We start from the raw sequence: 57,671 nt of genomic DNA, 5'->3' as shown, positions 1-57,671 counted from the left end.
GAAAATCGTCGAACCGGCGGCAATGTCGTGTCGCTTTTTGATGAGTAGAGCGGCTATTTCACCAAAACCAGTTTGAGGACATCGACGAATGCCGGTTCCCCGTCGAACGAGAGCCGCGCATAATACACGCCGCTGGATACTGCGTCGCCGGACTCGCTTCTGCCGTTCCAAGTGACGCGATGGATACCGGAAGCCTGCCGCATGCTGACAAGCCCGGTAATGAACCGGCCGTCCGCACCATAGATCGCCAACTCGACGCGCCCCGAGGCAGGCAGCGCATACTCGATGGTAGTCTCCGGATTAAAAGGATTCGGATAGTTTTTGACGAGTCCAAAAGCCGCGGGACGCTGCGGCTGAGGCTGGGAGACGGCGGACGCGCCGGTAAAGTGCGACACACCGGAGGCCGTGGCAATCCACAGAGAACCGTCAGCATCGATGGCGATGTCATAGACTCGATTGTCCGCCAGTCCGTCGGCGGTTGTGTAATTGGTAAATTTCCACACTTCGATGTCGTATTCACCGAACTGGTATTCGAACCGCGACAACCCGCCGAGCGTACCAACCCAAACGACCTGCCCCTTTTCTTTCGTAATCGCCCGCACCTGATTATGAATCAGGCCTTCATCGACGGTAAAATTATCCCAGCCCGCCTTGGTTTCCGTGGTGTCGTGGTAGGCAAAGCCGACGTCGGTGCCGTACCATTGCGTACCGTCAACGTCGACAAACACCGCATAGACGTCCGTTGAATACAGACCGCTCCACTCTTTGCTGTAGGGCGACGGTGAGGTGATCGCATCCACATCATTGGGGCTGGTGAGAAGGCGCGCCACGCCGTTCATTTCGCGGCGGCCGTTTTTGGTGCCGATGTATTTCCAGCCGCCGGGAGGATCGATACCGATGGAGGTGACGTCGTCCCAGGCGAGGATCGGCACGGTTGCCGTCGAAAAGCTGCGCCATGAAACGCCGTTAAAGCGCGAAACACCAAAGGGCGTGCCGAACCATCGCTCGCGCCGCAGAGGATCGACGGCCACGGCCGTCACTTTGTTGTCGATGAGGCCGGTATTGTCTTTTCGATAAGGGGTCGCTTTGGTTATGGCGTCGAGCGACTCGATACCGAACACGGAGACGCCGTTATCCGTGGCGATCCACAACTCGTCGAAACCGCCGGCCATTTGTTCGACGGCCAAGTCGTTGACCGCATTATCGGCCAATGTCTGCTTGGCGCCCGCTTCGTAACGGATGGTAATCCATCGGCTGCCGTCGAACGCCGAAAGACCTTTATCCGTGCCGAACCATTTGACGCCTTTGGAATCAATGGCCACGCAGCGAACCTCGTTGCCGGCCAATCCGCTGTTGGCAGTCGTAAACGTCGTCCATTCCCCTGCCTGCAAAATACCTGAAAGAATCAATATCGTGAGACTCTTTTTCATCTTTTTCACCCTGTCGTTATTTAAATGAACATATTACAACCAGGCCTCAAAATCAACCGATTAATCTTTTTATTTTGTAAAGAAAAGTCGCTTGATTTCATTCTATAGGAGCGGGCGATAGGGTGAGAGCGCGGGCATGCCGATAGCTTTCGATCATATACAAAGCCAGGGCCGTCCAGATGACGGCAAAACCTATGAATCGCTGCAAACTGAAAGGCTCGCGATAAATCCACACCCCGACGAGAAACTGCAATGTCGGAGCAATGTACTGCAGCAACCCCAAAGCAGTCAAAGAAATGCGGCGGGCGGAAGAGGAAAAAAGAATCAACGGCACTGCAGTCACAGGTCCGGCAAACATGAGCAGCAGCGTCGGGCTGAAACGGTGCAGAAAGAGAGCATGGCCGCTGCGCTGAAGAACGGCAATGCCGATGAGCGCCGGGACGGCAAGGATGAGCGTTTCCAGGCAAAGACCTTCGAGGGAGCCGAGAGGGGCGATTTTGCGCAACAACCCGTAGAGGCCGAACGTGACGGCCAGGGTGATCGCCAGCCAAGGGAAAGCCCCGTAACGCATCGTCAGCCAAAGCACACCGAGGCCGGCAAGTCCGACGGCTGAGGTCTGCGCGGGCCGCAGCCGCTCTCGAAGAAAAATGAACCCCAAAAGCACATTGAACAGCGGATTGATAAAGTAGCCCAAGCTGGCCTCGACAATAAAGCCGCTGTTGACGGCATAGATAAACGTCAGCCAATTTATTGCCAAAAGCAGAGAAGACCCTGCAAAGAGAAGCAGCGTACGACGTTGCTTCGCCACCGTCAGCCACTCACGGCGGCTAAGCATCAACAGGATGACGGCGACAAACAGCAACGACCAGAGGATGCGATGGCAGAGTATTTCCAATGGATGGGCCGCTTTTAGAAGCTTCCAATAAATCGGAAAAATGCCCCAGAGAAAATAGGCTGCAGCGCCGTGCACCAGACCTTTGTTCGTCATGTTTTCCATTTACATGAGAATTAACGGATTCTATCGCTTTTTCACAAGTCGAAAATGGCAACGGAAAGAATTTACTTTCAGTCTAAACATCGATTGCTTATTTTTTCGTCAAAACAGCAAATGGAGGCGGCGATGCGTTTATTGATTGTGGTTCTCTTGTCGAGTGCGATGTGCCTGGTCGGCTGTTCCTATTTTGCGCGACCGGCGGAGGAGGTTCGTCTTCCCAAGTTGTTCACGGACAACATGGTTCTGCAGCAGGAAAAAGAGATGCCGATTTGGGGTAAAGCGTCTCCCGGCGGCAAAGTGACGGTTGTTTTAAACGGTCGCAGGCAAGGTGTGACCGCCCAGCCCGACAGCTTTTGGATGGTCAAGTTGCCGCCGATGTCTGCAGGCGGCCCTTATGAACTAAAGGTCATCGGTAAGGACACCTTGACTTTCCGCAATGTAATGATCGGCGAGGTGTGGGTCTGTTCCGGACAGTCGAATATGGAAATGCCGTTGGCCGGCTGGGGCGAGGTGCTCAACTATGCGCGTGAGATTGCCGAAGCCGATTATCCGCATATTCGGCTCTTTCAGGTGAACCACGCCATGAGCCTAAAGCCGAAGGACGACATCGATGCTCAGCCGTGGGTGGAATGCAGGCCGACAACCGTCGGCAACTTTTCCGCTACGGCCTATTTTTTCGGCCGCACCCTTTACAAGGAATTGGGCGTGCCGATCGGCCTCATTCACAGCTCATGGGGCGGCACGGTTGCCGAAGCCTGGACAGCTGCCGACGCTTTGATGACCCTCGAAGACTTTAAGCAGGCCGTGGAGGCTTTGCAGGTCGAGGCGTTAAACGAGGCCGAAGTAAGAGCGAGTTACCAACAACGGCTGGCGGAATGGCAAAAGCTGGTTGAACAAAAAATCAGTATTGCCCTGGCCGGCTCTCCGACCTGGCAGGCTCCAGGTTATGACGACGGCAATTGGAAAACCATGCAGCTGCCGAGCTTGTGGGAAAACGCCGGTTTGCCGAATTTCGACGGCATCGTCTGGTTCCGCAAGATCGTCACGCTGCCTGATCTTTTGCCGAATGAAACCTTTACGCTCAAGCTCGGCGCGATAGACGATCAGGATATCACCTATGTCAACGGAGTCCAGGTGGGCGCAACGGACGGCTACAATAAACCGCGCGAGTACAAGATCGATGCCGGTCTGTTTAAACCCGGCAGAAACGTAATTGCCGTGCAGGTGCTGGATACCGGCGGAGGCGGCGGCCTCTGGGGTGCCAAGGAGGAGCTGGTGCTGAGCTCATCGGAGGGAAAACATATGAGCCTGGCCGGCGAGTGGAAGTACTTGACCGCAGTCAACCTCAAGGATGTGCCGCCGCGGCCGTTGCCGCCGGACAACCCCAACCGTCCTACGGTTCTCTACAATGCCATGATTTATCCCTTGATTCCCTATGCTCTGCGCGGCGCCATTTGGTATCAGGGCGAATCCAATGCTTCCCGCGCCTACCAATATCGGACTCTTTTCCCCACTCTGATCAATTGCTGGCGGCAAAAATGGGGACAAGGGGATTTCCCCTTTCTTTTCGTTCAGCTCGCCAACTTTAAACCGACAGCGCCGGAACCGGGTGACAGCGACTGGGCGGAGCTGCGCGAGGCCCAGCTGATGACGTTGTCGTTACCCAACACCGGCATGGCGGTTGCCATAGACATCGGCGATGCGTTCGACATCCACCCGAAGAACAAGCAGGAAGTCGGACGCCGACTGGCGCTTAACGCGCTCGCCAAAGCCTACGGCAGAGATATTGTTTACAGCGGGCCGATCTACAAGTCCATGTCCTTCGAGGGAAACAAGATTCGTCTAAAGTTTGATCACGTGGGGAGCGGCTTGGTCGCAAAAGGGCCCAAACTGACCGGATTTGCGATCGCCGGAACGGACAAAAAGTTCGTCTGGGCGGAGGCTGAAATCGAGGGTGAAACGGTCCTGGTTTGGAGTCCGCAAGTGCCTGATCCGGCGGCGGTACGCTACGGCTGGGCCGACAATCCGAACTGCAATTTGTACAACCGAGAAGGGTTGCCGGCTTCGCCGTTCCGGACGGACGATTGGCCGGGCATCACGCAGGGAGTCAAATAGTCATTGAGGTATTCGGCGGAGTCGCGCGGCGCAGCTTGACAGCCGGCACGGCTCCGCCGAGAATCATTGCCAGACAAAGAACTTGCCCCATGGTTAAAGGTCCCAGTACGCTTCCAAATGCGCATCCGGCTGCCGCACGAACTCGATGAAAAAACGAACCATTCCGTATCCAATTAAATAAAGGGGCAAAAACAAGCGCTGCAGAGACCGGCGCTGCCGCAGCGGCCGCAAGAGCGCGAATAAAACGATTCCCTCAAAAAATGCTTCATAAAGCTGGGAAGGCCGGCGCAGCAAACCTGTCGAATCAGCGGGAAAATACATGCCCCACGGGAGCGTCGAAGGTCGACCGTATAATTCACCGTTGAGAAAATTGCCGAGACGGCCGAAAGTATAGCCGAGGGGCACCGCCGGAACGATCAGATCGGCCGGCTCCCAAAAATTGATCGAGCGGCGGCGACAAAACCAGAGCGAGACCAAAGCAACGCCGATCAGCCCGCCATGAAAGGACATGCCGCTGAGACCTGTGAACCGCATGCCGTTTCTCCAATCGATCGGCAAAAAATGGCCACAGGGTTTTCAATCATCATCATCGGCTCATAGAACAGCACATAACCCAGCCTGCCGCCGATCAGTATTCCGGCGATTGCCCAGCCGAAAAACGCATCAATAGTACTCTGCGCAAAGGGGAGCGGCTCGCGCTTCAAGCGATAAAGCGTCAATCCGTAAACCACAACAAACGCGATCTCATACATCAACCCGTACCAGCGCAGCTGCAGGCCGCCCTATTGGAACAAAACGGGATTAATTTTGTCGGGCAAATGTTGCCAAAAGTCCATGCGGTCTCATCTTAAGAAGTTGTTTAATGAGAAAAACCGTTCAATCCTCGCTCTTTTCCCGCAGCCCCTTCGTCATCCACCCTTTCATCAACCATAAAACGAGCGGCGAAATCATGGCGATGAAGCCATAGAACAGCCACAGTTTACCGGTTTGCTGCGGCAAACCGCTCGACGGCGGCGGGATATAACGGGCAACGAAATACCCGGAATAGAGCGAGGTCAACACCTTGGTCAAAAACCAAGGGAACTGGCCGATGCCCATATAGGCGCCGGTCTTGCCCTGTGGCGCAATTTCAGCCACCCATTGCAGAAAGCGCGGCTGCCACATTGCCTCGCCGATCGACATGATCAGAATGTAGGCGAGAAAGAGGATCGGAACCGGCCCTGCGGCAAGCAGAAAAGTCGGTGCGGCCATCACAAAGGTGCCGAGAATCATCATCCGGTAGACGTTGGCGTGGGCTGTGAGACCGGCTATGATCGGCGTGATGACAAAAATAATCACAGGATTGATATTGGCAAAGATCTCCCAATACCGACCCACCCAGGTTCCTTGAAAGGCGCGGTCGAGGTAATAGGGAATCGTCAGCCAGTTATGGGCAAAGAGGGTTTGTACGGGAATAAGCACAAAGATGAAAGCCATAAAGCGGGCGTCGCGAAAAGGATGCTCCGGCCGTCGACGGAGAAAGTCGGTAATCGCCGCGGCAAGAGAAAGCAGGGTCAGTCCAAGGAATGAATAACGTAAAATTGGACTTGCCCCTTTATAAAAAAAGAATAATGTGAAGATAAAAAGAATTATCGTCGCGCCGGACAACAGCTTTAAAAGTCGATTGTCTATTCTACTCGCCTCAGGTTTTTCTTTCGTTTCAGTTTTATTCTGTTTTTCGCCCTGCTTTTCGGCGACGGCGCGGGCATCTATTCTGGGCGTCAGAATAAAAACCGTGGCTAAAACTGAAATCAGAGTAATGGTCGTAAATGCCCAAAAAACGGCGGTTAATCCGTTCGGCGGAAAAACGGAAAGAAAGGTCGTGCGGCTGAAATTGGCAACATAGCCGGAAAGAAAAGCGCCGAGGTTCATCAACGCATAGAGCACGGCATACCCCATGGCGGCGGTTTTTTCATCGGTATAGCGCCTTACACCTGCATAAGCGGCCGGTTGATAGAGACCGTAAGCCGCAACCATGAGCAAAAGTCCGGCGACCATGGTAAAGAACATCGGCGAACCCATACCGCGGCCTAAAGGTAATGTGCCGGATAGAGAAACGATCAGGCGGCCTATCGCCATTACCGACAGCGCCAGAATCAACGACTTTCGGACGCCGATGCGGTCGACGACACCGCCAAGCAGGAGCATGGCGAACGTAATGCCGCCAGTCACCCCGCCGTAAACCCATCCTGCTTGAGGATCGCTAAGCGCGACGTTTTCCGAACAAAACTTGCCCAAAATGGTCAAGATGCCGAAATAAGCCAGCCCTTCCAGGATATAGGGAATGTTGATGCCCCACAAAGCCCGAGGAGCGCGAACAAAAGCCCGCATCGTTTCGCGCAGTTCTTTCAAAGCACCGCTGATGACCTGCAAATAGCCTTTACTTTGCTCACCGGAACCGAGTCCCGCCTGCATAATCAGCTTCCTCCAATTTTTCTGCCGCTGGAAAATAAGATAATCATCCGCCGTTAACAAGGCTTTTCCATAGGAATCGTAATCGCCGGTCAGCAAAGCGAATTATGGCAGGAAGATAAAAAATCCAAAAACTGATCGACAACTCCATATCCCAATAGTTCTGCAATTTTTGATGGACAAGCACGGGGGGGGAGGAGATCATTTTTAGTGAAAGCGCTGTTAGACCTTTTTATCGTGAAATGAATGTATTCTTTCCAAGGGGATTAATCTTTTTTGCTCCTGTTAACAAGTTAGGATCAGGCAAAATATCTTGCAAAAACCAAAGATGCGAGGCTCGATCAGAATTGCAATTTCGCTTGCCCATTTACCTGCAATTGCGTAAAATGTAGCGGCGAGAAAAAGGATGAACAAATGAAGGCGCGACAAGCCGCATTGGTTTTTGACGAGATGGAAGAACAGCAGCCCCGGTTCGAGCAGCTGCGCTTGGAACGACCTCTGGTCTTTTTCGATCTGGAAACAACCGGCCTCGACCTGGCCAACGACCGCATCGTACAATTCGCCTTTGTCAAGGTCAACCTCGACCGTTCCTTGACGGAATGGTCGGAGCTCGTCAACCCCGGCATTCCCATCCCGCCGGAAGCCTCGCGCGTGCATCACATCACGGATGAAAAGGTGGCCGGTAAACCGCAGTTGAAAGAGTTCGCGCCTAAAATCCGCGAATTTCTGACCGGCTGCGATCTGGCCGGTTTTAACGTCATATCGTTCGATCTGCCTTTGTTGCAGATCGAATTGGAGCGCTGCGGCGTTTCATTGCCTATGCAGGAAATGCGGGTGATCGACGCCCAGGTGATCTTTCACAAACAGGAACCGCGCAACCTGGCCGCCGCTTACCGCTTTTACTGCGGCCGCGAGCTGGTCGACGCGCACGATGCCCTTGCCGATGTCCGCGCAACTGTCCACATTCTCGATGCCCAGCTGCAGCGTTACCGCGATTTGCCGAAAGCCGTCGACGCGCTGCACAAATACTGCCTTCCCAAAGATCAACGGTTTGTGACGCCGGACCGCAAGTTCTATTGGAAAAACGGTGAGGCAGTTGCCGCGTTCGGCAAACACCGAGGCAAATCTTTGCAATGGCTGATCGAAAACGAGCCCGATTATCTCAACTGGATCATGCAGGGCGATTTTCCCGAACAAACCAAGGCCTTGGTCGCCGATGCTCTAAAAGGCATTTTCCCTAAACCGCCGATCGACGAAGAGGAAACCCTCGATTGAAAAAACTCGCAGGGAATATCCGGCTAAAGAGAACAGTTAAAAGCTTCCCATATAATATCGCTCTATAAGCAAACAAGAGTCCGAAGAAGCCGAGCTTAATAGACAGATCAACAAACCAAAAGGAGATGAAACATGAAGAAATTACTAAATATTTTTCTCTCGACGATATTTATACTCGGTGCCTTATCTTTTGCGGCCGAGAAAAAAGTCGAAATTGCTATTGACGGCATGACCTGCAACAACTGCGTTGAAAAAGTCAAGACTGCTCTGCAAAAGGTCGAAGGCGTCAAGAACGCCGAGGTTTCGCTGGAAAAGCGCAACGCGATTGTCACCTATGACGACAGCAAAACCGACGAAAAGACGCTCAAGCAGGCGGTAAACGCGGCCGGGTTTAAGGCAAAGGAGGCGAAAGCACCCGAAGCCAAAGGATGTTGCCCGAAAACCTCAGGATGCTGTGCAGGAGCAAAAAAATAAGCTGAAAGGCGGATGATCTCATCCGCCTTTTTTATTTTTCGACACCTACCAAATCATCATAGGCGACGGCTGCGGCTGCAAAAGTCAAGGGAACCGTCACCAACAAGCCGACCAGGCAGAGCAGCGCTCCGGCAAGGTTGATCAAACCGCTTAAAATTACAAACAGCGTCATCTCAAAGCCGAGGCCGGAAACGGCTTTTCGGGAAGATTCCATCGCCTGCCAGAAATCGAGCTTTTTCTCCGCGATAAAGCCGGGAGTCAGCACGTACCAGCCGGCGACGATCAGTCCGGGAATGATGCAGAAAATCGTTCCAAGAGTCGTAAAAGCACCGATCAGGATGCCCGAAAGCATGGCGGCTACAAAATAGTCGAAACCGCGCGCTATGGTGCTGATGTTGACCGGCTTGCCCCGCATTTTGTCGAATAAAATCATAAAAAATCCCACCGTCAGCGGTCCCGAAACGATAAAGCCCCCAAGCACAGTGGATGAAGCGACCCCGATAGCCGCTAGATAGACCAATGCCAATACGGCAAAAGAGCCCAATTCGTTGGCAATAAGCTGCCAGCCGCGGCTGAACCAGCTGCCCACGCTGACTTGGCGCACCGTGCTTTGACCGGTTTCATCCGTCATGACTTTCCTCCCACAGTTTTATTCTCGAAGAATTTTAATGCTGCCGATTCCGTTGGACAGTAACAAATAATGCTGGCGTTTGCTTTCCTCATAATCTTCCGAGTAGTAATATTCACCCCGACGTATCAGCCAATCGGGGACCTGCAGTTCAGATATAAATTTCGACACCCGGATTTTGGTCCCCACCGATTCCGGCAGAACAATCGTAGTTTCGCCGATGTTCAGGTCGATGCGTGTGACGCAGCGATCCACCGATTCGCCCTTGAAATCAACAAACAGCTCGCCGATGCCGCTGTTGATTTCCCCTTCCTCGTAACGGGCGTTGCCGACATTATGTAGGGTCATTTCGCCGACTTTGACATTAACGTCAAAGAAGCGCATAATAGTAAGATTGGGTTCGGAAAAATCGACGAATGTTTCGCCGGCCCAATGACGCAGCTGAAAATCGGCAATCTTGAGGCCTCCGAGCACAAATTGGGTTTTACCCGCTTTGATGTGCGCTGAAAAAGAGATTTCCGGCCCGTACGGCAATTCGACAATGGCGTTTGGGGCTTCTTCCTCTTCCATATTCCACCTTTTAAAATCGATAAACACGGCAATGCGGCCGCGCTTCTCGTTATAGCGTATATCAACGCGGCATTTTTCCTTGGGATACTGCATGGAAACGCGACATTCGGTTTTGCTTCGGCTCGGCAGCACTTGAATTTTGCCGCCGTCGATCGTCAGATCGAAGGTCAAGTTGTCGCCGAAAATCGAAAACTGCTCCTCTTGGGTAACAATCTCCGCCGTAAGGGGAACGGCGGCAATCAACAGAATAGACAAAAGCTTGTACATTCCCGCACCTCTTTGCATAAAATTTTCGCTCCTAAAACGTTCGACACAAGCGAAAGGTTACAATGAAATCTGCCCGCTGTCGATCCAGACGACGGGCAAAGTCGATACGAAAATCGCCGTCGGGGTCAGCCAGTCCAATGCCGACGTCGCTTTTCAGTTGCGCCCAACAAAGCACATCAAACCCCTCCCACGGCAGCATTTTTTGCTCCGACACACCCGGCCATTCCTGCTGAACATGCGGTGCTTCAGGGTCGGCGAACCAGGCCTTGCCTGCATCGGCAAAGAGAATCAGATCAAGCCCAAGAAAAAAACGGCCGCCGGTGCGGAGGTGGTATTCCACCGTTCCCGACACCATTCGGTCGCCTGTAAACTCTTTGAAGCGATAACCGCGCAAAGTCGAGATGCCGCCGAGGTCGTACCAGTAAACCGGCGGCAAATAGCCGGAGGCAGAGCCTGTTCGAACGTGCAGGAGAATGTGTTCATCCCAGTTCAGCGGCAAATATTGTCTAAGATCGAGGATAAAGCGCTCGAATTCGAGCGGACTGCCGAGATCCTTGCCCGACCGTTCGCCGAAAGCCTGAAGGTAAAAACCGCGCGTCGGTGATTTGCGGCTGTTGCGCGTATCGAGCGTCAGTTCGGCGCCTACGGTTCTGACCGCCAACGGCTCATCGACGCCGTTGGCGGCAAGATACCCGAGAGGAAGCGCCGCAGGATTATCGCGAAACACCTTGCGTTTGCCGAACAAAGCCCAATCGGTATTTTTGTCAATGTTCGTCAAGTCGTCGCGGCGGTAGAACGCTTTGAGCCTCATCGCCGATGAAAAATTTTGACTAACCCAGGCGCTGAACCCTTCGCGTCGGTAGTAATCGCGAAAATCTTCCTTGATGAAAAACGCGGCGGCGGCGTTCTCCCAATCGCACAAGAGATGCCTGTCTTCGGTATCCGTCAAGTGATGGTATTCGGCGCCCATTGCAAAGCGGAATTCGTCGCCGCTCCAGCGTTCCAGGCCGATCTGGTGCTGCCAAAACTTGGCGGCAAAAGAATAGCCGACTTTGCCGATTATGGCAAAATGGTGATTCCGACGCGCCCACCATTCCGATTGCGGCATGCGGATTCCTAATGTCAAGCCGTCGACGCGATTATAATCGGCCCAAAAGAAATCCTCTTCCTCGTCAATATCTTTCGTTCTTTGCCAAGCTTTTTCCTCTTTCTCGGACTCTTTATCTGCAGAGTAAGGCATCGTTGTTATGACTACATCTCCCTCGACGGCGGCTTCCGGGTCGCGAATGACCTTGCCGTTGACGGCAATGACGTCGCCCTCAACGAGGGCGCCTGGGAGCAGATGCATGTCGCCAAAGACGACCAACACGTTCCCCTCGACGCGTCCGGCCAGCTCGAGTCTGCCCTTAATGACCTCAAGGCTGCCGTCAATCCCTTCACCGGCAAGAATTTGCAAGTCCCCGCAGTATCGTTGCACTCCGCCTTCACGGCCGCGCAGATAGGTCTTTTCTGCATGCTGAACGATTGATTTTTCCTTTGTAGTCAGCTCTTCCCAACAAGGTAACTCACGCGCATACCCTTTCTGTGTAAAAAGCAGCAATAAAAGGATGACGCCGACGAGCATCCATATAACGAGCAGCAGTCGATGAGTCTCCAACGTTCTCATGATATGCCTCATATGCTTTTACGGTACGTTTTCTTTAAGGCAAGAGGCGTGCCGCAAGCCGTAAAGCACCCCCATCAGTGCTGCTTTTTCCATAACTCACTTTTTTATAGTGAATTAATTCATATGTTCATATAACAACATCTTGTCAAAATCGATGCTGTAGGCGGGTTACTCTGTGTAAACTGCCAACACTGTTGTCGTTTTACACATGACTGCTCTTTAGAATGTGGAGCAATTCCCGCATGTCCTGCGGCAAAGGAGACTCGAAAACGTAAAGTTCCTGGAAGTGGGGATGAACGAAGGCGAGGGTACGAGCGTGGAGCATTTGGCGGGTGAATTGTTTAAAAAGCTTTACCGCAAGTTTAGCTTGGGGTCCCGTTAAACCGGCAAGTTGTCTGCCGCGGCCGCCGTACAGGGGGTCGCCAAAGACAGGGTGGCCGATAGAAGCCAAATGCACGCGAATCTGATGAGTGCGTCCGGTCTCCAAAAGCAGCCTGACGCGGCTGGTAAAAGGCAGTTCTTCCAAGACCTGGTAGTGAGTTATCGCCGGTTTTCCGTTAGGGTCGATGTGCATGCGCGTCCGCTCTTTGGGGTGGCGCGCCAAGGGTGCTTCAATGCGGCCGCGCTTTTCTTTCAAATGCCCCCAGACAACTGCATGGTATTCGCGCTCGATCTTGTGCGCCGCCAATTGTTTTGCCAGACGAACGTGGGTAACATCGTCTTTGGCCACGACCATCACACCGGAGGTATCCTTGTCCAGGCGATGAACCAAACCCGGCCGGCTTTTTCCGCCGACCTGCGAGAGAAATCGGCAGTGCGACAAAAGGGCGTTGACGAGCGTACCCCGCATGTTGCCGTAAGCCGGGTGGACAACCAATCCGGCGGGTTTGTCGATGATGATGAGATACTCGTCTTCGTAGATGATGTCGAGAGGAATCTCTTCGGCTTCGAGATCGGCCGGTTGCGGCGCCGGAAAACGAACGACAATGACCTGCCCGGCCTTTAGCCCATAGCCGGCTTTGCGCGGTTCACCGTCGACGGTCACCCGTTTTTCGTCAATCAGCCGCTTGAGCTGCGCCCGCGTAACCGACGACAGCTGCTGAGCCAAAAATTTGTCCAAACGCTCTTTCCTTTTATCGTCGGGAACTCGGAGTTCAATGACTTGTTCCTGCTGTTCACTCACGTTTTCTTAATTGCCTTCCAAGCATAAAAGGGATGATCAGCTTGACTTTACCTGAGCAAAACGCTATTTTAAGTTAACCGTAATCCATCAGCGGAGCTGCCGAAAATATGGTTTTTTTACTTTTCTTCCTGTTGGTTGCCGTCCTCGAGGCGGCCGAACCTTTTGACTTTCCTATTGCCATATGGTACGGCGAATCAACGGATCAGTCGCTGCAGGATTTGCAAATCTTAAAGAATGGAGGCTTTAATCTCTGTTTCTTGAATGAAAAAGACAGCCCTAGGAATCTCTTGCTGCTTCGCGAAGCGGAGCAGATCGGCATAAATTGCATTCTCTCTGAAGCAGCTCTTGATCGTTTCATTTTCGGCAGCGACTTGAGCTTCCGCCGCATCGACAGCTTGACACAACTCTATGGTCGATTCCGGGCGTTTCGCGGCTTTTTACTGTTCAACCAGCCGACGCTTAACGACCTGCCTTCTTTTGCCGAATTGGCCGACTTTTTCAACGGTAAATATCCACGATTAGAATGCCTGACCATCGCCCGCGGTTTGCGCTTTCGTGATGAAGCAGAACGACGCAGCTATGACACCTATCTCGCCGATTTGCTCCGCAAATTAAAAATCAAACATCTGATCGCCGATAACCCGGGAATATTGGCCGGACAGTTGCGCGAAGAGTATTTTGCCAATCTGGCGGCGTTGCGTCGGGCGGCGCAACAATATGAACGCCCTTTCTGGGCGTTCGTGCTTTTGGAGCCGATCGGCCGCCCTCCAATGACTCCTCTTGCCTACATCCGCATGCAGGTCTACAGCGGCTTGGCCTTCGGCGCCCAGGGAGTCATCTATTACGCGTTCCGTTCGTCTCCTTCCTCATCCCGAACCGCCACCCTTGTCGATTCGGACGGCCGCCTCTCCAACTCTTTTTCATACTGTGTCGTCGTCAATCAGGAGATCGGGCGTTGGGCAAAGCTCCTTTTGCACTGTAAATCTATCGCCGTTTACGGAAGCAGCATTATGCCGGACGTCGAGCCCCTTCCGCCATTGCAGTTGATCAAAAAAATCGACGCACCGGGCATGCTTTTAGGATTCTTTCGTTCGCCGGAAAACGAGACTTTGCTTATGCTCGTCAATACCAACTACCGTTACGGCGTCCGTTGTCGGGTCTTTTTTGCCGATCATTGCCCCGGCATGGAGGAAATTGCAAAAGACTTTGTTGAGCCTTATCGAATACGTTTCCGCTCCGATGATCAGGAGCGCTTCGCCGAACTGATTTTCAAAGCCGGCGAAGGCAGACTGTTCCGTCTTTACACCCGCTGACTATGCCCCAATCAGGATTTGGGACGATAGACAGGCTGCTTCCACGCTTCTTTGGCGCCGCCGCGACTCTGTGCCGCCCATAGGATGCCGCGCTTCATTATTGTCAGAGCTTCAGGTACATCGAAATCGGCCGCCACATGACCGAGCGAACTGTAAAAGACCCGACCCTCGCCGTAGTACTTTTTCCAAACCACCGGCATGACGCAGCCGTCAATCCACGGCGCGTACTTGCCGGAAAACGTGGTGATCGCCAGCACCTTGACGTTGGGATCGACGTGCATATAATACTGTTCACTCTTCATATGGAAATTATTTAATCCGGCGGTTACCGGATCTTGATAGTCAACGATTTCAACGTCGTAATCGATAACCCCGCCGGGATGCGCCACCCATTGACCGCCGGTCATAAATTGATATTCGGTATTGTTACGGAACGAGTCGCACAACCCCCCGTGCCAACCGGCGATACCGACGCCGCTTTTTACCGCTTCCAGCAGCCCCTTTTCCTGCTCATTGGTGATGGTTCCCATGGTATAGATCTGTACGACGAGATCGAGGGAGGACATGAGCGCTTTATCCGTATAACTGTCGAGCGTATCTGAAACGAATACCTCGGCGCCCTCGCTGCGCATCCAGGGGACAAAGATATCGCGGCATTTCTGTGGTTCGTGACCTTCCCAGCCGCCCCAAACAAACAGCACTTTTTTGCCGGCCAAAGCTCCTTCACCGGCGCGCAGGCCGACGCTGCCGAACGCTACCGCAGCTCCTGCTGCTGCGCGCAGAAACTCTCTCCGTTTCATGAAACCTCCATAGTTGAATAGTCGATTGAGTTTATGACTTTGGCGACTAAAAAGCAAGGAAAACCGCTACGCAGCGGCTTATCGACCTGCGGCGGCGATCGAAAGGCCGATCACTCTGTAAATGAGCTTGGCGACAGCAAAAGGAGAATTGCGATCGTGCGTTTCGACGGCCAATTCAACCACATCGAATCCCACGACCTTTTTGGTCGCAAAAATGCGGCTCAACATGGCCATGGCTTCGTCCCAAACCAGTCCGCCGGGTTCCGGCGTTCCCGTCGAAGAAATAACGCTCCAGTCAAAGGCATCGACGTCGAAGGTTATAAAGACCGGATCAGGTAATTCGGCCAACGCCGCGTCAAGGTCAACTTTGCCGCGGCGCAGGTTGTGCATGAAAATCACCGACAGGCGTTGTTCATCGATGAGCCGTGCCTCTTCCTCCGACAAGCTGCGGATGCCGATCTGCAGAGTATGGGGAGTCATTTCGCGGATGCGCGCCATAACCGAGGCATGGCTGAAACGACTGCCCTGGTATTCGGGACGCAAATCGGCATGAGCGTCGAACTGAATACAGGAGAGGGTTCCATAGTGTTCCTTGAAGGCGCGAAAGACGCCGCTGCTGATCGAATGGTCGCCGCCGAGCACCACCGGTATTTTTTTCGCTCGCAGAATTTCGGCGGTACGGTGATAGATTCTTTCGTGCATCTCCTGATGGTCGTCGCTTATCGCCGGCGGGGCGGCGACAGCAATGCCCGCGCGATGCGGACAAAAGCCGAGGACCTCGTCGTAAAACTCGAGGTAGCAGGAGGCTTCGAGCACGGCGTCGGGAGCGCCGGCCGCGCCGCGGCCGTAAGAGACGGCTCCTTCATACGGAACCGGTAAGATGACATATCGCGCCTCCTCCCAGCCGCCGAACTCGTTCTCTTCGCCCAAAAATTTATGCGTGTAGAGCTTCATCGTGCCGCCTCCAGTTTTTCACGATAATCCGGCAGCTGATCGACAATGCGCTTGGCCGGTCGCGGCTTGCAGTTGTCCACAACATAGGCGGCAAGCAGAGGGAAAATGACGCTGTACTCTCCCCAAATCTGCACCAGCTTTTCTTCATCGGCCTCTTTGTACTTGCCCCAAGTGACCGCTTCGCTGAAAGTACAGCTGGAAAGACTGCCTTCGCGTTCGACTGCCGTGGTGATCTGCAGGCCTCTTTCCGCGCCTTCGAACTCGATCTGCAGAATCTGGCTGATGGTGGGACCGGTCTGTTGAATAAAGTTCTTGGGGCCGCCGCCGCCCAGCTCGACGAAACCGGTTTGCGGCATGGCAAAAGAGATAGCCGCCGAGTCGAAAATGTCGGCCTGGCCGGACAGGCGCACCGGAAAGCCTTCGCGATCGGTTCGGGCTAGATTCATGGCAATCGAGTGGTTGGATAGCGAGTCCCAAAAGATCGGCACACCGTACTTTGCCGCGGCAACGACAAAGCTGCGCTCGGGATTAGGCGCGGTCTCGGCAACCCACCGTCCGAGAAGCGCATTGAACTCCCAGCTCGACAATTCCCGACCGGAGAGTTCGGCATAACGTTCACGAACGAAACGGCGAATGATCTCATCCTGTGCTTCAAGCGTCTCTTTTTCGCGGATGCCGATGTCGTAAATGCGCGTATCGCCGTGACGGCGCAGCAAATTGTCATCGGCAAGGGGACTGACGGCTTTGACGGGCAGATTATAGGCAAAATGAAGGTCGTGATACACCTGCGCGCCGGTAGAGCAAATGACATCGATAAACCCGGCTTCGATAAGCGAAATGACCATGCCGCCCATGCCTCCGGCAATGCCCGCACCGGCAATGCCGAGCCAAATCGTGTCGTTACCGTCGATCATCCGTTTGAATAACCGAGCGCCTGCAGCGACGCGCCGCGCCTCGAAAGAGGTCGCACCCAACAGATCGACGAGCTGGGAGACGGACAGACTTTTGCGCAGAGGCTGCGGAACAATGTCCGGCGCCCCCTCAAAAAAGGAACGTAAAGATTTCATAAGATTTTTTCCGGATTATTCGAGAATCATAACCGCCATAGCCACAACCGTGGTATAGAGGCCGTCCTTATGGCCGCGCGCTGTTTGGGCAATGCTGCGGCTGACGAATTGATTTTTATGGTCGACTTTGTAAAGCTTCTTGCGTTCATCCCACGCCTTTTCCGGATCGAGGTCGATGCCGAGGGTCGAGGCGAGCATGGTGGCGGCGAGGTCTTCGGCAAAATCAGCGGCCTTTTGCTGAGTCTGTCCGAACGCGTGATGTTCGCTGATATACCCGTACTGTTCCTTGTTCTTCGGTTGGGCAAGCCCGATGGCGGCGGAGATGATGCGTCCGGGCTCGTTGGTGGTCATGCGCGCCATAACGACGAAAGTGATCTGCCCCGGCCGCAGAAGCTTCAAACCTTCTTCCTTGGAGATGATTTTGCAGCTCGGCGGGAAAATGCTCGAAACGCTGACGAGATTACAGATTTCCGTCCCCGCATTGCGGAGGGCTAATTCGAAGCTTTGCAGTTCATTTTTGTGGTAACCCACCCCCTTGGTGAAAAACATCTGCTTAGGCACTAGTCTGTTCAACTCACAAATCCTCCTATCAAATAGTTTTGCTTTGGTGATTTAAAGAGCGCAAATATATTAAAAAAGTACAAGGAATCACAATTATTTTTTAAAATTGCAGCGGGTAACGGAGCCGAATCAGACGAAAAAGGACAAGCGCCCCGAGGCCGCCGAAAACCGCTGTAACGAATTGCGGCAAAGCCATCATACCGATCAAGTGCGCGGGCAAAGATCTTCCCACAATCAGCGGTAAAAGCTTGAGAGCCGATCCATAGAGAAAGCCCGCTTTTGCGGCAGCACCGAGCAAAAGCCCTAGCCCAGCCGCGCCCCAAGCAATCCCTTCACCCTCTGCACGACGAAATTTTTGCCCAAAGAGAGAAAAACAGGCAACTAAAAGCCCATTACCCACGGCAATGAACGGCACCATGGGCGCCAACATCGCGGGCAGTTGACCGCGCAACAATGCAACGATCGGGGTCAAAGCTCCCAAACCGACGCCGGCCGACAGGCCGAGAATCAGCGCAGTCAGGATCAGCATCATGTTCACCAAAGGGCCGGTAAAAGGCTGCGGGAGACCGATCAGCTCCAAAATCAGCGTCACAGCCAGCAGAAACACTAAACGAGCCAAATAGCGATTGCGCTTGATCATCCCAGCTCCAATGAAAATTTCGGAGAGATTATAGGGCATCCGTTTGTTAAAAGCAATCGAATTTCCTGTTGTCGAATTAAACGAATTGGTTAAATTCAAACCATAGATTGGGAGGTTGATTATGAGCGATCTTCAAACGGTTTCGGATGCTTTGGCTGCAGTAAGGAACAAGATGCTGCGCAAAGCCAACGTCATCGGCATCGGCGTAGGGTTCAAAGAAACGGAAGGCCGGGTTTTGAGCGAGCCTGCTCTCAAGGTGTTGGTGGTCGACAAGCTGCCGGTTTCGGCGCTTGCAGCTCAGGATGTAGTGCCAAAGACAGTAGCCGGCGTGTTGACCGATGTTACGCCGGTCGGCCGTATCTACGCCTACGATTCGCCTCGCGACCGTTTTCGGCCTGCTCCGGCCGGCGTCAGTATCGGCCATTATGCCGTGACCGCCGGCACGTTCGGCGCCCTGGTGCGCGACGCCCGCACCGGCGAGCTCCTCATTCTCTCCAACAATCATGTTCTCGCCAACTGCAATAACGCTCAAGTCGGAGACACTGTTCTACAACCCGCCGCCGCAGACGGCGGCAAGAATCCGCAGGATCGGATCGCCGTGCTCGATCGCTTTGTCAAACTGCAGTTCAAGAACGCTCCGGCAGAAAAAGAAGCTCCGACCTGCCCGTTGGCGCGCTTTGCCGCCTCGTTTCTCAATGCTTTTGCCGCTCTTTCCCATTCGCAGACTCGTCTGGTAACCACCCAATCCTATGCCGTCAACCTCGTCGATGCGGCGGCAGCAAAACCGATCAACAACAGTCTCATTTCCGATGAGATTCGCGGCATCGGGCGGGTAAACGGCACTACAAGTCCCGCCCTGGGCATGAAGGTGAAAAAGAGCGGCCGCACCACCGGTTATACCGAAGGCGAAATTACTATTCTCGATGCCACGATCGAGGTGGGCTATGCGGGACAAGCGGCATTGTTCGAGCATCAGATTCTGGCAAACTCCATGTCGGAACCTGGGGATTCAGGCAGCCTGGTGGTGGACTTGCAGAATCGCGCTGTGGGGCTGCTCTTTGCCGGTTCTGCATCGGTCACAGTCATCACCCCAATCGAGACCGTCTTGGCGGCGCTCAACCTGACCTTTTGAGGCCTCATGCCCCTGCTCGACATCCTGACACTCATCGGTTTCGGTTTCGGTACGGCGCTGGCCGTAATGCTTTTTTCCCTTTCCCTGCAGCGACGTCCGAAACGTCCGGTGGACGCAGCCTTTGCCATCCTCTTTCTCTCGATCATTTTTTGGTTTGCCGGCAATTTCTTTGCAATTCTCATATCCCTTTTGTTCGGCCGCGTTGTTGCCGTCGAGATCCGCGCCCTCTCGGTCATCGCCTATTTGGGGCTCAGTCTCACGCCTTCGGCTTTGGTGCATATCCAGCTGATCCATCTGCTCACTTTGGAACAGGAAAGCACACGCCTGCGCAGGCGGCATATCACGCTCATGGCGTTCCTCTATCTGCCGGCCTTCGCCTTTATTGCTCTCTACGGTGATTACGTCATCCGCCATGTGGAACCCTATCCCGGACGGAGTACGTGGATCAGTACACCCTTTCTCATCTGGCTGCTGTTTTGCCTTTTGGTCTCCATTATCGCCTCGGAACGTCTTACGCGCATCCTGCGCGAGGAATCCGACAGACGCTTTTACCGCAGCATCAGCAACGTGCTTTTGTTCATCGGAATCGGCGTGACGCTGATCTATCTTTTCTCTTTTCGCCGGCTACCCTTCATCGGTCCCTACCTTGACCTCCTGATGCTGCTCTCGCCGGCATTTCCCTTGGCGGTGCTGCTGTACTACGTGTATCGTTATAATTTCTACCGGCTGGTCATCAAACCAAGTTTTGTTCATTCCATCGCTTACGGGCTCCTGATGGCCGCCTATCTGCTCGGCATCCGCCGCATCGGCGAATACCTTCGCCAGTTTCCCGAAGTCAATGCCGAGATCATCGAGGGTTTGTTGCTGGTTGCTCTGGTCTTTGCCTTTCAGCCCTTCCGCGCCGCCTTTCAAAGCCGCCTTGACAAGTTGTTTTTCCGTGACCGCTACTACTATCAGCTTTTTCTGCGCGAACTTTCCGACAGCATCAGCAGCCTGGTGGACCTCGAAGAACTGACGCAAAAACTGAAAAGCTCGCTGCAGTCGGCGCTCAAGGTGCGCCGGTGCGCCGTTCTCATTTTTCGTCCCGACTCGCCGGAGCCTGAACCGGTAAAGGGCGGCGACAAAAGTCCGCTCATCGATGATAAAATGTTGGTAGAGGCACTGCTTGCGACGCGCGGTTTTAGTCTGCGCAGACAGATGCGCGACCCGCGCGTGCAGGCGGCTCTGCGCGGCAGCGATGTTGCGTTGGCGGTGCCGATCTTTTTCCGCAACGAGCTCCGCGGCGTGATTTGCCTGGGCGCCAAAGAGAACGGCAACGATTTCTCTGAGGAAGAACTGGACGTTCTGCAGACGTTTGCCAATCAAATCGGCTTGGCCGTCGAAAATGCGCGGCTGGTGCAGGAACGGCTCGAGCTGATCGACCGCATTCACCAGGCGGAAAAGCTGAGCTCCCTCGGCCAACTGGCAGCCACCTTGTCGCACGAACTCAAGAACCCTCTCTCGTCCATAAAGGCGATCATTCAAGTTATGCACGAATCGGCGGGAGAGGCGGAAAAAGCCGATTTGGCTCTGGTTTTGGAAGAGATAGAGCGTCTGCAGCGCATTCTGCAGCGGCTATTGACCTTCGCCAGACCGCCTGCCGCGGAAGTCGAAACCGTACGACCGGATCAAGTCGTCAGAGACGTTCTGACGCTTTTGGGTCATCAGGCAAGGCGCAGCGGCATCGAACTGATCGATTCGCTCCGTCCCATGCCGCCGGTGACGCTGAACGTCCATGCCCTGCGAGAGATTGTCTTTAATTTGGTGCTGAATGCAATGCAGGCGGTGCAGGCGGAAGGCCGCGTCGAGGTTACGCTTTCTGCTCACACGAAACGACGAGGCGGTCGCAAGCATTCGACGCTTGTTCTGACCGTGGCGGACGACGGCCCCGGGGTGCCGGATTCGGTGCGAAAACGCATCTTTGAGCCCTTTTTCACCACCAAAACCGTCGGCGCCGGCTTGGGTTTGGCCATAGTTAAACGGACTTTGGAGGAAATGGGCGGACAAATTCTTGTAGATAATCGCCCTGGCGGCGGAGCGTTGTTTACGATCATTTTGCCGATCAATGCAGCATGACTATATCCGACGGACAAAACATGGAAACCCTTGCGAAAAGTAAGATTCTGATTGTTGATGACGAACGGGCAGCCCGCTACGGCATGCGCAAAGCGCTGGCAATTCTTAACGCTCAAATCGACGAATGCGGCGACGGTGAAGAAGCGCTGCAGCAGGTGACGCAGCTTCGGCCGGACGTCGTTTTATGCGACATCAACATGCCGAAAATTAACGGCCTGGAGTTTTTACGGCGTCTGCGCGAAATGCGGCTCGACGCACATCCGGCGGTTATCGTGGTTACAGCCTACGGTTCGGAAAAAGTGGCGGTCGAGGCCATGAAGGCGGGGGCGTATGATTATCTTAGCAAGCCGTACGAAATAGATGAATTGCGCCTGATCGTCAGCCGTGCTCTGGAAAAGATCAGACTGGAGCGGGAAAATATCGAGCTGAAGAAACGAATCGCCGAGTCAAAGACGGACCTGTTGGGCAATTCTCAGGCCATGCATCATGTTCGTCGGCTGATCGAAAAGGCGGCGCCGACCGACGTGACCGTGCTGCTGGTCGGCGCCAGCGGCACGGGAAAAGAGCTGGCGGCGCGCACCATCCACTCGCTCAGCAACCGCGCCGACGGCCCTTATGTGACAATGAACTGCGCCGCCTGGTGGAAAGCGAGCTGTTCGGTCACGAAAAGGGAGCGTTTACCGGCGCCGGGAGTCAACGGCTGGGAAAATTCGAACTGGCGCACGGCGGCACTCTGTTCCTCGATGAAATTGCCGATATGAGCCTGGAAACGCAGGCCAAGATTCTGCGCGTTTTGGAAGACAAGACCTTTACCCGCCTGGGAGGCAAAGAGGTCATTACTGCCGACGTGCGGCTGATCAGCGCCACCAACAAAGATCTGCAGAAAGAAATGGACCTCGGAAATTTCCGCCCCGATCTCTATTATCGCCTCAAAGTGTTTGAAATTCGGCTGCCGACCTTGGCGGAGCGTCGGGAAGATATTCCGCTGCTGGCCGAGCATTATCTGCACGTTTTTGCCGAACGCCACCGACGTCCCGTGAGGGCCATTGAACCGGCGGCATTGCGGATCCTGATGAATTACCATTGGCCGGGAAACGTGCGCGAACTGGTGCATGTGATCGAACAGAGCGTCATCTTGGCCGAGAATGAGACGCTTGCCGCATCCGATCTGCCCCCTGAAATCACAGCAGCCGCCCAAACGGAGCCGGAGTGGTATGCGCCCCGATTCGGCGAACTGTCATTTGCAGAGATGAAGGAACAGTTCGTGGAGAAATTCGAGCGCAAAGTGATTGCCGCGGCGCTGGAACAGGCCAAAGGCAACGTCAGTCAGGCGGCGCGCTTGTTGAAAATCAAGCGACAGAATCTGCAGGTCAAACTGAAAGCCCTGGGCATTTCGCCGACCGAGCTGCGCCGAAAATAGACCTATTGCGCGCGATGAAAGACAAAGGGGACATTAACGGTCACGATTCCAGCCTCGATTGAAGGAAATTTTAACCCCCGCAAAATTGCCGTCAGTTCGGCAATAAATTCCGCATTGGCGATCGTGGCCTCGACGATGCGCACTTCGGTCACCCGACCGTCGGCGGCGATCGTCACGTCAAAACTCACTTTTCCCTCGAGCTCCGGGTCCTGGCGCAAGTACTTGTTGTAGGTATACATGACGCGTCCGCGCTGGGCGTTGATGACCGCCATCACCGATTCGGCGGTACGGCGACCGCGGGCTTCGCCGCTCGCGCGGATCGATTGCGGCAACTCGATCGCCACATCGCCCTGCTTTTGCAGCTCCACGGTGCGGATGCCTCCTGCAACTGCAGATTCATCTATGCCGGAGCCGAGACGCGACAATGCCGACAAATCGAGGAGGCCTTCGCCGCTTCCGGCAGAGCCGCCGCGGCCGCCTCGACTCTGCAGCAACCTTCCGCCGCTCAATAGTTCGTCCAACTGCCTCGCTACTCCCTGATCGAGCAAAAAATCGGCCGCCCGGCTCCGGCCGCCTTCCCGTCCGCCGATCAGACCCAAAAGTCCTGTGGTGCCGACTGATCCGCCGTCCCCTCCTCTCCGTTCGCCGCCGCGTCTCGTCTCGCTGCGTTCCGGCGTCGTTTCGCTGCCGCTGCCTGACACGGATAAAGGCGACTGCCGTTCCGGCGGACGAACGATGAAACGGGCGAAACGCTGCGGAACCTGTTCCGCTTTCGGCGGTTCTTCCGGCGGTAGTTTGACAGTCCGCAGATGCATCCCCCAGAAAAATTCTCCGACCAGCAAGATCAGCACCAACGCCTTGAAAAAGAGATCACGGCTCAGCGAGCGTCGCCAGGCGGCCTTCCAGTCGAATGCGGGAAACGCCGGCCGCATCTCGACGACGCCGTCGAAATAAAAGGCGATTTGTACTTCACCAATGAGAATCGTGCCGGTCCGACCGGGAAGGAGCCTGAGCAGAAAACAGTCGCCGCTGCTCGGCAGGAGCTCATGTCCCATCAGATCGCGCAGGTCAAGCGTGGAATCACGATAGGAAAGTGTGCCCCGCATGCTCGGATGCAGGCGAAGTTGAGCAAAGCGGCCGCGGTTCTCCATGAAAAGCATCGTCTTGGGCAGCACAGAATCGATGACCACAATGTCGTTCTGCGTACCGAGGCCGAGCCGCAGCCTTTCGCCGGGCTTGAGGTCACGCTTCAGCACGCTGCTGCCGTCAAAAATCTTTAGATGGAGAACATGTCCGTTTTTTTTCCGCATGCTGAAGAGCTATTTTTCCTTTTCCAAAACGGTCAAATGAAGGTTTGCGTAACCGACTTGACCGGCAGTAACCATGATGCGTTTGAGGATTTCGAAGGGGAGGTCGCGATCGGCCTGGATGGAAATGCTGCCGCGAAAACCCAAGTCCGCAGAGAGCGATGCGATTCCCTCGGATATGGAGCGTAGCCGCAGCAATTGTTCTCTCAGGGGCGCAATGACCAAGGGCGATTGCGGAGTGATTTGGTTTAATCTTATTACCGGTCGACCGTCGAGCAAAATCCACTCCTGCGTAACTGCTATAACCGAAAGTACTCGCGGCGCCTGCTGAGAAGACGATTCCGGAAGCCGCAGATCGCGCGTCAGAGTCACCATCTGACCTTCGGCGCTGAAACTCTTGAGCAAAAAGACCAGCAGAATAGTAAACATGTCGATCATCGACGTCAGCTGCAGCGCAAAGGTCGGCCGCTTTTCGCGCCGTACGCGGCGCAGCAGGTTGAAGGAGTGATTTGCAAAAGGACTCTCAGCCATCGTTCACCCGCTAATCGAAATAGCCGGAAACCCGCTCTCGCGGCAGACATCCATCACGGTGACGATGATTTCGTAGCGGATGCTGTTTTCCGGTGCAATGATGATTTCTTCTGCCGAGGGATATTTTTGTTTGATCGTTTCAAGCTGTCGCCGCAGCCCCTGCCAATCATAATCCGTCCCCTTGGGCAAGGCCGGAAATTTGAAATCCGAGCTCTGCAGCTGCAGACCGTCAGTCCGCACGGTCAGGATGTTGATCACCGGCCGTTCCGCAGTCGTCGATGCACCACGCTCCAGGCTGGGAAGAGTCATTTCCAAAACGGCCAGGCGCACGAACGACGCGGTGAGCAGCAGAAAAGGAATAAGGATGAGAAAAATATTCATCACCGCCGTCAGATTGAGCTCTTCCGCGCGCCCATGGCCGCGACTGCGCGATCTGACCGTCGCTTTGAGATCCATCGCTCACCTCGCCGATGTCATATAACGGAAGAGTCGGGCGACGTTTTCATTGATTTCATCGATCAGTTCGTTGGTCTTTTCCATCAGGAAGGTATAGCCGACAAGACAAGGCAGCGCCGAGATAATTCCAAAGGCGGTGGTGTTCATGGCGACCGAGATTCCGGCGGTTAGCAAAGAGGCTTTATCCGCCGCATCGGCGTGTGCAACGGCGGCAAAAGCGCTGATAAGACCAAGGATGGTACCCAATAATCCAAGCAATGTAGAGACATTGGCAAGCATGGCGAGATAATGCGTGCGGCGTTCCAACTTGGGAATCTCCACCATGGCGGCCAACTCCATGGCGCTCTGGATCTCTTTATCAGAGCGGTTGATTTCCAAAAGTCCGGCGCGGACGATGCGGGGAAGCGCTGCCTCGGATTGACTGCAGAATTCGAGCGCCCGATCCACAGCGCCGCTTTTCAGGAACTGGACGATTTGAGTGACAAATGTCTCGGCATCGATACGGTTCTTGATGCGAATGACCATCATGCGGTCGATGATGACGGCCAAACCGGCGAGCAGCGCCAGTAGGATGGCGTACATCAACGGTCCGCCCTGTACGAAAAAGCGAATGATTCCCTGCAAAATGCCTCCTTCAGCAGTCCGAATGCTGTAAAACGATCAAATAAAAATACGCAAAACCGTTCATCTCTCCAAATTGTGTTTAGCTTACGGTTTGCTCGGCCCGCGCTTCGATACCTCGACGGCAACGCTCCGCTCGACGGGCCGAAAAAGTTCCGATATAAACGAACGCGTAATGGCGAAATCTTCAATCTGCGGTGAACGTCCCGGCAGAATAAAGACCGCCTGCGGCTTTTCCAGTGATCCCTCCACCTCGATTTTGTCGAGGAATAATTTGACGCCCTGGTCCTTGGACTGAACTGCGGTTGAATCGACGGTTGTAGAATCCGGCTGTTGCGCCGTGCCTAGTCCGTAAAAGAGTAGAATGCACAGTAATGCGCGAATCATCGACCCTCCGAAACAGCCGATACGTCTTCGGCGTTGGGCGGCAGCACGCTTTGCAGTTTTGCAGCATGCTCGCGGCTCATGGCCACCCATTGGTTTTCGATGCCGTTGACGGCGGCTTGTGTTAGATTGCTTTGGTGCGCCTCGAGAGCGCGCTGAATAAAGGGCAGCGAGCGCTCCGCCAACTTTTGTCGATAAAGCGACTGCTCCTCCGGCGACAGTCCGTCGGGAAGAGGAGCTTGTTCCAAAGCGCGCACCATCTCTTCGAACGTCTCGCCGATGCGGAACATGGCGGCGGTCGTCCAGTCCGCCGAACGATAGCGCGCCGCGTCACTGAAGGCCTGAAGAACGGCGTTAAAGGCCGTCATTTTTTTTTTCAAATTGGACTCAAACGGCGGCCTGAGCGACAGAGCCTTAAAGGCGGCAAACTGTTCTTCCGCCAGCATAAACTGTGCGGCTGCGGCAAAATAGGGATCGACGTCGCGACCCCGGCGCTGGAACTCTGTAAAGCGCTGCAAGACCTGCCGAAATGCGGGCACTGCTTCCTGAGGTTGCCCCAGCCGCTGCGCCGCCTCACCGATCCTATAGAGATATTCCAGAGATTCCGTTGAATCGGCATAGAGTTGAACGAATTTCTGGGAAGCCGTTTTGACGGCAAGCCAATCTTCCGCCGCCTCGTAGCAGCGTACGGCGTTCTTTAGGGCCTGCCGACGCAGCGGCGACTGCGGGTAACTTTCAGCCGTCTGGAGGAAATTCGCCGCGGCAAGCGCCCAATCGGCAAGCTGCTCGCGCAGGGTTCCGGCCTGAAAGAGGGCTGCGGCAGCCTGCTCGGCATCAGAAAACCGCAGAACCAGCTGCTCGAACAGCCGCGCCGCCTGCAAAAGGCTGTCGGCCCGTTGCAGCTGGAGAGCGGCTTCGAACAAAGCTTGGGCTTCCAGTCGCGAATCGACGCCGGCCAAAGAAGCCTGCTGGAGGATGTGAGCCGCCTCCAAAGCTCGTCCTTGTTCGCTCAATTGCTCGGCCAGTTTGAATTGTGTCGAAACGGCGGAACGTTGGAACTGCCGCGCTTCTTCTGGGTCTGCAGTGAGCTTGGCGGCGGCCACAAACCAGCGCTGTGCCTCCCGATAGTTGCGGCTGTCGAAAAAAGCTCTGGCAATATTGGCGGCGGCTGCAGCACGCAATGGACCCGTCGGTGAAAGTTTCAGTATGCGTTCATAGGTTTTAACGGCAGAAATTAAGGCGCCGTTTTCATAAAGTACTTGGCCGAATATCATCAGCACGCGATCGAGCCATTCGCTCTGCGGAAACATGCAGTAAAAATCATTGCAGGCGAACAAAAGCTCTGCATCGCTGCGCGGCAGATTGGGCAATACGATCGCAGCTTCAGAATTGAGAAAATTGAGCAGACGCAAGGTATCCGGTTCTTCGGTGCTGCGCAGCTTGAGGCGGCTCAGCACGCGATTATAAGCTGCTTTTTCGCGCCACGGCGAAAGGGGAACCGCCGCAGCAGCGCGATAGGCTTCCGCAGCCGCCGCATATTCCCCGAGGGCGAACAGGCTTTCCGCCTGTAAATAATAGATCTCTCCCCGCAATGAATCCTGCGGAAAGAGACGCAAAAAACGATCATATTCGTTTACTGCTCGGAGATAGCTTTCCGGCGATTGCTTTTCGTTGCCCTGCGACTGATGGAATTTGCCGAGATAAATCAACGCCTCTCGGCAAAGCTCAGCTCCCTGTGCCGTCGCCTCAGGACTTGCCGCATTCCAACCGTTTCCCGGCGCAAATCTCTCGACGGCCTCTTCGCGCACGCGATTAGCCTCACCCGCATCGCCGGCGGCTTCCCAATCTTCGATCATGCTGCGGTAATAGCGCGGCAGAGCAGGAGAGCTCGGATAAAAACGCACCAAGAGTCGATAGACTTCAACCGCCTGCTGATATAAAGAGCGCTGCTCATAGAGCTGCGCCATTTTTTCGAGTGTTTGGGGAACGTATGAGTGATCGAGATGAGCCGACAAAGCAGCTTCGGCAGCAGCCGGGCCGCCGGCTTCAATGAACGAATCGGCAAGATAATGGACGGCCTCGCGGTTGAGGTCTGCCACCTCTTCGGCGCTGCCCGCCGCGGTTTGTTCAAGCAGAGTCAAAAAACTCTGCGCCGCATCGTTCCAGCGCCGCAGATTAAAGAAAGACCATCCCAGCTTATAAAGAGCCATGCGGGCAAACGACGTCGCGCCGAGATCGAGGAGCTTTTGATAATAAAGCGCAGCCTGCTCGAATCGTCGGCGGTCAAAGGCAAATTCACCAAGCCGAAATAGCGCTTCAGGAAGGTGCTGGGTAGCGCCCTCCTCAGACAAACGTTCGAACCAGTGCGCCGCTTCTTCCTCTTCGCCGGCTTCCTGACAGGCCGTCGCCAACTGATAAATGACCTGATCGCGAAAGGCAATCCGAGGATATTTTCCCAGCAGCTCGCGGCAGAGGGCGATCGTTCGGCTCATATCGGGCCGCAAAGGAGCGGCCTCCGATTCGGCTTCACGACTGTCACGTCGCTCGTATGCCGCCAGTTGCTGCTGAAAGAGCAGCTGAGCACGATCATAATAAAGCCGAGCCAGCTGAAACGTGGTCACGGGAGTAAATTCGTTTTCTGGATACTTTTGCAGCAAGGCTTCATGCTCTTGAATCAGCCGCTCGAGTTCCTCAAGCCTGGCCGAAGATGTTTCCTGTCCCAAAGCCGCCAACAACGGTACGAGAAATGCCCAGATGAGCGGTGTTTTTCTTTGGAGCAATCGCCTCATTGCGCACCCTCGCTGCCGAAGCTGTTCTTTTCCTGCTGCTGCAGAAAAGCTGCCCGCATTTTGCCGTATTCCGCATACGCCCGCCAATTCCGCCGTTCTTCCTTGACCGCAGTCTCGCGCGCAAGACGGTCCAGCCGATCGAGCTGTTCCATCAGCTCACGCCTTTCCTCCGCCAATGCCTTCAGTCGTCTTTCCTTTTCCTGCCGCTTCACGGATGCCTCTTGGGCGTCATCCTCCAAGTCGGCCATGAGAGAGGACTCTAACTTGAGCAACTCCATTTGTCGCGCTTCGAGGCGCTCGCGGTCGCGGGCAATCTTTTCATTGACCTTTTCGATGGTTTGGGTCACACGATTGACATCCGGCGTGTTGGCGATCAGTCGATCAAAAACGGCGATGGCTTCGGCATATCGGCCCAACATGGTACAGCAGCGGCCAAGGAGAAAAAGCCCCTCTTGTGATGCAGAATGGTTTGGAAAAAGCTGGGTCAGCTCGGTCAGCGCCGCAGCGGCGGACTCCCACCGCCCGCTTTGCGCTTCCGCCCAACCCTTTGCCAGCAAAGATTCAGGATAAAGCTCGCTTTGGCGGGGAATTCTAGCGAATGCCGCGGAAGCCTGTTCATATTGCCCGATCTCGTAATAGATATAGCCCATCGAAAGCCGCGCCTCATCGGTCAGCCTCCGCTGTTCGGCGTCGATGGCCGGCAAAGCTTCCGCACGCTCGAGCGCCGCTACAGCCGCCGGCACGTCCTTCATTCGCAGCAGCGCCAAAGCCGTAGTGTAGAGAACATAGCCGCGATAAGGGCTTTTGTCGTTGGTCTGCTGGAACGCCGTCAAACAGCGGGGATAATCGCCGAGCTTGTAATAAGCCATGCCGGCATAATAACCGCTTATATTGATCAACTCCTGCGGAGGCGAGCTGCGCAAGAGCACGCGGTAGAAATCGAGACTTTCGTTAAAATCGCCTCTTTCGTAGGCGATGCGCTGCAGACCGATCAGCGCCTCAGGAATAAAGCGGCTGGTAAGATACCTGCGGGTAATATGAATGTAAGCACGAGAAGCCGCCTCTTTCATGCCGAGCTGATAAAAGCTGTTTCCCAAAAGAAACAGCGCCTCGTCCATCTTTTCGTAGCGCGGGTCAGTGTTAATGAGCGAAAACAAACGGCGGGAACAGCCCCAATAATCGCCCGCAGAATAATCGGATTTGGCGCGGAGAAGCAGGCGTTCCGCCTTTTGTGTTTTTTGCCCGGAACTGCCGAGCTTGAACGGATCGATCGCAGCCGGGACATTTCTGAGATCGAACGCTCCGGCTGAAAAGAGAGTTGCTGCCGGTCCAATCAGACAGACCGAAAAAGCAAACAGCTTGAAAATTTTTGCGCGCGAGTTCCGCATCGAAAAGGCTGTCGAAGATCTTTTCAGTGTTAGATACATCTATCAATTAAAGTATAATAAGCAACGGTCGTGCCGGCTTCACCGCACAAGTCAAGCGGCAGAACAGTTTTTCTCTCTTGAAACCCAACGAGTTGCGTCGGCAAAGTCTGCCGAATCGGCTGCAGCTTGTAAAAAATGCTTCATCGATGAGACATGCGCCCGACCCATGACGCAATTCTGATCTATTAAAATGAAACTGAACAAGACAAGAAAGGTTTCGCCGGCTATCGTGTTCAATCCCGCAAGCGGTTTTATTCTCTTAGGCTAATCAGGCGCGCTTCTTCCATTGAACGCTTTTCGGCCAAAGCAATTTCGATGCTTTGTCTTGCGCTTTCGGGCGTCATGCGCGTCGGTTCCAAGTTTTGCTCGAGACAATGGATAAAGTAACGATACTGCCGTTCGTAACCGTCGCCGGGCTCAGGGAGGATGATTTCGGCTTCTGCGCTCCCCTTACGCCACAGTCTCATGGCAGGCACAGCAGCGGAATCGTACTCGATTTGTCCTTCTTCAAAAATTGCCGAGAATCCCATGCGAAATCCGCTGCGATAAAGCCAACTCCCTTCTGCAGTGCAGATCAAGTCGCGATCGAAAAGATAGGTGGTCGTCACAGCCCCGTTGGTGCCGTTCGGCAATGAAACGCCGCGTGAAAGAACGGATACCGGTCGCCCTAAAAGGTAATGAACATAATCCGCATCATGCACGTGCAGGTCGAATAGACAGCCTCCGCTTTTTTGCTCATCAAAAAACCAGGCGTTCGGCCCACCCCAATTCGGCATACCGCTGAGACGAAAGAGACGCAAGGAAAGCAAAGCGCCGAGCTGGTTTTCCCGCACAATTTTTTCCAGAGCTTCATACTCCGGCCAAAAGCGGATGCATTGTGCGATAAAGAGCCGTCGACGTGCGGCGCGGGCGGCAACGATCATCTCGTCGCAATCTTTCAGCGTCAGGGCCATCGGTTTTTCGCACACCACATGACACCCGGCTTTCAGTGACTTGACGGCATAATCGCGGTGCAGGTGGGTCGGCAGACAAATGCTCACCACGTCTACCTTTGTCTTTTCGAACACCTCCTCCAAGCTCGCGTAAAACGGCACCTGCAACGGCTCTTCGGCCCCCTCAACCGTAATGTTGCCTTTTACCGCCTGCCTCTTGGCCGTATCCTGTTCCACAATGGCCGCGACCTCAGCACCTTTGATTTTTCGCAATACAGCCGCATGAACACCGCCGATAAAGCCGTAGCCGACAATTGCAAATCGAATCATATCGACCTCGCATTAATTTTGGTTGCACACAATTTCGCAAAGGTGCAGTGAAAGTGCAAGCCTTGCCTTGACAAAATGCTTTTTAGAATAAGCGGCCGCGGCGATAAGTCCGGCCTTTCCATTCATAGACACCCAAATTGGCCCATAAACCTACCGCTAAAATATAGAGCACTTGAATGACCTCGGCCAAGAAAAAAACGCGTAAAAAGACGGCAAATTCGGGCAACTTGATGCGCCGAAGAAACCAAAAATCGGCAGCAAATTTTACTGCCGTAAAGATCAAAAGAAACGGCACAGACGGCGCGCATAGCCAGGAAATGAATAATAGAAAAAAGTAAAAGTAAATGATAACCTCTGCGGTTTTTAAGGCGGGCGGGTAAGCGGCGGTTTTGGAAGCCCATCGCAGCCGCTGCGCAATAAAGTCGTGCCAACGAGGGTTGGCGGCTGTGGTCACGATTTCCCCGTCGACAAATCGGCATTGCCGGCGGCTGCGCGAAGCCATTTTCTGCACTAGGAGATCGTCATCGCCGGAACCGAACGCGCCGATGTCTGCATAGCCTCCCGCCTCGAAAAAGGCGCACCTGCGGAACGCCAAGTTGGCGCTGTTGGCCAGCGTCGGCCGATTCAACCCGAATAAGGCGGCGCCGATGAGAACGTATGCAAACGAATCGAGCCGTTCGATACGGCTGAGAAGACGCCCGTCATCGCGCACCAGCAGCCAGGAAGCGACCAGGTCGACATCGTCATCGAATGCGGCGGCCATCGATTCAATCCAGCGCGGCGGCGCGATGCAGTCGGCGTCGGTTGTAAGAATGATTTCACCTTTTGCCGCTTCGATGCCGGTTTGCAATGCTGCCTTTTTGGGCGCTACGCCGGGTATCGGCTGCGACTTTAGAACCGTAACGCCGGCAAAGCCGGAAGCAATTTCGACGGTTGCATCAGTCGAATAGTCGTCAATGACCAGGATCTCGGTCAGTTCCTTTGGAAAAGTCTGGGCCGTCAATGCCGACAGGCAGTCGGCGATGACTGCTTCCTCGTTCCGCGCTGCAATGACCACCGAAACCCGAACCCTTCTTTCACTTTCACTTTTCGGAACCGATCTGATTCGCTTTAGGCCGCACCGAAGAATCATCAATCCCGTGACGTAGGCAATTGTCAAAAAGCCGATTGACAAAACGAAAAGGCGGAAAAGCATCTCAATTCCCCCGATCGACCTTGTTGTTGAACCTTTTGCCGAGAAAAAGAATCAGGCCGATGAGAGCCGGAAAAAGCACATTGACGACAAAGAGCAAAAGCGAAGCGTCAAAAGCCGCCGCCGAAGTTCCCCCGACCAGAGTGAACAAATAGACCGAGGCGCTTTCACGAACCCCCAAATCGCCTAATGAAATCGGCAAAAGCGCTTTTACGAACATCACCGCAACCGCAACAGCATACGCTGATAGAAGCGACTGCCTCTCGAAGGCGAGATAAAAGAGCACGAATTGCGTGCAAAAAGTCAGCAGGAAAAGAATGGAATAAAGCAGCAATTTGCCGGCAAGTGGAGGGGTAATTGCGCCCGCACCGGAGGCAAGCCGCTTGAAAACCCGCAGGCGTCCGCCGGACACCAGACTTTTAAGGGCTTTGGGATGAAAGAAAACAGCGGAAATCAGTAGAGTCAAGATCAAAGAGGAAAGCAGAATGGGGAGCCACACAACGGAAGTAAAGGTATATGAAAGGACGTGCGCCAAGCCGATCATCCCGAAAAAGTAAAGTACTGCCAGAGCAATCAGTTTGTCGATCAACAGCAAGCCGGTCAGCTTGGCCCAGTCCGTGTGCGGAACGAAAGCCGCTCGACCGATCTCCCCCATACGCCCGGGGGTTACAAAGCCCAAAGCCAGACCGACGAGAAGAGAGAAAAAAATGGCGGCATTGGGGGTTGAAGGATTGATGCGCCGTACAACCAACTGCCATTTACGGAACTGGATATAAAGATTTAGTAATAGGAGGGCAGCGCCGGCGATCAGGTAAAAGCGATCGGCTGCCAGAAACGTCTCGATCAATCTCTCGATTTTTAGACGCCGAATCAACAAGGCGATGATCGAAATCGCCAGGGACACCTTGACGAGGAGGAGCAGGACTGCTCGATTCTGCACCCAAAAGCCTTTTCCGGAACTCATGTTCGTAAAATAGAATGTAACGAGGAAAAATCAAAGGCTTTCCGATACTTGGCAAAAGAATGAGGAAAATAAATTCATTGTAAATTTTGTTGCACTTGATGTAGAATTTTGCGATAATTTGCCAGGATGATTCTGTCGGCGGCCTCATACGGCCGTCCGGAAGGGAGAGGGATTATGAAAAAAAGTTTGGTTGTGTTGGGATTATTGCTGACTGTTATTGCGGGGGTGCTGATTTTTAAAAAGAGGATGGAATATATTTCTTACGGCGAGGCCCGCAACGCCTGGGAGCTGGTCAAAAGGGACACTTCGATGGTGGTATTGCGCCGCTTTATTAATCAATATCCGGCCAGCCCTCAGGCAAAGAAAGCTCGGCAGCGGTTGGACAGTCTGGAGACGGAGCAGGAGTGGAAAAAGGCGCTTGCCGCCGGTACACGGGAAGCGCTGCAGAGTTTTGCCGTCAGGTACCCCAAGTTTGCCAAATTGAAAGGGCTGGATGCGATCAATCCGGCCTTTGCAGAGAGCGAAGCCTGGAAAGAGACTTTGAGTCGGAATACGCCGCAAGCTTTTCAAGAGTTCTTGAAAAAATATCCGCAGTCAGCCTACGCCGCAAAGGCGGATTCGATGTTGATTGCGCTCGAGGTCGGCGGCATGATTTCCGGAGCGCACGATGAACTGCCCGATTCCCGGCAAATCAGTAACGTGCAAGAAGAGATCACGACTCTGGAAATCGATAACCAGACTCCCTATCAACTCGTTGTTCGTTACAGCGGCAAAAATTCCCGCCGTTTCACGATCGAGCCCAAGGGGAAAATAACGGTCAAGCTGGAGAACGGACGCTATCGCGTTGCTGCAAACGCCGTTGGGGCGGATGTTCTACCCTTTGCCGGAGAACAGGAACTTGCTGGGGGTGAATACGTCAGCCGCTATTTCATTCGCGAATAAAAAAGCCCGACGAAATCATCGTCGGGCTTGCAGTTACAGTTGCTGGCGAAAGATCGGATTAAGATGACGAATTGGGCAGGGATAGCCGCCTTCCTGATAATCGCAGTCTCCCCAATAGAAGCAGTTGACTGAGCAGATTGTTTCATTATCGCTCATCGAAGCCTCAGGATAGTCGGCAGCCTGTTCCGTAAACTGCTTAATAATTCTTCTCCGCTCCTTGAATCCGCTCAAGCCGCTGTTCTGAAGCAACCCGACCGCAACCAATTTGGCGAGGCTCTTTGACGCCTTTGATTTGGGATAATCCAGCACAAAAGGCCGCAAATCCTTAACCGATTTGCGCACAGTTTCGTCATATTCCACATAACCGAGATAATTAACCTCGATATTCAGCAGGTCATGCGCGGCTGTGCGCAGTGCGTCACCCTCCTGAATTTCCCGACTGCTGTGCACCATATTAAGAATTAAATGCGGATGGTAGTTATGTAAAAAGTTTTCCATGATGTGAGCGGCCTCTTCATCGACCTGCCGTACATCGCGGAGAATGTCGTTCATGTCTGAGTGCATTTTGCCGGGTTCTGCGAAAACGTGCTGCTCGAGCACCGCGGATGCCGATCCGTGCTTGCGGATGAGCCGCAACAATTGCCGCAGCACCGCCATCTTGAGAAAATTGAACGTTTCCTGGACCGCGTGCGGCTCCGGCGTGGTCACCAAAATACCTTGATCCGCAGCAAGGAAAAAGTCAATGACGTTATAGGATGAACCCGCACCCAAATCCAGCAGCACATAGTCTGCGTTCAGCTTGTGCAGTTGGTGAATGAACTTGAGCTTTTGCTGATAGCGGGGGTTGGCAAGTCCCAGCGTGCCGCAGGCACCGCTGATCAAGCGCAGGTTCTTGACAGGCGTTTCGAGGCAGATGTCCTCAAGCGATTCGCGCTGTAATGTGTAAAAATGATAAAAAGTGGCGGCCGGTTCCAGGATCCCCATGCAGGTATGCAGGTTGGCACCGCCGAAATCCGCGTCCACAATGACGACCTCACGGTCGTGCGACGCGAGCGCTATGCCCAATGACGCCGTCAGGACCGTCTTGCCGACGCCGCCCTTGCCGCCTCCGACGGCATAAACAATTTTTTTACGATTCTGTTTGTTCTGCTCTTCGAAAAGACGGCGCAGCTCTTCATGCCTTCCTGCTTCCACCCATTGCTCGAGTTCTTCGTCATATACCAGATCGGACAGCGTAAACTCGCCGCGGTTGACAAGCACGCGCAGTTCCTCGGCATTAAAGGGTCCCATCTGCCGATCTTTTATTTTTACAAATACATCCGTCATACGGCAACCCGTCGTTTAATACCCAACCTCGTTTTCTATGCCGCTGAAAAGGTTTGTCGTTTCAGGCTTTACGAACATTGACCGCCTGATCACCCTTGATATCGCTCCGGATATCAAACTTGACCCGCATCCCTTCTTCGATCCGACGGGGATCAAGCGACGGCGCCAAGTTGCTCACATGGAGAAACACGTCGTCACCCTCGTCCGTCGTGATAAAGCCGAAACCTTTCAGCGGATCCCAACGCTTTACTATTCCAAATTTCATGCCTTATTATACCTCCAACTATTGATTTTGCGCAGAAAAAGTTACATGATAGAAGCCGAAAAGCAATTGTTTTGCAGTTTAACGGAGATTGTTTCCAGGAAAGCGTAAATCGGCCGGATTATTTTGTACTGCGGATAAGCTGTTGAAAAAGATTACGGTTAATTATATGCTTAACCTATTATAAAATAAAAAAGGTCGGCGACTTTCACCGCCGACCCAAATCGTCTATTGAGCAGAGGTTTCTTCTTTCTTTTCGTCTTCCGTTTTTACCTCTTCCTTCTTTTCCTCTTCTTCAGTCTCTTCGCTCTCTTCTTCTTTGTCCTTGCGCTCCAACAGGTTCTCTTCATCCTTGTCCTTTTTGATCAACAAAAAGAGAAGAGTGTTGCCTGCGGTAAACGTTGCCAGGGCGTAGCTGACCACCGATCCCACCGCAAAGAGTAACGAAAAGGCGTAGAGATAAGAAGAAATAACAACTGTCTTTGGCAGCGTATTGGCGGGAATCAAGACAAATTCGCGATTAAAATAGATGTATTCTGTAACACGCCCGTAGATTTTTTCAAGCAACGGCTGCGCCGCCAAGAACCAGCTTTGCAGCATCGCCTGACCGTTGTTGGCCAAATTAATATAATCGCCGCCCATGAACCAGGAGAAAAGTCGATTCATGATCACCACGGCTTCCTTGATAAAAAAGGCGAGACCGGCTGCCGCCGCCAGGCTCAAAACGACCGTCAGAGCTTCGTAAAAAAGAAATCGCCAAGGGCGACTCCAAGTTATCGAGAACGATTGAAAAACAGCCTCAAAAGCATCTTCATCGGTTGTGGTGATGATGACCGGCGACAAAATTGCGGCAACGATCGTGACGATGAAAAAGAAGAACAGGAGTAAAGCGCTGAAAAGCCAAATCAAGGTAAACAGGCTGACACCCAGCTCGCCGACATAAGGAATTTTGCCTAAAAGACCGATTACCCAAGCTCCCAACACCATCAACCCGATAATGACGGCAAGAGAGATCGGCGTCATCAAAATTGAACCGGCTTTACGGAAAGTAAAGGCATACGCTTCTTTCCATGTATAAAAGGCGTTCCCTTTTGAAGTCATATAAATGGCGCGGGCGGCGGCTGCGGCGGCAAGCATGAGGGAGAAAAGGAGAAAGAGGCAGCCAAAGGCATAAATGACCCACGAGTACCAGGGTGCCTTTTCACCCAAGGTAAACAAACACGGCAAAAGTCCGTTCTGCAGCCATGCACTTTTCAACGGAAGACCGGCGGCCATAATCGCCGCAAACGTCGCAACAAGGTAAACGGCATATCCGATCGTCAACCCGACAAGTTCGATCCATATGCGCTGCAGGCTCAAAGCCAAACGGGGCGCGCGGAAAATATCACGCCAATCAAATCGTAGTTTCAACATACCCGTTCTCCTTTGCAGTTTGTTTTAGCGCGGAAATATAACAAAGCGAGGCGTCAAATCAAACGACTAATCCGTCTCTTTGGTTTCCTCTGTGCGCGGGCTGTGCGTAATGCGCACGCTCACGATGCGGTTCTTTTCGACTTTTTCAACGATGAGTAAATAATCCTCATGCCGGATTGTCTCTCCCGGCGGAGGAAGGGAGCCGGTTTTTGCCAGAATAAAGCCGCCCAACGTCTCGAATTCTTCATCCTCAGGCAGATTGATGGGAAGCTTTTCATTTAACGCATCAATCTGGATTTTAGCATCGGCCAAATAAATACCGGCACCAATTTCTCGGAGAGGCGGTTCTTCGTCGTCGTATTCATCGTGAATTTCGCCGACCAATTCTTCAATAATGTCTTCCAGTGTAACCACACCCGAAGTGCCGCCGTATTCATCGACGACGATGGCCATATGTTGACTCTTTTTTTGAAACAACCGCAACAGATCATCGATCTTTTTGCTTTCCGGCACATAGATGGGTTCACGAACGAAATTGAGCACGTTGAAGGTCTTTGGCCGCTCTGAAACCAGCGGCAGCAGATCCTTCACATTGAGAATACCTTGGATGTGATCGATGGTTTCGGAATAGACCGGAATTCGGGTATGTCCGTGTTCTTTGATCAGCTCAATAAGCTCGTCAAAAGCGATGTCGTCGGGTATGCACACCACATCTGTTCGGGGCACCATAATCTCGCGTACGGTCGTTTCTCCGAACTGAAAGACCGAATGCAGCATCTCGCGTTCTTCTTCTTCAATAGCCCCCTGTTCCTCTCCCATCTCCAACAAGGCTTGGAACTCGTCCACATCGAGGTATTTATCTTTTTCCTTTTCCTTGAAATGGAACAGCGAGGTAATCTGATTGATCAACTTGTCGACCAAAAAACTGAGCGGGAAAAAAAGATAGAACACGATCGCCGCAAATGGAGAAAGCCATTTCGCCGCTGTGGCCGGATTGCGCACCGCCGTGACCTTTGGCGAGATCTCACCGAACACCAAAATAAAAAAAGTGACGATCAAGACATTGGCAAGCAGCGCATACTTTTGCGGTTGCCCAAGCGCGGCAGCCGCCTGCATCATAATTTCTGCGGCAAGCGAAGCCGCCGTTACATTGACTAACGTGTTGCCGATGAGGATGGCGATTAACAGTCGTCGGGGATGGCGCAACAACCGGACCGCCAAAGCAGCCCGTCGGGATGACTCGCCTTCCAATTTTTTGAGTATGAGCTTGTTGATTGAAAAAAAAGCAGATTCTGAAGCGGAAAGCAATCCGGAAAACAAAAGCAGAGCAAAGAATGCCGCCAAGCGGTTTGTATCAACAATGGAATCCAATAAACTCCCTCGAAATTGTCATAAAAAATTATAAAGAACGAAAAACATATTCAAGAGCTTTATTCTCCAGGGCAGTCATCTGTTTTCTGGAACCTTCATCCCCGTCGTCATAACCGGCCAAGTGCAGAGCGCCATGCGCCGCCAGTCTGAAAAGTTCGTTTTCGAGCGTGACGCCGTAAAAAGCGGCGTTCTCGGCCGCTATATCGACACAGATATAGATTTCTCCCTCTCTATGACGATCGTCGTCGCTTAAATCAAAGGCAATGACGTCCGTCGGCTCTTCTTTTTGAAAGAATTGTTGATTTAGTTCAATAATTCGTTCCTTATCGACAAAAATCACCGTAATGCGCCAGGCTTCCTTAGGACATTCCTCATCGAGGATGCGGCGTATCATATCAAGGAGCTTTGGGCGGTGAAGCCTGACCCTCCTTCCCGCCGCGGCAAGCTTAATTCTGTGTCTGCTCTTTTCCATTTTCCTTATTGACGGGGTTGGGATAATCCACCCGACCGTGGAAACGCCCGATGAGTACTTTATGAAAGGCATTGACGATCTTTGACAAATCCCGCAGCGTCAACGGCGAATCGTCGAGTTCACCGCTCTTGAAGCGCTCGTCGATGATCTGTTCGATAAGGTTCCGTACGCGATTCGGCGGCGGGTCTTTGAGCGTTCGCGAGGCCGCCTCGACTGAATCCGCCAGCATGACGACCGCCGTTTCCAGCGTCTTCGGTCGCGGCCCGGGGTAGCGGAATTCATTTTCCGAAACAGCCTCCGTCCCCATATCCAGAGCCTTTTGATAGAAATAACTCATCAACGACGTGCCGTGATGCTGCTGAATAAAGGCCTCCAGCTCCTTGGGCAGTCCGTATTCTCCGGCAATTTCCAGTCCTTTACGAACGTGGTTGGTAAGAATAAGGGCGCTCATCGTCGGAGCCAGTTTCTCCTGGGGATTTCTGCCGCTGGTCTGGTTTTCGATAAAATATTCGGGTTTTTCCAACTTGCCGACATCGTGATAAAGCGCTCCGACGCGAGCCAACAGGGCGTTTCCGCCCAAAGCCTCTACGGCTGCTTCCGACAACAACGCCACCAGGTAACTATGATGATAGGTCCCCGGGGCGTTGAGCAGCAGTCTCCGCAAAAGCGGATGATTGAAATCCGACAATTCTAAAAGCGTCATATCCGTCGTGAGGTCAAACATCGACTCAAAGACAATAATCATCAAATAAGCGAGGCCGGGAGCGAGAAAACCGTTCAAGACGCCGATGGAGGCGCTGCGGAAAAACTTGCCCAAGGGTGCATAAGCGACAAGACTCAGAATGATGATGGTTGCGAGATAAGCTCCTGAAGTCAAGAGACCCGAGCGGATGATCCAATCTCTCCTTCGTACTTTACGTACCGTCTGCACGGCCGCCATACCGGTTGTTAAGGAAAGAAAGACCAGAGCATATTCGTTTCCGCGCATGGCGCCCAGCAGCAGAGCGGCGACAAGGGTCGTCATTATCCCTACGCGGGCGCCGAAAAAGACCGTCACGGCCATCGAAAAAGCTGCGGTCGGAATGACAAGCGGATCGACGGCGAAACGGTTGACCAGGTAGGCAATGATTACCAGGAGGAGCAAATTGAGTGCAATGAGACTCAGCTTTTTCTCACTGTTAAAGATAGCCTCCTCTTCGCGAAAAAGATAGACGGCGAGGACCGTCAAAAGCGCCAGAACCAGCAGAAATTTGCCGAAAACCGGTGCCGCATTGGAGAAAAAGCCGGCCATTTCGCTCCGTTCCGCCTTGGCGACGGCGAGAGAGTGCAGTTTTTCCAGGTGCTGCCGTGTCAGCCGCTGATGACTGTCGATGATTCGCTCGCCCTCAAGCACCTGATCTTTGGCCAACGGCACGCTGCCGATGCGGTCGGCAATTCGGCTTTCGGTTTCAGTTTTGTCGAAAAGAAGATTCGGCTTTAGGAACGCAGAGCCGACATGATAGGCGATCTTGACCTCTTCTTCTGTAAGACCCGAACTCCGCAGCGCCTTCAACAAATTTGCACCGGCTTCAGCAAGGTCCTGGACATACTTGACCGATTCGAGCGTCTCCCGATCGCCGAGTCGAACAGAGACTTCATCGCGTCCGGCCAGATCGGATTTGCCCGCATCCAAAATTCCGACGGTCAGCTTTTCCTGCACCAGCGGCGTCACGGCATCAGCAATGCGGCGCAGAGCGGCCGTCCTTTGTAGATCCGAAACGCGCGAAGCAGACGGCGGTGTCATTCCCAGCAAAAACTGCAGGTCCTGATCCGAGCAAGCAATCTGAAAAGCATTAAAGACAACCCGAAGCTGATCGACGGTTGCGGCTTTGCTCTTTATCTCCGCTTCGGCACTTTGAAAGAAATGATTCAGGCGCTGGAGCTGCTCCTTGGTAATATCGTCCCGTCGCACGAAAACGGGCACCACCGATCGCCGCGCCGCTTCGACGTCGTTTTGGTATTCTTCCTGACTTTTTAAGACCGGAAAGGTAAAAGGCGCAATGATTTCTTCGCCGATATACACTTGACCTTCTTTAAGGTCGGCAAATTCGAAGGATTTTCCACGCGGAAAGAAAGCGGTAATGACGGCGGCAAGCAGCACGATGCCGACGATTTTTCGGCGATGCTCTCGTAAAGTCAAACGCGACGGCTCGGAAAAGAGACGCCGTTCTTCATTGAGAGTTTTGATCCGATTGAGGATATTCATCCGCTGTTCCCTGAGACGCCTTCCGCCGCATCGGCTTTGGCGTTCCTGCCGTTGAACTGTTCGTAGGCCTTGATGATCTCCCTCACCAGACGGTGGCGGACAACATCCCGCTCAGTCAGATAGACAAATTCGATTCCGTCGATTCCCTGCAGAATTTCCTGGATCTCCACCAGGCCGGAGACCGTTTTGCTCGGCAGATCGATTTGCGTAATATCGCCGGTGATGATGGCGTGTGAATTCGGGCCCAAGCGGGTGAGAAACATCTTCATCTGCGCCGAAGTGCTGTTCTGGGCCTCGTCGAGGATGACAAAGCAGCTGTTGAGGGTACGACCGCGCATATAGGCGAGCGGCACAATTTCGATAATCTGATCCTGCATCATCTTGCGCAGCTTGTCGGCGGAAACCATGTCGAACAAGGCATCATACAAAGGACGAAGATAGGGATCGACCTTTTCGCGCAGATCACCGGGCAGGAACCCCAGACTTTCGCCCGCCTCCACCGCCGGTCGGCATAGGATGATGCGATCGACCGCTTTGTCCCGCAAAAACGCCAAAGCCATTGCCACGGCCAAAAAGGTCTTTCCGGTTCCGGCCGGTCCGATGGCAAAAACGATGTCGTTCTTTTGGACGGCCTGCCAATATTTTTCTTGTCCGGGTGATTTCGGCTTGACTGCGCCGTTTTTGGTAAAATAGATCGTCCTTTCCGGCTCCTGGGAAGGCCGATTTTTCCAGTCGGAAAGGCGGGCGACCGTCTCGATGTCGTCGCTATTGACGGCTCCTTTACGATTGACGATAAAGATCAGCTCATTGACGATCCGCTCCGCCTGCGCCACGTCTTCCTCGCTGCCGCGAAGGAGGATTTCATTTCCGCGCGCAACAATGCGCGCATTGAGGAACTGCTCGAGGAAAAGCAAGTTGGCATCTTGAGCGCCGTAGAAAAGAATGGGGTCGATCCCCTTTAAGTAGATTTTTTTTTCAATAACCTCGTTCGTTTGATTCAATCGCTTACTTCTCCGAAAATCCTTTAATAAAAAAACTCTCAGCCTGATAATTGCTTATCAAACTGAGAGTTTCGATCACTGTACAAACACGTAACTAGTTCTTCGGAATGATCAGCACCGTATGGGGGAAGATCAGATTCGGATCATCGCCGATGATGTCTTTGTTTTTCTCGTAAATCTTGGTCCAGGAGGTCGGATCGCCGAGCACCTGCGGATTGGCGGCGATTTTCTGGAGATAGTCGCCCTTGGCCACCAGGTACTCATCCGGCCCGCATTCGCGCTGAATCTTTAGCACCCAATTCGGATAAATGAGGTCCGGATTTTTGATTTGGTCGCGATTATAGGAATAAATCCGCATCCACTGCATCGGATCGTTGTAAATGTCCTTCTTGCCGGATATCTTCCACAGATAATCGCCGACGACTACAGTGTAGGTGTCATAGATCGCCTTGGGCATCTTGCTCTTGATCTGGGCCAGCTTGCCCTCGATCTGGGCGATAAGCTTTTGCATCTCGCTCAAAACCGCGATCCGGTTCTTTTTCAGCTCGGCCAGTTTAGCTTCGATTTCATTGACGTCAGCGCGTTTTTTGAACAGCTCTTCCGGGCTGAGTGCCAGGAGTCCATCGCATTTGGCGTCCAACGCCTTCAATTCCGCCCGAAACGCATCCACGGCAGCCTGATCAACACCGATCAGCGCCAGAATCTCTTTCCAAACTTGATCGGTTTGTGCCTGCAGCTCGCCAATCTGCTTTTTCAGCGATTCATTTTTTGCGGCACATTCGACTTTGCCCTTTTCGGCGGCTTCCAACCGCGCCTGCCATTCGGCCATCTGCTTGTTGTACTCTGCCATCGTCATTTTGGCCTGAGCGAAGGAGAGGGAAGCGCCCAAAGTCAGAGCAAGAGCCGTCACGATTAATACTACGATTTTGCTGGTCTCTTTCATAAATTATGCTCCAACAGTTTTCAGGTTCATGACTCTCTTACATCTCTGCAAGACGTTTGGAAACCGTCTCTTTCTCGGCCTTCATGTCCTCCAACGCCTGCTTTTGCTTCGCCAATTCGTCTTCCAATTTGGCCGTTTCCGCTTTGCAGTCGTTCAATGACTTTTCAGCCGCCAAGGCCGCCGACTTGGTCTCTTCCAATTTTTGCAATTGTTCCTGCTTGGCATACTTGGTACATCCCGTCATTACAAAAACCGCCGCCAGCAGCACAATCACCATCATGGCCGCCATGCTTTTTTTACGCATCAACGCTACACCTCCTTTCGACAGTTACGTGCTTTTACTGTACAGCGCACCTTTTGTCAAATCATTTTACAAAAAACCCTTCTTATTGTCAAGTGAAAAATAGAATTATCATATATTGTCATATTTTTACACATTTCTTTCCCATTAACGGAGCCGGAGACCCAGCTCGACAAGCTGCTTCGGATCGACTTCGGAGGGGGCACCGTCCATCAGCGAAGAAGCGGTCGTCGTCTTGGGAAAAGCAATTACATCGCGAATTGATGACCGTCCGGCCAAAAGCATAACAAGCCGATCGAATCCGAAGGCAATCCCTCCGTGCGGCGGTGCGCCGTACTGCAAAGCTTCCAATAAAAATCCGAACTTCTGCTGCGATTCCTCTTCCGATATCTTGAGCGCCTCGAACATACGCTTTTGCAGATCGGGTTTGTGAATTCGAATGCTCCCGCCGCCCACTTCGATTCCGTTGATGACCATGTCGTACGCACGTGCGCGTACGCGGCCGGGATCAGTCAGCAGTTTGTCCTCATCTTCATACACCGGCGACGTAAACGGATGATGCAGCGCCACCCAGCGGCCTTCTTCGGCGCTCCATTCAAGCAGCGGAAAATCGACGATCCAGGAAAAATGAAAAACGGAAGGATCGATCAAATTGAGACGCGCCGCCATTTCGTTGCGGAGCTCGGCCAAAATGCGGCGCGCCACATCCCGTTCTTCGGCGCATAACAGCAGCAGATCGCCGTCGGCAGCCTTGAATTCCTGCAATAACGCCGCTGCTTGTGCTTCGGTAAAATACTTGGCCAGGGAACCCTCCAACTTGCCCTCGACGACTTTGATTGCCGCCAATCCCCCGGCGCCGCGCTTTTTTGCCCATTCGGTCAGATCGTCGAGCTGTTTGCGGGAATAGCCGGCGCAACCCGGGGCACAAATGCCGGCCACCGTTCGGCCCGATTTGACCGCGTCGGAAAAAACCTTGAATTCACAATCGCGCACCACCTCGGAGACAGTATGGATTTCCATACCGTAACGCAGATCGGGCCGGTCGATGCCGTACTTTTCCATCGCCTCATCATAAGTAAGGCGCGGGAATGGTGTCGAAATGTCTTTACCCAAAACCTCTTTGAAAATCGTCTGCATCAGGCCTTCCATCACGCCCATCACGTCCTGCTCATCGACAAAGCTCATTTCGACGTCGATTTGGGTGAATTCGGGCTGACGGTCGGCGCGCAAATCTTCGTCGCGGAAACAGCGGACGATTTGATAATAGCGGTCAAATCCGGAAATCATCAGCAGCTGCTTATAGGTCTGCGGCGACTGAGGTAATGCAAAGAATTTGCCGTGCCAAATACGGCTGGGAACCAAAAAGTCCCGGGCGCCTTCGGGTGTGCTCTTCATCAAAAAGGGAGTTTCGATCTCTAAAAAATCGAGGCTGTTAAAATAACGTCGCACCGTCTGCGCCGTTTGATGGCGCAAAATGAGATTGCGCTGCATTTCGGGCCGGCGCAGATCCAAATAACGGTATTTAAGTCGCAGGTCTTCGGTTACCGTCACCTCGTTGGCGATCAAAAACGGAGGTGTTTGTGAGGTGTTGAGAACGTCGATCTCATTTGCCAACAACTCGATCTCGCCGGTTGGAAGATTCGGATTGACCATGCCGGCAGGGCGAAGCACCACAGTTCCCTTGAACGCCGCCACCCATTCATTTCGCAGACGCTTGGCCTGCTCATAGGCGGCCGATTCCGGACCGATGTTGATTTGAACAATCCCCCAACGATCGCGAAGATCGATAAAAATGATGCCGCCGTGATCGCGTCGACCGGCGATCCATCCCATCAAAACCACTTGTTGACCGGCATGAGTGCGGTTCAATTCACCGCAACGATGCGTCCTTTTCCATTTCATAACATTTTACCCTTTGACCAGCTCATCCGTCTTGATGATCACTTTGCTTTACCGAGCTTCGAAACTGCTGAAAAAGAATTTCAAGAGATTTTATTTGAATTGAACGAGCAGGTTAAAAAATTGTTGATAGGCCCTTTCGGCAGGCGTTTCGGGATTAGGGTGGAACATAAAGCTGTAGAACGGTTCCCGAATCGGATCGTAAAAGCCGATCCGCAAAAGAGCATCCGTCTGCCAGATCGTCGCCAAGCTGGTAAAATCATAGGCAATATTGAGGTCGAGCGCCAAGTCAAACGGGCGGCCACCCGCACGTTTGAGCAGAGAGGCTTTTGGATGGCCGTACCAGTTCAAATCCTCAGGTTTCACCACAATCACCTGCTGCGATCCAAACCATTGTCGAATTCCGCCATCGTAAAAGGTGATAAGGACCGCCTCGCAGTTGGGAAACGAGCGGGAGAATTGTTCAAGCATCCGGCCGGCACCATCAAGGTTCTCCTGTATGGCGGGCAAACAAAAGCAGACCCGTTTAGCCGTCCTGATCGTCTGCCCCAAATCCAAAGCCCGAAATTTTTTTTCTCTTTTGGAAATGGATTGATAACTTAAGAGCCGCAGCGAGCGTGCCTTTTCGACAAACCAACTCATGATAAAATCTTTCTTTATTCTGGGAAAATATAGACATTATACCGGATATATTCAACCTATAATTCATCTTTTATATTTGCAATATCGTAGGATGTTTTAAAGAGAGCCTGTCATCAACTATTTAAAAATCTACCACTGCCAATCCATTTGCAGGGAAATGCGCCGATTATCATCATTTCCACCAGCAGGTCGATAGCGATAAACCGTCTGCTCATATTTTGCCGACAACGTCAAAGCAAAAATTTTTGCAGCAAGGACAGCATAGCTTCTGACACCCTGCCCATAAAGCATAACCAGAGGCAATGCCCCCGGAAAATCTGATTCAGGCTGATAGAAGCGTAAAGCATAGTTCGACGCATCGAAAAACGAAGAACCTACACTCATCCGCAAGGAACGCATATTCATCTGCAGCCGACAGCTTAACAAAGAGCCGTCGCCAAGCCGCCTTGTAGCTCTCGAAGCAAATGAGAGCTCAACCGCATTGCGAACAGTGATAAAGCGATGCGGGCGAACTTCCATCTCGGTTCGCCAGGTGCCGCGCTGTTCTTCGGCCTCTGCGGAAACCAGGTTACCGAACTTGTCAAGGGTTTTGACGTTCTCGCTGCGCTTGCGCAATTTCAAGCGGGAACGAACCGTCATCTTTGAAAATTTTGCCTGAAGTCCGATCATCAAAACATCACCTATGGCACCGGAAGGCTGAAAGACGGACATTTTTTTAGCTTGATCGTAATAAAACGATGCCTGCAGAACCGGCGACAGGCGATACTCTCCGCCCAAATAAAAACCCTCCTGATTGTTCGCTTTGGGCTCGCCGAAAGCGGAGGCATAAAAGCTGAAAAAGTCGGGGGAATAACGGCGCCGGATAAGAATCCAATCGTAATCTGCGCCGTTGCCGAGAGCGCCGAAGGTCCAAGCCGTTCCTCCCGCCATGCACCAGGCTGCTTCTCCAAATAGAGCGACATCTTCCAGTATAAACTCTCCGAAAAGGCTTCCTAGGCGATTCTTGTTGCCGGTAAATTTCCGCGGCTTTCCATATTCCTCATCAGCAAAAGGCGCAAAAAATCGGTTTTGGAGCGTCGCGGCGCCCAACCGTAGATTCTGGAAAGGATTATAAAGCAGTGCCATGCCTTCGGAACACTCGCGCAGCGCTTTGCGGCGCCGGAGCTCCGCCGGCGTTCGGTGCAGGCCGTCTTCCGGCAGCGAGACGACTTGACCCTCCTCAATCGAGGCGTCTCGTCTTTTATCGCTGCCAAATACACAGAGCAGCAGAGGTCCGCGATGAAACTGCAGCGCCGCGCCGCGGAAGGGAAAATTTTCATTTGCGGACAGAAAGGGAAAAGCTCCGGTACGTTTCAGCTTGGCGGGCGTCATCGGATCGGTTCCCAAAGGCAAAGAAAAAGGTCCGCCGAATACCAGCCCTCTGCCTGCTTCGACCGTATAGTCGCCCAAGATTATCCGCATACCGGTAACCGGTTCACTAATTATGTGTCCGGTTACAAAATCGTCAAAAGCCGCTTCACCCGCATCTTTTTCGATCAAAATTCCGCAGGCTGTCTTTTTCCATTCCACGCGAAGGCGATTATACACCTGACTCGCCAAAAAGAACTGATCGCTGCTTTTTGCCGTCTTGTTCCGCAGGCGATGACGACCGCTGGCATGAATTTTTGCCGCCGGCGGCTCGATGACGATAAAGGGCTGAATCTGAGGCAAATAGGCCGATAGCCCTCTGATTTTGAGCAGGTCCTCAATCGATTGGAACGGCCCATGCTTTATGCGGTAGTTCAGAATCTTTGCGCTGACTACCGAGGGAATCGGCAGCTCGGCAAGCTCCTGCGTCGTCGCACGATTGAGATCGATAGGGCGGCGCGCCAGCTGATCGAGCTGTTCAAAAAGTGAGTTGTCGTCGACTGTTTCATCCGACTCTGCCAACCGTTCCAAGTCATCGGCCGGGACTTGGCAATAACCGGCTACGGCAATCCAAGCGAGAAATACAAATATCTTTCGGATCATGGGGTTATTCCCAGCCGAAACCGATAAGGTGAGAGCCGCCGAGCTCGAGGTGATTCATAAAAGCATAGTCGAAACGCAGGCTGCCGATAAAGAGAGAAAGTCCCAAGGAATATCGCCGCGGCTGATTGGCTGCTCCGGCGCGGAAGGTCAGGGCAGGACAGGGCCGCCAGGCCATTCCCCATCGCACGTCAAGAGAAAAACGATCATCCTTGTAGAGTTCTGCATGCAGCGACAGCCCATCGCGCGGTTGAAAAATCCAACCGAACCGCAGACTTTGCGGCAGCGCTTCTTTGCAACGGCCCAACCTCGAGCCGGTCAGGTTACTCAGAGCAGTCCCCCAGAAAAGCTTCGGCGTCAAAGCTGCCTGCACGCCGATATCGATCATGACGGCCCACGCATTGCCGTAATTTGTCACGGCCACTTGCCCGCAGCGCACAGCGGCGCCGAAAGTAAGATCGAGCGGTTTGAACCGATATGCGGCAGCAGCCGCCAGTTGAGTTTCACGGTAAAGAGGATTGCCGAACAGCGCCGAGCCGAACCCGACAGCCGTTCTCCCTTTGCCGAAAGCAACGGCCAAGAATCCTGCATGCACCTCTGCCAGCTCAAAGGGACGATAGATTGCCGTTACCAGCTCGAAACGGCTGCCGGAATAAAGTCCGGCCGGATTGTAAAAAACGCTTTCCGCGCCCCAGGCCGAGGCGGCTGCCGCGCCTGCCGTCCCTCCGCCCCTTCCGCCGAACGTCGTCTCTTCAAAAGCGGCAAAAGCACACGGCGCCAGACACAAGCAAAATAAAGCGGAACGCTTTACCGAACGACGACGTTGATTATTCGGCACGAAAAGCTTGACTATCAATGGAAAAAAACAAATATTAAAACCTGAAGCAGACTGCAGAATAGAAGTATGGAGCATAAAATGCATCGCTTTTTTCCCCCATTGATGATTGTGATTCTTTTGCTGACTTTAACCCCTTTGCGCGCGCAGCGGATCGAGTCGAAGGTCGAGCTGGACCTGCGGACGCTGCCGCAGGAACGCCGCGAAAAGATGAGCGATTTTGCCGATCGCGTGACGCATTTTCTCGACAGCTCGCCATGGTGTCCCGACCAATGGAACACTCCGGTTTATCTCACGCTGACCCTGCAGCTCGAGGACATGACGCAGGGAGCGGAGCAGCGCTTTAAAGGTACGCTTATCATCAGCAACAGCTATGACATCCAGTTTTCCGATCAACGCTGGCGCTTTGCTTACCAAAGCGGCGATCCCATTCAGTTCGTCAACGACAACTTTGACTCCTTTACCAGCGTTCTGGCGTTTTACGTCTATATGATCCTCGGCGGCGAATTCGACAAGTGGGGCACTCTTGCCGGCACCCCCTATTACGAAAAAGCCCGCAATGTCGCCGAGCAGAGCAAATTCGGCCTCGGCCGTTATACGGAAGGATGGGATCGACGCCTGGATTTGGTTAACTATTTTTTGAGCGATCAGCATCGGCCGTTCAGAGAAATGGTCGATTATTATTTTTACGGCCTCTCCTACATCAAAGAAGACAACGACAAAGCCCGCAAGCATGTCGCAACCGCCATCAAAATGCTCGACGCCATTCTGGCTAAAAATCCTGATAATGTATATGCTCAGAACTTTATCAAGGCGCATTACCAAGAAATCGTCGAAATCTATCGCCGAGCAAAGAATAAAGAGCCCTTGCGCACCATGCTTGCGCTCGACCGTGATCACGAACGCATCTATCGCGACATATTGGAACGATAGCTTCCCCCCAAGCCGGTTAACGGATTTTTCCCCTTTTCTACAAAATCGTAAACAGCTCTTACCGCCTAAAGCGGATGCTATGCCTGTTTTCTGCTCCCCGGTTTGACGATGGGTATACCCTCGTCACACAAAGGACAGTTATCAGGCTGGTAGACGACGACGTCCATGCGAAAGACCGAAAATGCCGGCACGTCGAACAGCCGCTTGCCGTTGCTGCGGTCGACGATAAATCCCACACCGACCGCCTCGGCGCCGGCGCCTTGTACAAGCTCTAGAATCTCCTGCACGGATCCGCCGGTAGTAACGACGTCCTCGACCACCAGCACCCGCTCATCGTGTTTAAGCTCAAAGCCCCGCCGCAGGCTCATCACGCCGTTTTCCCGTTCGGCAAACATGGCGCGGCAGTTCAAGAGTCTGGCGCATTCCTGGCCGACGACGATTCCGCCGATCGCAGGAGAAATGACGCAGTCGATTTTTTCCCCTTTGAAATTCTTCACGATCTCCAGACAGAACAACTCGGCGTAGTTAGGATACTGAAGAACTTTGGCGCATTGAAAGTATTGCGGACTGTGCAGCCCCGAGCTCAGCAAAAAATGACCCGTCAACAGCGCACCCGTGCTTTCGAAAATTTCCAAGGCTCTTTCTTTCCGCATAGTCCTCACACCCTCAAAAATGATTTGTTTTCCTGAATTTGTTTAAAAGATCGCGTGTCTGTCGAGCTGCTTGGGCGGCGGCTTCGGCAAAGTCCGCGCCGCTCGAAGCGTAAAGGATCGCCCGGCTGGAATTGAAAAGAACCGGAGCTCCGGACGTCTCTTCCACGGCTGCAACAGATGCCTGCACGTCTCCTCCTTGGGCGCCGATGCCGGGAATCAGCAGCGGCAGGTCCGGCACCAATTTACGCACATGCGCCAATTCCAGCGGATGCGTTGCTCCGACCACCAGCCCGCAGTTTCCGCGCACGTTCCACTCCCGAACATTGAGTGCTACCTTTTCATAGAGCTGCCGACTGCCGTCGCTGAAACGTTGAAAGTCGGCGCTGCCCGCATTTGAAGTCAGACAAAGTACAAATACGCCCTTTTCTTCCCGTTGCAGAAACGGATCGACCGAATCGCTTCCCATGTAGGGATTGACCGTAACGGCGTCCGCATCAAGCTCCTCGAACAGGGCTTGCGCATAGAGGCGCGCCGTGTTGCCGATGTCGCCGCGTTTCGCGTCGGCAATGCGGATAACATGCTTGGGGAGATAGCTGAACGTTTTCTTCAGCGCGCTCCACCCTTCAAGTCCGTAGGCCTCGTAAAAAGCAAGATTAACCTTAAATGCAGCGGCAAATTCAGCCGTAGCGTCGATGACGGCTTTGTTAAAAGCAAAAAGCGGTTCGTCCACGCTGCGCAAATGCGCGGGCAACTTGGACAATTCGCTATCCAATCCGATGCATAGCAGCGATTGCTGTCTCCGGACCGTTTCGGTCAATTTGTCGAGAAACGTCATTCGTCCTTTTCAAAATAGAGGATCTCTGCTTCGGCATTGCCGTCGCTCGATAATTTCAAGACCGCCACGCTCGGCTTATGTCCCGCCTTGGGTCGTACGGCTGAGCCCGGATTAATATATAGAACCTGATCGCTCTTGTCAACGATCGGCTGATGAGTATGTCCGGCAATACAAATCGTAGGCCGCCCGTCGAAGGTTTTTACCGGATCGACATGATCAACGAGGAAACGAAAACCGTAGGCTTCAAAGTCGAGGGAGCGCGGCAGGGAAGTTTTTAACGAGACGGCATCCATATTGCCGTGCACGGCGGTTACCGGCGCGATATTACGCAGCTCTTCGAGGACCTCCGGATTATCAATATCACCGGCGTGAATGATTTCATCGACGTCTTTGAAAAGATCATAGACGGCTCTCGGCACGGCGCCGTGGGTATCCGAAATGATACCGATTGTGCGAATGATGCGGTTCATAGTTTTTGCTCACTTGATGAGGTCGACGCCCATATACGGCCGCAGAACTTTGGGGACTATTACTCTTCCTTCATCGGTCTGATAGTTTTCCAAAATGGCAATGACCGTGCGCGGCAGAGCAATGCCGGAGCCGTTGAGGGTGTGGACGTACTCAGGTTTAGCGCCTTTTTCGCGGCGGAAACGAATGTTGGCTCGCCTGGCCTGAAAGTCGGTAAAATTGCTGCACGAAGAGACTTCCAGCCACCGATCGAGTCCGGCCGCATAGACCTCGATATCGTAGCATTTGGCTGCCGAGAAGCTGAGGTCGCCGGTAGCCAAGGTCACCACGCGATAGGGCAGCTCGAGAAGCTGCAGCACTTCCTCGGCATCCCGCAACAGCGACTCCAGTTCGTCCCACGAAGTCTCCGGTTTGACAAACTTGACCATTTCCACCTTATCGAACTGATGGATGCGCATGAGTCCGCGCGTGTCTTTGCCGTAGGCACCGGCCTCGCGCCGAAAACAGGGCGTGTAGGCAGTGTATTTGATCGGCAGTTCATCACCCTCCAACACCTCTTCGCGATGAAGATTGGTGACGGGAACTTCAGCGGTGGGAATGAGAAACAGATCGTCCAGCTCGCAGCGATACATGTCCTCTTCGAGTTTGGGCAGCTGACCGGTGCCGAACATGGCCTCGCGCTTGACGACAAAAGGCGGGAACACCTCAGTATAGCCGTGCTTTCCCACGTGCAGATCGATCATGAAATTGATGAGCGCCCTTTCCAGTTTGGCGCCCAATCCGCGATAGCTGACGAAAAAGGAGCCCGACATGCGCGAGGCGCGCGCGAAATCGATGAGCCCCAGTTTCTCGGCGATCTCCCAATGCGGCAGCGGCTTGAAATCGAGCTTCGGCAGCTCGCCCCACTGCTTGACCACCACATTGTCCTTTTCCGTGCCGACCGGAACCGATTCGTGCGGAATATTCGGAATACGGATATGCAGTTCATAAAGCTCTGCCTCGACGCGACGCAGCTCGTCATTCATGACGCGAATCTCGTCCGAGAGACGCCCCATTTCGGCGATGACCGCCGAGGCGTCCTGTCCGGCCTTTTTCATAACGCTGATCTGCTGCGTAACTTTGTTTTGCTCGGCCCGAGCCGATTCCACTTTGCCGATCAATTCACGGCGCCGCGCATCCAACGCCAAAAATGCATCCAAATCGACGGTTGCCCGTTTGTCGCGAATGGCTTTACGGACGATTTCAGGGTTTTCCCGAATAAACTTGAGATCCAGCATGTATTCCTCGCATTATTGTCCCTTGAACCGCAGCATGACGAAAATCGTATAAAACATGATCCGGAAATCTAACCGCAATGAGATATTATCGATATAGTAGAGGTCATAATCAAGCTTTTCTTTTGCCTCCTCAAGGGTGGTGTCGTATTTGCCCTTAACCTGCGCCCACCCGGTAATGCCGGGCTTGACCTTGAACCGGCGCATGTAAAGAGGATATTTGCGCTTGAGCTTATCGACGAAATAGGGGCGTTCCGGCCGCGGCCCGACGATGCTCATATCACCCAAAAGTACGTTGAACAGCTGCGGAAACTCGTCAATGCGCGTCTTGCGCATGAATCGCCCGACGCGCGTGACGCGCGGATCGGCTTTGCCCGCCCAAATCGGCCCGGTATAGCGCTCCGCATCTTTGATCATGGAGCGGAACTTGTAAATGACAAAGATTCTGCCGTTTTTGCCCACCCGTTTTTGTTTGAAAAAGACCGGTCCGGGAGAATCCAGTTTGATGAGCACGGCAAACAGCAGCATGATCGGGGAAAGGAGAATAATGCCGATAAGGCTAAAGAGAATATCGATCAGCCGCTTGGCTCTTTTCTCCCAGGCCGGCATCAGCTCCGGGTGTATTTCGATGAGCGGAAAACCGTAGATCTGCTGGGTCCGCGCCTGGCCGAGAACGATATTGTACAAATCCGGTTCGATCTTGATATGCACGGGCAATTCTTCGCAGGCGTCGATCACCTCGATGACCTTTTTGGGGGCCGTCTTGCCCAAGGAGAGAATCGTCTCCGTTACTCGATATTGCTCCACCAGCTCGGCCAGCTGCTTGATGTTGCCCAGCAGCGGCACTCCGTTGTATTCGCCCTGTTCTTCCTTTTTTTTATCGGGATTCACAAAGCCGACGACCCGATAACCCAAGGCGGGATATTTTTTGATCTTGTCGGCTAAAGCCCACGCCGAAGGGTTCCAGCCGATGATGAGCGTATTGCGCTGACCGTAACCGGCTTCAAGCAATTTGCGCTGAACCGTATGCAGCGCCATCCTTCCGCCGCCGACAAAAACCAGCATTGAAAACCAATAGCTGAGGATCATCATTCGGCCGAGTGTAGGCTTTACCGTAAGATCCTGCTGCGGCTCGAAAGTGAGAAGAAAGATGACAAAAATGCCGAAGCTGACGCTTTTAAAAACCGCAATCAGCTCATCCAAGCGAGATTTGGTGTACCAGGACTGATATAATCCGTTAAAGACGAAAAGAATGAACCAGAAAAGGTAAAGGATAAAGGCCAATTGAAAAAGGAAAAGAGGATCTTTTTCGACGAACAATTTCGCCGAGCTGCGCAAATGGACAAATATAAAGAATGCTAAATTAATGGCAATAAAATCAATCGAAAGAAGAAAAAAAGTTTCGTTTCGTTTTGACATTTCACTTGTACGTTTTGAATATCCCCACCCAAAATCCTAATGCCCAACTAATGTGCATAATAAAAAAAATAACCGGCAAGATGAACGCATATTGCCATGCTCGACGGCTTGCGCATGTATATAAAGCCCCGCCCAGCAAATAAAACAAATAAAAACCGCTCAATATGCAGATAGGCCAAAGCATGTTGGGCATAACAGCAGAAAGGCCTAAAGATAAAATAAAAGTAAAGAGCATTAAGGGAGGTATTATATGAATCAATTTAAAAGCATCTTTATGTTTTTTAATTACATTCACCCGCAAAATGCCGTAATTAAAAAATTGCTTAAAGAGTTTACCGATAGTTTTGCGTGGATAATAGTAGGAAACGATTTCAGGGGTGTAATAAATCTCGTAACCTGCTTTTCGAATTCGCCAATTAAATTCAGCATCTTCTGAAATGTGCAGCTCTTCATCAAAATAACCTATTTCATCAAAAAGTTCTTTTTTATAGGCTGCATAAACAACTGTATCGACATACCTCGCCTTGGGGAAAAACCGATAAGGAGCGCTTGGGATGCCGAAAAAAGAGCCCATGGCCAAACCGACTGCACGTTGAAAAAAGCTTTCACCCACATTAATTTGTGTCCCGCCGGTGCACTTGACGCCGAGCTTGTTCATGTAATAAATATTAAGGCGAACGAAATCTTGCTTAATTTTCGTGTGTGCGCCGAGGATGATGACCACACTGCCCTTTGCATTTCGAGCGCCGATGTTGAGAGATATAGGCGTCCGCTTTTTCGGGTTATCCAGCAAACGAATATTAGGATTTTTTGAAGCAAGAGCTTGTACCTGCTCCCTTGAACCGTCCGTAGATAACCCGTCGACAACGATAATCTCAATCTTTTCGAGCGGATAATCTTGATGGAGGATGGAATTGATACACCGCTCAATTGCCCCAGCCTCATTAAGCATGGGGATAACGATCGAAACCAGAGGCAAAGATGAATCAATAGATTGGTTCAATATTCCCTCTTACTTTTGATAAGGAGGCCAAACATAAGGTCTTTCATAGAAACCGGGGTAACACTTCAATTCATCGACTCGTTTAATAATTCTTGCGGGCACTCCGGCCACTACCATGTTGTCTGGAACGTCTTTAGTGACCACAGAACCGGCTCCCACTAACGCGTTTTCTCCAATTGTAACCCCCGGCAATATAGTGGAATTAGCTCCGATTTTAGCGAGCCGTTTAACCGTTACACCGCCCAAGCACTCTAAGTAACGTTCACATTTCATAGGGTGCGGGTCATCCGTAAAAACAACATTGGGGCCGATAAAAACGTCGTCTTCTATGGTTACCATTTCCAGAAAGCAAAGAGAATGAATACGAACCCGATTACCAATTCGGTTGCCGAATTCTAAAACCGCGTTGGTTCCGACGCTGACATCGTCTCCGATTACATTATCCTCTCGTATAGAAGCGCCTTGTCCCGTTTGGATTCTGTCCCCCAAAACCGATCCGGCGTAAATAGTCGTAAAGGGACGAATAACGGCATTCTTTCCAATAATCAGCTCCAGTTCCCCAGCATTTTTTCCTCTTGGCGGTTTCCCAATTACGCAGGGTCCTTGTATCCAACTTCCTTCTCCGATCTTCACATTATCATAAACAATGCAGTTCGGATCAATTTTGTATTCCTCTCGTTTCATGGTCTCATCAGCTCCACAATGGTTCCGCTTTCCCGCATTGATTTTTCAGCTGCTTCAAGCGCTCTGACTACGCGTAATCCGTTTTCTCCATCAGTCTTTGGTCGAAGGTTCTTTTTGCAGCACTCAATAAAATGGAACATTTCTTTATTGAGAGGCTCATAGGTATCCAAATGCGGACTTATTACATCACCTGTTCGATAACTCAACTGATACTCACCGAAAGTCTCCGGATCCTTATAATTTACTCCTTTATCGTAAATTTTGACCTTTTCAAAATTTTCGGTATCATCGTAAACAAGCATTTTTTCGCTGCCGACGATAGTAGTTCTACGCAGCTTGCTTGGAGACAGCCAACTGACTTGTACATTTGCTATGCAACCGGAGGGAAACTCTAAATTAATAAATGCAACATCAGGAATATTCTTTTGCACATAAGCCTTTCCCATTGCTGAAATGCGAAAAGGTTCTTCATTAAGCCAGAAAAAAATAGATGAAAAGTCATGAGGAGCAAGATCCCATATCACACTGACATCTTTTTGATGCAATCCAAGATTTACACGTGAAGCGCTGATGTAATAGATCTTTCCCAGTGCCCCATTGTCAATAAGCTCTTTGATTTTCAATACAGGAGGGCTGTATTCAAAAGTGTGCCCAACCATAATAACACGGTTACGGGATCTTGCCAGAGCGATCAATTCCTCGGCTTCGTATGATGAGGCTGTAAACGGCTTTTCAACAAAAACATGCTTACCCGC

General features: G+C 52.8%; 54 protein-coding genes and 3 pseudogenes (1 of these 57 running past the window's edge). 11 read left to right on the top strand and 46 right to left on the bottom strand.

Translation table 11 applies throughout. The features are described from left to right. On the top strand, positions 1 to 48 hold the 3' end of the coding sequence (locus tag ONB24_04800) for a hypothetical protein (protein MDZ7315423.1). 276 nt of this gene lie to the left of the window's left edge; only the last 48 of its 324 coding nucleotides appear in the window; the start codon falls outside the window, past its left edge; it ends in the stop codon at positions 46 to 48. Between the two features lie 5 nt (positions 49 to 53). Here the strand turns inward: ONB24_04800 and ONB24_04795 are convergent, their stop codons facing one another. Together ONB24_04795 and rarD are read right to left on the bottom strand one after the other, a co-directional pair. Beyond that, positions 54 to 1,430 (bottom strand): hypothetical protein, encoded by a 1,377-nt coding sequence (locus tag ONB24_04795; protein MDZ7315422.1) that lies wholly within the window; start codon positions 1,428 to 1,430, stop codon positions 54 to 56. A gap of 97 nt (positions 1,431 to 1,527) precedes the next feature. Then, complete coding sequence (rarD, locus tag ONB24_04790) at positions 1,528 to 2,427, bottom strand: EamA family transporter RarD (GenBank protein ID MDZ7315421.1); 900 nt, start codon at positions 2,425 to 2,427, stop codon at positions 1,528 to 1,530. Positions 2,428 to 2,538: 111 nt separating this feature from the next. On the opposite strand from rarD, the gene ONB24_04785 reads away from it, so the two are divergent. After that, positions 2,539 to 4,539 (top strand): 9-O-acetylesterase, encoded by a 2,001-nt coding sequence (locus tag ONB24_04785; GenBank protein ID MDZ7315420.1) that lies wholly within the window; start codon positions 2,539 to 2,541, stop codon positions 4,537 to 4,539. A 93-nt stretch (positions 4,540 to 4,632) separates the two neighbouring features. Here the strand turns inward: ONB24_04785 and lgt are convergent, their stop codons facing one another. The 3 genes from lgt to ONB24_04770 form a co-directional block, all read right to left on the bottom strand. Next, positions 4,633 to 5,073 carry a prolipoprotein diacylglyceryl transferase gene (gene lgt, locus ONB24_04780; protein MDZ7315419.1) on the bottom strand — a complete coding sequence of 147 codons (441 nt, stop codon included), beginning with the start codon at positions 5,071 to 5,073 and terminating at the stop codon, positions 4,633 to 4,635. Continuing rightward, a complete protein-coding gene (locus tag ONB24_04775; GenBank protein ID MDZ7315418.1) occupies positions 5,028 to 5,291 on the bottom strand; it encodes a prolipoprotein diacylglyceryl transferase in 264 nt (87 codons plus the stop codon). Before ONB24_04775 ends, lgt begins: the two co-directional genes overlap by 46 nt. Positions 5,292 to 5,415: 124 nt before the next feature. Continuing rightward, positions 5,416 to 6,993, bottom strand: a complete 1,578-nt coding sequence (locus ONB24_04770; protein MDZ7315417.1) for an MFS transporter — start codon at positions 6,991 to 6,993, stop codon at positions 5,416 to 5,418. 411 nt (positions 6,994 to 7,404) lie between these two features. Between ONB24_04770 and ONB24_04765 the strand changes: the two genes are divergently transcribed. Both ONB24_04765 and ONB24_04760 read left to right on the top strand, forming a co-directional pair. Then, positions 7,405 to 8,265, top strand: a complete 861-nt coding sequence (locus tag ONB24_04765) for a 3'-5' exonuclease (GenBank protein ID MDZ7315416.1) — start codon at positions 7,405 to 7,407, stop codon at positions 8,263 to 8,265. 132 nt (positions 8,266 to 8,397) lie between these two features. Beyond that, entirely contained in the window at positions 8,398 to 8,739 is a 342-nt protein-coding gene (locus ONB24_04760; protein MDZ7315415.1) for a cation transporter, read from the top strand. A gap of 31 nt (positions 8,740 to 8,770) precedes the next feature. Here the strand turns inward: ONB24_04760 and ONB24_04755 are convergent, their stop codons facing one another. The 4 genes from ONB24_04755 to ONB24_04740 form a co-directional block, all read right to left on the bottom strand. Further along, positions 8,771 to 9,370, bottom strand: a complete 600-nt coding sequence (locus tag ONB24_04755; GenBank protein ID MDZ7315414.1) for a hypothetical protein — start codon at positions 9,368 to 9,370, stop codon at positions 8,771 to 8,773. An 18-nt stretch (positions 9,371 to 9,388) separates the two neighbouring features. Continuing rightward, positions 9,389 to 10,222, bottom strand: coding sequence for a hypothetical protein (locus ONB24_04750; GenBank protein MDZ7315413.1), 834 nt, complete (start codon positions 10,220 to 10,222; stop codon positions 9,389 to 9,391). A 13-nt stretch (positions 10,223 to 10,235) separates the two neighbouring features. After that, the gene (locus ONB24_04745) at positions 10,236 to 11,870 is read right to left on the bottom strand and encodes a BamA/TamA family outer membrane protein (GenBank protein ID MDZ7315412.1); all 1,635 of its coding nucleotides are present in this window, start codon (positions 11,868 to 11,870) and stop codon (positions 10,236 to 10,238) included. Between the two features lie 202 nt (positions 11,871 to 12,072). Then, positions 12,073 to 13,053, bottom strand: coding sequence for an RluA family pseudouridine synthase (locus ONB24_04740; GenBank protein ID MDZ7315411.1), 981 nt, complete (start codon positions 13,051 to 13,053; stop codon positions 12,073 to 12,075). Between the two features lie 107 nt (positions 13,054 to 13,160). On the opposite strand from ONB24_04740, the gene ONB24_04735 reads away from it, so the two are divergent. Continuing rightward, positions 13,161 to 14,366: a hypothetical protein gene (locus ONB24_04735; GenBank protein ID MDZ7315410.1), complete on the top strand. Its 1,206-nt coding sequence runs from the start codon at positions 13,161 to 13,163 to the stop codon at positions 14,364 to 14,366. 11 nt (positions 14,367 to 14,377) lie between these two features. On the opposite strand, the gene ONB24_04730 is transcribed toward ONB24_04735, so the two are convergent. The 5 genes from ONB24_04730 to ONB24_04710 form a co-directional block, all read right to left on the bottom strand. After that, positions 14,378 to 15,166: a ThuA domain-containing protein gene (locus ONB24_04730; GenBank protein ID MDZ7315409.1), complete on the bottom strand. Its 789-nt coding sequence runs from the start codon at positions 15,164 to 15,166 to the stop codon at positions 14,378 to 14,380. 78 nt (positions 15,167 to 15,244) lie between these two features. Continuing rightward, positions 15,245 to 16,120, bottom strand: a complete 876-nt coding sequence (speB, locus tag ONB24_04725; protein ID MDZ7315408.1) for an agmatinase — start codon at positions 16,118 to 16,120, stop codon at positions 15,245 to 15,247. Beyond that, positions 16,117 to 17,187 (bottom strand): deoxyhypusine synthase family protein, encoded by a 1,071-nt coding sequence (locus ONB24_04720; GenBank protein ID MDZ7315407.1) that lies wholly within the window; start codon positions 17,185 to 17,187, stop codon positions 16,117 to 16,119. The genes speB and ONB24_04720 overlap by 4 nt, the downstream gene beginning before the upstream one ends. Positions 17,188 to 17,202: 15 nt before the next feature. Continuing rightward, on the bottom strand, positions 17,203 to 17,760 hold the full coding sequence (locus ONB24_04715; GenBank protein MDZ7315406.1) for an arginine decarboxylase, pyruvoyl-dependent: 558 nt from the start codon (positions 17,758 to 17,760) through the stop codon (positions 17,203 to 17,205). A gap of 88 nt (positions 17,761 to 17,848) precedes the next feature. Next, complete coding sequence (locus tag ONB24_04710) at positions 17,849 to 18,388, bottom strand: ECF transporter S component (protein MDZ7315405.1); 540 nt, start codon at positions 18,386 to 18,388, stop codon at positions 17,849 to 17,851. Positions 18,389 to 18,509: 121 nt separating this feature from the next. Here ONB24_04710 and ONB24_04705 point away from each other — a divergent pair, with 121 nt between their 5' ends. From ONB24_04705 to ONB24_04690, 4 genes and pseudogenes are all read left to right on the top strand, one after another. Continuing rightward, a complete protein-coding gene (locus tag ONB24_04705; protein ID MDZ7315404.1) occupies positions 18,510 to 19,520 on the top strand; it encodes a S1 family peptidase in 1,011 nt (336 codons plus the stop codon). A 6-nt stretch (positions 19,521 to 19,526) separates the two neighbouring features. Further along, positions 19,527 to 21,635, top strand: coding sequence for an ATP-binding protein (locus ONB24_04700; protein MDZ7315403.1), 2,109 nt, complete (start codon positions 19,527 to 19,529; stop codon positions 21,633 to 21,635). Between the two features lie 83 nt (positions 21,636 to 21,718). Next, positions 21,719 to 22,672: pseudogene (locus ONB24_04695) on the top strand (sigma-54 dependent transcriptional regulator). 212 nt (positions 22,673 to 22,884) lie between these two features. After that, positions 22,885 to 23,055 (top strand): hypothetical protein, encoded by a 171-nt coding sequence (locus tag ONB24_04690; GenBank protein ID MDZ7315402.1) that lies wholly within the window; start codon positions 22,885 to 22,887, stop codon positions 23,053 to 23,055. Positions 23,056 to 23,057: 2 nt separating this feature from the next. Here ONB24_04690 and ONB24_04685 read toward each other — a convergent pair whose 3' ends face one another. The 10 genes from ONB24_04685 to ONB24_04640 all read right to left on the bottom strand — a co-directional run bounded on the left by ONB24_04685 (position 23,058) and on the right by ONB24_04640 (position 33,988). After that, the gene (locus tag ONB24_04685) at positions 23,058 to 24,365 is read right to left on the bottom strand and encodes an AgmX/PglI C-terminal domain-containing protein (protein ID MDZ7315401.1); all 1,308 of its coding nucleotides are present in this window, start codon (positions 24,363 to 24,365) and stop codon (positions 23,058 to 23,060) included. Between the two features lie 9 nt (positions 24,366 to 24,374). Then, complete coding sequence (locus ONB24_04680) at positions 24,375 to 24,893, bottom strand: biopolymer transporter ExbD (protein ID MDZ7315400.1); 519 nt, start codon at positions 24,891 to 24,893, stop codon at positions 24,375 to 24,377. Between the two features lie 3 nt (positions 24,894 to 24,896). After that, positions 24,897 to 25,349 (bottom strand): biopolymer transporter ExbD, encoded by a 453-nt coding sequence (locus tag ONB24_04675; protein ID MDZ7315399.1) that lies wholly within the window; start codon positions 25,347 to 25,349, stop codon positions 24,897 to 24,899. Between the two features lie 3 nt (positions 25,350 to 25,352). Further along, positions 25,353 to 25,973: a MotA/TolQ/ExbB proton channel family protein gene (locus ONB24_04670; GenBank protein ID MDZ7315398.1), complete on the bottom strand. Its 621-nt coding sequence runs from the start codon at positions 25,971 to 25,973 to the stop codon at positions 25,353 to 25,355. Between the two features lie 84 nt (positions 25,974 to 26,057). After that, entirely contained in the window at positions 26,058 to 26,357 is a 300-nt protein-coding gene (locus ONB24_04665) for a hypothetical protein (protein MDZ7315397.1), read from the bottom strand. Further along, complete coding sequence (locus ONB24_04660) at positions 26,354 to 29,143, bottom strand: tetratricopeptide repeat protein (protein ID MDZ7315396.1); 2,790 nt, start codon at positions 29,141 to 29,143, stop codon at positions 26,354 to 26,356. The genes ONB24_04665 and ONB24_04660 overlap by 4 nt, the downstream gene beginning before the upstream one ends. After that, positions 29,140 to 30,531, bottom strand: coding sequence for a tetratricopeptide repeat protein (locus tag ONB24_04655; protein MDZ7315395.1), 1,392 nt, complete (start codon positions 30,529 to 30,531; stop codon positions 29,140 to 29,142). The genes ONB24_04660 and ONB24_04655 overlap by 4 nt, the downstream gene beginning before the upstream one ends. A gap of 290 nt (positions 30,532 to 30,821) precedes the next feature. After that, positions 30,822 to 31,832 carry a Gfo/Idh/MocA family oxidoreductase gene (locus tag ONB24_04650; protein ID MDZ7315394.1) on the bottom strand — a complete coding sequence of 337 codons (1,011 nt, stop codon included), beginning with the start codon at positions 31,830 to 31,832 and terminating at the stop codon, positions 30,822 to 30,824. 82 nt (positions 31,833 to 31,914) lie between these two features. Next, entirely contained in the window at positions 31,915 to 32,889 is a 975-nt protein-coding gene (locus tag ONB24_04645) for a glycosyltransferase (GenBank protein ID MDZ7315393.1), read from the bottom strand. 139 nt (positions 32,890 to 33,028) lie between these two features. After that, complete coding sequence (locus tag ONB24_04640; protein MDZ7315392.1) at positions 33,029 to 33,988, bottom strand: flippase-like domain-containing protein; 960 nt, start codon at positions 33,986 to 33,988, stop codon at positions 33,029 to 33,031. Positions 33,989 to 34,162: 174 nt separating this feature from the next. Between ONB24_04640 and ONB24_04635 the strand changes: the two genes are divergently transcribed. Next, entirely contained in the window at positions 34,163 to 34,930 is a 768-nt protein-coding gene (locus tag ONB24_04635; GenBank protein ID MDZ7315391.1) for a hypothetical protein, read from the top strand. A 33-nt stretch (positions 34,931 to 34,963) separates the two neighbouring features. Here the strand turns inward: ONB24_04635 and ONB24_04630 are convergent, their stop codons facing one another. The 13 genes from ONB24_04630 to ONB24_04570 all read right to left on the bottom strand — a co-directional run bounded on the left by ONB24_04630 (position 34,964) and on the right by ONB24_04570 (position 49,734). After that, a complete protein-coding gene (locus ONB24_04630; protein ID MDZ7315390.1) occupies positions 34,964 to 36,256 on the bottom strand; it encodes a P-loop NTPase in 1,293 nt (430 codons plus the stop codon). Positions 36,257 to 36,317: 61 nt separating this feature from the next. Continuing rightward, positions 36,318 to 36,521, bottom strand: coding sequence for a cold shock domain-containing protein (locus tag ONB24_04625; GenBank protein ID MDZ7315389.1), 204 nt, complete (start codon positions 36,519 to 36,521; stop codon positions 36,318 to 36,320). A gap of 225 nt (positions 36,522 to 36,746) precedes the next feature. Beyond that, positions 36,747 to 37,931, bottom strand: coding sequence for a DUF2070 family protein (locus tag ONB24_04620; GenBank protein ID MDZ7315388.1), 1,185 nt, complete (start codon positions 37,929 to 37,931; stop codon positions 36,747 to 36,749). 66 nt (positions 37,932 to 37,997) lie between these two features. After that, positions 37,998 to 39,302, bottom strand: coding sequence for a hemolysin family protein (locus tag ONB24_04615; GenBank protein ID MDZ7315387.1), 1,305 nt, complete (start codon positions 39,300 to 39,302; stop codon positions 37,998 to 38,000). 28 nt (positions 39,303 to 39,330) lie between these two features. Then, the gene (ybeY, locus tag ONB24_04610) at positions 39,331 to 39,774 is read right to left on the bottom strand and encodes an rRNA maturation RNase YbeY (GenBank protein MDZ7315386.1); all 444 of its coding nucleotides are present in this window, start codon (positions 39,772 to 39,774) and stop codon (positions 39,331 to 39,333) included. Then, positions 39,749 to 42,019, bottom strand: a complete 2,271-nt coding sequence (locus tag ONB24_04605) for an HDIG domain-containing protein (GenBank protein MDZ7315385.1) — start codon at positions 42,017 to 42,019, stop codon at positions 39,749 to 39,751. Before ONB24_04605 ends, ybeY begins: the two co-directional genes overlap by 26 nt. Continuing rightward, positions 42,016 to 43,020, bottom strand: coding sequence for a PhoH family protein (locus tag ONB24_04600; GenBank protein MDZ7315384.1), 1,005 nt, complete (start codon positions 43,018 to 43,020; stop codon positions 42,016 to 42,018). The genes ONB24_04605 and ONB24_04600 overlap by 4 nt, the downstream gene beginning before the upstream one ends. Before the next feature lie 94 nt (positions 43,021 to 43,114). Continuing rightward, positions 43,115 to 43,963, bottom strand: coding sequence for a LysM peptidoglycan-binding domain-containing protein (locus ONB24_04595; protein MDZ7315383.1), 849 nt, complete (start codon positions 43,961 to 43,963; stop codon positions 43,115 to 43,117). 37 nt (positions 43,964 to 44,000) lie between these two features. After that, a complete protein-coding gene (locus ONB24_04590) occupies positions 44,001 to 44,270 on the bottom strand; it encodes a hypothetical protein (GenBank protein MDZ7315382.1) in 270 nt (89 codons plus the stop codon). Positions 44,271 to 44,411: 141 nt separating this feature from the next. Beyond that, entirely contained in the window at positions 44,412 to 46,166 is a 1,755-nt protein-coding gene (gene aspS / locus ONB24_04585) for an aspartate--tRNA ligase (protein MDZ7315381.1), read from the bottom strand. Positions 46,167 to 46,256: 90 nt separating this feature from the next. After that, positions 46,257 to 46,805, bottom strand: a complete 549-nt coding sequence (locus tag ONB24_04580) for a hypothetical protein (GenBank protein ID MDZ7315380.1) — start codon at positions 46,803 to 46,805, stop codon at positions 46,257 to 46,259. 129 nt (positions 46,806 to 46,934) lie between these two features. Further along, a complete protein-coding gene (locus tag ONB24_04575) occupies positions 46,935 to 48,815 on the bottom strand; it encodes a helix-hairpin-helix domain-containing protein (protein MDZ7315379.1) in 1,881 nt (626 codons plus the stop codon). Between the two features lie 4 nt (positions 48,816 to 48,819). Further along, entirely contained in the window at positions 48,820 to 49,734 is a 915-nt protein-coding gene (locus ONB24_04570; protein ID MDZ7315378.1) for a hypothetical protein, read from the bottom strand. On the opposite strand from ONB24_04570, the gene ONB24_04565 reads away from it, so the two are divergent. Continuing rightward, entirely contained in the window at positions 49,729 to 50,580 is an 852-nt protein-coding gene (locus ONB24_04565) for a DUF4835 family protein (protein MDZ7315377.1), read from the top strand. The genes ONB24_04570 and ONB24_04565 overlap by 6 nt on opposite strands. Before the next feature lie 77 nt (positions 50,581 to 50,657). Here the strand turns inward: ONB24_04565 and pyrE are convergent, their stop codons facing one another. The 9 genes and pseudogenes from pyrE to ONB24_04520 form a co-directional block, all read right to left on the bottom strand. Next, a complete protein-coding gene (gene pyrE, locus ONB24_04560) occupies positions 50,658 to 51,233 on the bottom strand; it encodes an orotate phosphoribosyltransferase (GenBank protein MDZ7315376.1) in 576 nt (191 codons plus the stop codon). 13 nt (positions 51,234 to 51,246) lie between these two features. Continuing rightward, complete coding sequence (gene pyrF, locus ONB24_04555; GenBank protein ID MDZ7315375.1) at positions 51,247 to 52,068, bottom strand: orotidine-5'-phosphate decarboxylase; 822 nt, start codon at positions 52,066 to 52,068, stop codon at positions 51,247 to 51,249. Further along, the gene (locus ONB24_04550) at positions 52,065 to 52,538 is read right to left on the bottom strand and encodes a metallophosphatase family protein (protein MDZ7315374.1); all 474 of its coding nucleotides are present in this window, start codon (positions 52,536 to 52,538) and stop codon (positions 52,065 to 52,067) included. The genes pyrF and ONB24_04550 overlap by 4 nt, the downstream gene beginning before the upstream one ends. A 9-nt stretch (positions 52,539 to 52,547) precedes the next feature. Next, positions 52,548 to 53,813 (bottom strand): serine--tRNA ligase, encoded by a 1,266-nt coding sequence (gene serS, locus ONB24_04545; protein ID MDZ7315373.1) that lies wholly within the window; start codon positions 53,811 to 53,813, stop codon positions 52,548 to 52,550. 12 nt (positions 53,814 to 53,825) lie between these two features. After that, the gene (locus ONB24_04540) at positions 53,826 to 55,229 is read right to left on the bottom strand and encodes an undecaprenyl-phosphate glucose phosphotransferase (protein ID MDZ7315372.1); all 1,404 of its coding nucleotides are present in this window, start codon (positions 55,227 to 55,229) and stop codon (positions 53,826 to 53,828) included. Position 55,230: 1 nt separating this feature from the next. After that, the gene (locus tag ONB24_04535; protein ID MDZ7315371.1) at positions 55,231 to 56,232 is read right to left on the bottom strand and encodes a glycosyltransferase family 2 protein; all 1,002 of its coding nucleotides are present in this window, start codon (positions 56,230 to 56,232) and stop codon (positions 55,231 to 55,233) included. 75 nt (positions 56,233 to 56,307) lie between these two features. Next, a pseudogene (locus ONB24_04530) lies at positions 56,308 to 56,451 on the bottom strand (DapH/DapD/GlmU-related protein). 165 nt (positions 56,452 to 56,616) lie between these two features. Further along, positions 56,617 to 56,916: pseudogene (locus ONB24_04525) on the bottom strand (transferase). Beyond that, positions 56,913 to 57,671: Gfo/Idh/MocA family oxidoreductase (locus ONB24_04520; protein MDZ7315370.1), on the bottom strand; the 759-nt coding region annotated here is incomplete at its 5' end. The gene ONB24_04520 and the pseudogene ONB24_04525, both read right to left, overlap by 4 nt.

The organism is candidate division KSB1 bacterium, from assembly GCA_034505495.1.
GTDB lineage: Bacteria > Zhuqueibacterota > Zhuqueibacteria > Residuimicrobiales > Krinioviventaceae > Fontimicrobium_A.
Note: the sequence above shows the minus strand (reverse complement) of the source record. Positions and strands in the feature narration are given on the sequence as shown.

Coding starts and splice junctions, on each gene's coding strand:
- ONB24_04745 (MDZ7315412.1), bottom strand. CDS start 11,870: ATGAGAACGTTGGAGACTCATCGACTGCTGCTCGTTATATGGATGCTC.
- ONB24_04570 (MDZ7315378.1), bottom strand. CDS start 49,734: ATGCATTTTATGCTCCATACTTCTATTCTGCAGTCTGCTTCAGGTTTT.
- ONB24_04690 (MDZ7315402.1), top strand. CDS start 22,885: ATGAAGGAACAGTTCGTGGAGAAATTCGAGCGCAAAGTGATTGCCGCG.
- lgt (MDZ7315419.1), bottom strand. CDS start 5,073: ATGCGGTTCACAGGTCTCAGCGGCATGTCCTTTCATGGCGGGCTGATC.
- ONB24_04720 (MDZ7315407.1), bottom strand. CDS start 17,187: ATGAAATCTTTACGTTCCTTTTTTGAGGGGGCGCCGGACATTGTTCCG.
- ONB24_04765 (MDZ7315416.1), top strand. CDS start 7,405: ATGAAGGCGCGACAAGCCGCATTGGTTTTTGACGAGATGGAAGAACAG.
- ONB24_04760 (MDZ7315415.1), top strand. CDS start 8,398: ATGAAGAAATTACTAAATATTTTTCTCTCGACGATATTTATACTCGGT.
- ONB24_04705 (MDZ7315404.1), top strand. CDS start 18,510: ATGAGCGATCTTCAAACGGTTTCGGATGCTTTGGCTGCAGTAAGGAAC.
- ONB24_04550 (MDZ7315374.1), bottom strand. CDS start 52,538: ATGAACCGCATCATTCGCACAATCGGTATCATTTCGGATACCCACGGC.
- ONB24_04640 (MDZ7315392.1), bottom strand. CDS start 33,988: ATGAGTTCCGGAAAAGGCTTTTGGGTGCAGAATCGAGCAGTCCTGCTC.
- ONB24_04575 (MDZ7315379.1), bottom strand. CDS start 48,815: ATGATCCGAAAGATATTTGTATTTCTCGCTTGGATTGCCGTAGCCGGT.
- ONB24_04735 (MDZ7315410.1), top strand. CDS start 13,161: ATGGTTTTTTTACTTTTCTTCCTGTTGGTTGCCGTCCTCGAGGCGGCC.
- serS (MDZ7315373.1), bottom strand. CDS start 53,813: ATGCTGGATCTCAAGTTTATTCGGGAAAACCCTGAAATCGTCCGTAAA.
- ONB24_04595 (MDZ7315383.1), bottom strand. CDS start 43,963: ATGAAAGAGACCAGCAAAATCGTAGTATTAATCGTGACGGCTCTTGCT.
- pyrF (MDZ7315375.1), bottom strand. CDS start 52,068: ATGACGTTTCTCGACAAATTGACCGAAACGGTCCGGAGACAGCAATCG.
- ONB24_04685 (MDZ7315401.1), bottom strand. CDS start 24,365: ATGCGGAAAAAAAACGGACATGTTCTCCATCTAAAGATTTTTGACGGC.
- ONB24_04750 (MDZ7315413.1), bottom strand. CDS start 10,222: ATGCAAAGAGGTGCGGGAATGTACAAGCTTTTGTCTATTCTGTTGATT.
- ONB24_04730 (MDZ7315409.1), bottom strand. CDS start 15,166: ATGAAACGGAGAGAGTTTCTGCGCGCAGCAGCAGGAGCTGCGGTAGCG.
- rarD (MDZ7315421.1), bottom strand. CDS start 2,427: ATGGAAAACATGACGAACAAAGGTCTGGTGCACGGCGCTGCAGCCTAT.
- ONB24_04650 (MDZ7315394.1), bottom strand. CDS start 31,832: ATGATTCGATTTGCAATTGTCGGCTACGGCTTTATCGGCGGTGTTCAT.
- ONB24_04605 (MDZ7315385.1), bottom strand. CDS start 42,019: ATGAATATCCTCAATCGGATCAAAACTCTCAATGAAGAACGGCGTCTC.
- ONB24_04770 (MDZ7315417.1), bottom strand. CDS start 6,993: ATGCAGGCGGGACTCGGTTCCGGTGAGCAAAGTAAAGGCTATTTGCAG.
- ybeY (MDZ7315386.1), bottom strand. CDS start 39,774: ATGGAAAAGAGCAGACACAGAATTAAGCTTGCCGCGGCGGGAAGGAGG.
- ONB24_04710 (MDZ7315405.1), bottom strand. CDS start 18,388: ATGATCAAGCGCAATCGCTATTTGGCTCGTTTAGTGTTTCTGCTGGCT.
- ONB24_04620 (MDZ7315388.1), bottom strand. CDS start 37,931: ATGTTGAAACTACGATTTGATTGGCGTGATATTTTCCGCGCGCCCCGT.
- ONB24_04580 (MDZ7315380.1), bottom strand. CDS start 46,805: ATGAGTTGGTTTGTCGAAAAGGCACGCTCGCTGCGGCTCTTAAGTTAT.
- ONB24_04700 (MDZ7315403.1), top strand. CDS start 19,527: ATGCCCCTGCTCGACATCCTGACACTCATCGGTTTCGGTTTCGGTACG.
- ONB24_04795 (MDZ7315422.1), bottom strand. CDS start 1,430: ATGAAAAAGAGTCTCACGATATTGATTCTTTCAGGTATTTTGCAGGCA.
- ONB24_04785 (MDZ7315420.1), top strand. CDS start 2,539: ATGGAGGCGGCGATGCGTTTATTGATTGTGGTTCTCTTGTCGAGTGCG.
- pyrE (MDZ7315376.1), bottom strand. CDS start 51,233: ATGCGGAAAGAAAGAGCCTTGGAAATTTTCGAAAGCACGGGTGCGCTG.
- ONB24_04630 (MDZ7315390.1), bottom strand. CDS start 36,256: ATGACGGATGTATTTGTAAAAATAAAAGATCGGCAGATGGGACCCTTT.
- ONB24_04635 (MDZ7315391.1), top strand. CDS start 34,163: ATGAAAAAAAGTTTGGTTGTGTTGGGATTATTGCTGACTGTTATTGCG.
- ONB24_04660 (MDZ7315396.1), bottom strand. CDS start 29,143: ATGAGGCGATTGCTCCAAAGAAAAACACCGCTCATCTGGGCATTTCTC.
- ONB24_04755 (MDZ7315414.1), bottom strand. CDS start 9,370: ATGACGGATGAAACCGGTCAAAGCACGGTGCGCCAAGTCAGCGTGGGC.
- ONB24_04665 (MDZ7315397.1), bottom strand. CDS start 26,357: ATGATTCGCGCATTACTGTGCATTCTACTCTTTTACGGACTAGGCACG.
- aspS (MDZ7315381.1), bottom strand. CDS start 46,166: ATGAAATGGAAAAGGACGCATCGTTGCGGTGAATTGAACCGCACTCAT.
- ONB24_04540 (MDZ7315372.1), bottom strand. CDS start 55,229: ATGTCAAAACGAAACGAAACTTTTTTTCTTCTTTCGATTGATTTTATT.
- ONB24_04655 (MDZ7315395.1), bottom strand. CDS start 30,531: ATGCGGAACTCGCGCGCAAAAATTTTCAAGCTGTTTGCTTTTTCGGTC.
- ONB24_04675 (MDZ7315399.1), bottom strand. CDS start 25,349: ATGGATCTCAAAGCGACGGTCAGATCGCGCAGTCGCGGCCATGGGCGC.
- ONB24_04625 (MDZ7315389.1), bottom strand. CDS start 36,521: ATGAAATTTGGAATAGTAAAGCGTTGGGATCCGCTGAAAGGTTTCGGC.
- speB (MDZ7315408.1), bottom strand. CDS start 16,120: ATGAAGCTCTACACGCATAAATTTTTGGGCGAAGAGAACGAGTTCGGC.
- ONB24_04565 (MDZ7315377.1), top strand. CDS start 49,729: ATGCATCGCTTTTTTCCCCCATTGATGATTGTGATTCTTTTGCTGACT.
- ONB24_04775 (MDZ7315418.1), bottom strand. CDS start 5,291: ATGTATGAGATCGCGTTTGTTGTGGTTTACGGATTGACGCTTTATCGC.
- ONB24_04680 (MDZ7315400.1), bottom strand. CDS start 24,893: ATGGCTGAGAGTCCTTTTGCAAATCACTCCTTCAACCTGCTGCGCCGC.